This is a genomic window from Bacillus sp. FSL W7-1354, assembly GCF_038002405.1.
Classification (GTDB): Bacteria; Bacillota; Bacilli; order Bacillales; family Bacillaceae; genus Bacillus; species Bacillus paralicheniformis.
On record NZ_JBBOCL010000001.1, the window covers coordinates 2,511,304 to 2,568,974 of the forward strand.

Sequence of the window (57,671 nt, forward strand, 5' to 3'; positions counted from 1 at the left end):
GATCCAGTTTTTCACAACATTTGTCGTCTATACGTACTTTGCCGCCTCAGGACTTGAAAACGTATTCGGATGGCCTGTGAAAAAAAACGTCCTCTTTGTCGGCGCCATTGTTTATCTGGCATCTCTTGTTCCGCGGGACGCCAACCAGGTCAGCGCCTTCAGCGATTACCTCGGGTATATCTTTATCGTTGTCTTCTGTGCGCTCCCGCTGCTGATCTTTTTGCTCGTGTCCGTCAAAAGGAGGTTTACGTCTTCGTGAAAAAAAAGGGAATGTTAGCAGTCTTGTCCCTGCTTCTCCTTTTAACAGGCTGCTGGGACAGCAGGCAGATTGAAAAACTCAGCATCGCCATCGGCCTTGCCCTCGATAAAGGTGAGGATGATAAAAAGGTGAAATTGACGTATCAGTTTCTCGTTCCTAAAAAGATCGGACAAGACGGCAGCGCTCAGGATCCGACCAAAGTGGTGTCCACTTCTGGAAATACGGTTCATCAAACCATCCGTTCCACCGCTTTGAAAAATTTCCCGGTATTCTCGCAGCATCTGCAAGTCCTGATTTTCTCGGAGGATCTTGTATCCGATATTTCTCTGGAAGCGTTGATCAATCAGTTTATCCGGGACAACAGCATCAGAAGGAGCAGTGAGGTCTATATGACGCCCGGGGCGGCCGGCAGCATTTTGAAGATTGATGATGCCGGAGATCCCGCGTCTGACGTGATCCACAACATCTCTGAAAACAGAGCATCAACGATCAAGCTGCTCGATCCTGTTACATTGGGCGACATTTCAATCAAATTGCAGTCCGATTTGTCTTTTATCATGCCGAAGGTTGTCGTCGAAAAGGGGCAGCTGCAGCTTGAAGGAGGCGCCGTGATCAAAAACAACAAATATCATGCAAACCTTTCGCCTCCTCAGATCGAAGCGCTGAATTTATTAACGGGCCATGTAAACGGAGGGGTGATCGACTCAAAGCATGATGGCCATTTATTCTCGTATGAAGTGTTTTCGATGACACACCGCGTTCGGGCGATGAGGCAGAACGGAAAGTACAAATTTGTCATCAATGCCAATATTAAAGGAAGGCTGTCAGAAGACTGGTATCTTGGGGAGGATTCTTTTAATGATCAATACATTAAAAATATTGAGAAATCGGTTCAAAGAGACATCGAAAAGCGGGTTGAACGTCTGATCCATGTCCTGCAGCACGAAATCAAAACGGACGTCACCGATCTTTCCGACAATGCCCGAATCACTTTTCCGAAGGAATGGGAAAGAGACAGATCCAATTGGGATAAACACTTCAGCGAAGCCGATATCGACTTTCACATTAAAGCGACAATTCAGGACTTTGGGACAAAAGGTGCGACAAAAAGCAGCTAGCGGCCCGTTTTTCTGATAAAATGTGTGTGAAAGGGTGATGAGCTTGAAGCGGATATTGCACATGACAGGCATTTTTTTGATTGCAGCGGCCGTCATTTTGTCCGGATTCATTATCAGCGATGTCGCTTATGATCCGTTTATGGAGGATTCGCAGTCGATGCTTTTCTTTACGATCGGCACATACCTCACCACTCCGTTTTTTTGCTTCATCGGCGGATTCATTTTGCTAGGCATCGGCAAATTGATCGACTTGCAGGAGAAGCACAATGCCATAGTAACCGAGCGGCTCGGCATCATTTGCCAAAACGGCACAGCGGGCGAACATGCACGCGAGGAAAACGAGACCGCCCAACTTACCGCCCGCACGGTTGAAACAGATTCATTCACTCTTCCTGCAGATGAGGACCGAAAATATTGGAACGGCTGAAAAACGGCTTTCTTGAGAAAGCTGTTTTTTGTTTTGTCAGTCGACAAGTTTATTTCGGTGGGCGTAGACTGCGGCTTGTGTCCGGTCGTCGACTTCAAGCTTGGAAAGGATGTTTGTCACATGCGTTTTAACTGTTTTAATGGTGATAAATAATTCTTCGGCAATATCTTTGTTCGTTTTGCCTTCTGCTACATGCTTGAGAATTTCCAATTCTCTCGCTGTCAGCGATTGATGAAGGGGCTGTTCGCCGGCTGAATGTCTCAGCTTGGACAACACTTTTCCTGCGACTTTGGCTTCAAGCTTTGGTTCTCCAACGCTCGCAGCCCTGATCGCATCGGCGATTTCACTCGCTTTCGACGTTTTCAGCAAATAGCTGAGCGCTCCGGCTTCGATGACCGGATAGACCTTGTCATCATCAATGAAGCTCGTCAGAACGATAATTTTCGGATCGGCAAGCTGCCGGCAAATTTCTTTCGTGGCCTCAATTCCGTCCATCCCTTCCATCACAAGATCCATCAAAATCACGTCGGGTTTGGTTTCAAGTGCCAATTCAACGCCGCGCTTCCCGTCTGATGCTTCTCCAATCACTTCAATATCAGGCTGGGATTCCAGGAAAGCGGCCAGCCCCATTCTCACCATTTCATGATCATCAATTAACAATACTCGAATCACCTTTTAAGCCTCTCCTTTTTGTTGTTCAAAAATCGGAACCTTTACATCAACCTGTGTTCCTTTTCCCGTAAATGAAATGATTTCGGCCACTCCGCCGACTTCACTGGCCCTTTCCTTGATCGAGTTCAGCCCGTATGAAGATGTTTTGACGGCGTCCATCATAAATCCTTCACCGTTGTCAATGACTTTCAACTGGAGCTGCTTGTTCCTGAGCAGCAGTCTGACGGTGACTTTTGTCGCTTTTGAATGCCGGAACACGTTTGAGAGCGCTTCTTGAACGATCCTGAACAGGTGGTCTTCCACACCTTTCGGAAGTTTGCCTGCATCCTCGATCTCCCAATCGATGTCGATCGACTGTTTCGCTTTAAATTCTTTCAAAAGATCTGCAAGCCCTTCTTTTAAACCTTTCCCTTCAAGGGTAACAGGTCGTAAATGCAAAAGCAGCGCCCTCATTTCATTCTGGGCGTCGGCCGCCATTTTTTCGACCATTTTCAGCCTTTGAGCGAGCTTTTCGTCAGCGGCAGCATCGATCCCCTCCAATACCGCCGAAGTCATCATGGAAATCGCAAACAGCTGCTGGCTCACCGCATCATGCAATTCGCGCGCAAGACGCTGCCGCTCTTCAGAGATCACCGATTTTTTCATTTGATCCTGCCATTCCGCTCTCTCGTTGGACAGCTTTTGCAAAGAGGCGACCTGTCTTTCGATCCGTTTGGCCATCTCATTGAGCTGGTCGGCGGCCAGTCCGATCTCATCGTCTCCAAGCGACGGAATCCGGTAGGCAAAGTTGCCGTTTTCGTACTTTAGAATGGATTCGATCAGCTTTTCAAGCCGTTTTTTCAGCTGATTGCCGAACATATAACCTGAGCCGAATCCGACAGCTGCGCTGATCAATGCGAGAAGCGCGATAAAAGGAATCCCGAACCACCTGGAAACGATAAGCACCCTCGGATCCAGCTGGTAGTAAAACAGCATAAAGCCCAATACAGCAAGAAAAATCGTAAAGCTGACACCTAGGGATAAGCGGACGGCGCGCCATTGAATGTTTGCAAGCCTGTTCGTTCTCATATGAACCGCACATCCACATCGCCGATAAACAGCGAAATCGAAATTTTGACCCGTCGTGCCGACTGCTCGTAATTCTCTGTCTCGGTATAGATTTGATTGCCGATGCCGCTTTTTCGGCCGCCGATAACGTCAATGTCTCCAATGAACGCAGAGGAGCTGATGGACACTTCAAGGTCGGACGGGATGTAAATATCGACATCTCCGATCAACCCCGTGATGACGATGGTGTTTTCTCCCTCTGAAATAATCGCTTTTGACAAATCGATTTTCACGTCACCGATAAACCCGGAGATATTCAAGTCATTTAAGTCAAAAGGTGTTTTCATCAATTTTACATCACCGAAAAAAAAGCTGCGCTGTCCCGGGCTGTTCTTCTCCTGAAGCGGCTTGGAATCCGTCTTTTCCTTCTCCCTGCCTTTCGGCTTATGGCGATCAAATACCGGCTGATTTGTCACCAGCCGGTACCCCGCATAAATTAAGAATGCGGCAAAGAAGAAGCCGAACAGGCTGAATGTAATGCTGAAGATGTCCTTCAGCAGCAGAAAGCCCGCAAAGATATACATGACAGACCCGAGCCAGCGGCGGGAATATTTATGGAGAAAATAACCGGCAAAAAGAAAAGCGAGCGGCCAGAATAACGCGTCTCCAAGCCCGCTGTTTTGCAAAAATATGCTGATTCCGAAGAGTACGATGATCAGTCCGATCAGCTGGTTTTTAGTAAGTCGCATGCTGACTCGAGCCCCCTTTCTTTTTGTTGATTACTCAATTGAGACATTCCCGCTCGTGATGGAGATGTCGATTTTATTTTTTCCATTTCCTTTTTTTCCAGTCAGTGTCCGCTTTTCATTGGCAACTTGATCAAATGAATAGGAATGACTGATATTTCCGCTTGTCGACTCGGCTTTAAGACTGATGTCGGCATCATCGGGAAGTTTAAGCTTGGTGTTTCCGGATGTTTGTTTGATGCTCAGAGGATCATTGATCTCTGTAAAAGAAGCGCGCAAATTGCCTGAAGTCTGTTTGATGCTCAGTCTGCCGGTGACATTTTCAAGTTTTGTATGACCGGATGTGGAGCGGATGTCGCCTTCTGTGGTTTGAACGTTTTCCAGCCTGACCGACCCCGAGGTCCCTTTTACAGAAAGGTCTACCGCCTGAAGATCATCGGCCTTGAGGCTGCCGCTTCCCGACTTCAAGGCTACATTTCGCAAATGCAGACCGCCGCCGGACAGTTTGACATTTCCGCTTCCCGAAGAAATCGCCAGATCTTCTTTATATTCAGAAGGAATCTTGACAATCAGCTCTTTTTTACTCCAGAAAAACGGCCAAAAGCCCTTCGAATCAGCGGAAAGCCGGAGTGTACGCCCCTGTTCAGACGAATCAAGCCGGACGTTTTTTCCCGAAATCTCAGCTTTTATATCATCGCGGTTTTCAGCTTGAATGTTGACTGTTATGCTCTTTGCATCAATGTCAATTTTATCGATGTCTTTTCCCTGTGCATGATATGTGCGGGCTGACTCGTCATCGAAGCCGAAGAATGAAAAGCCTTCGCGCCCATTCAACATCATCCCGGCAAGGATAAGAATGCCGGCGATAATCAGCAGTTTTCCAACCGTTTTTTTCATTTGGATTACCCTTTCGGCTAGTAAGTGTATGCTCCTTATTATAAGGAAAATGATCTATGAAAGAAATCAAAAATTGCATAAGGGGCCTATGAGAGCCCCTATTCGTTTACGCATTTCCCGCAGGCGTCTGCTTTTCCAAGCCTGTCTTTTTAGCCCTCATTTTTTCCAGCTCTTCTTCTACCTCTTTTGCATATTCAAGGCGGCCGAATGGGCTGCTTGATGAAGCGGATAATTCAGCATAGCTGTTCGCCTTTGTTTCCATCTCTTCAATGCGGTTTTCCATTCTCATAAATTCCCGGTAGGCGCTTTCGCTGTCGATTTTATTAAATGATGCATTCATATGTTCTTTCGCTTTTACCGCGTTTGCCCTGGCGATCAGCGCATGCTTGCGGTCTTTGACATCGCGCAGTTTAATTTCGAGTGTCTCAAGCTGTTCCTTTAATTCGGCAAGCTGCTTTTTCGCGTGCTGGTGAGCGTCCTTATATTCGGCAGCTTTTTCTACAAAATACTTCATTTCTGAGAGCGCCTTTTTAGCAAGTTCTTCTTCACCCGCATCAAAAGCGAGCTGAGCCTGGTTTCTTCGCTTGACAGCAAGCTTTTCGGCTTCTTCCACTTTTCCTTTAAAACTATGTTCAATTGTCTGCTGCTTGACAATGGTATGCTTCGCCTTAGCGATATCACTTTCCATGTCGCGTACGTATTGATTCAGCATCACCCGGGGGTTCTCAAGTTTATCCAATCCTTCATTTACTGATGCGACAAACATGTCTCTGATTCTTTTTAAAGCCATGATCTCGTCCTCCTAAAATATTATTTATTCTTTTTCAAAAAGTCTTCCCACTCTGCATCAAAGCCTGTGTCATATGAAGCTGCAGAAGGCTCCGTTTTCTCTGAATAAAGGATGTCATTCTGTTTGTCATCCTGCTTCATCATTTTCCATCCGAAATAAACCATCGCTGCAGCAACCGCGATGCCGATCAGAAACGGCAATGACCCTCCCAAAAACATGATGCCGAAGATCGCGGCCAGTACCGCGGCAAACTGGCGCCCTTCCTTCCATTTTTTCACGGAATAGAATAGAAGCAATGCTCCAATAGCACCTGTAACCAATCCGCCGAAATGGCCTCCGCCGAAAAACAGGGAGACGCCAAAAAGGATTAGAAAAAAGCCGATGATGGACTTTCCATTTATATTCATATTTGCTCCTCCTTTCTCGTTCATGTCTTTACTATAGTCAATTTCAGGCTTCGACAAAACGAGTCACAGATTGATTTTGCAGTACGACCCTAGTCGTACTGCAAATCGGACCCGCTCGCATAAAAAGACCGCTCATCTCAGCCAGAGAGCGGTCTTTCTGCACGTTGCCTTGCTATGATTCAACTTTAGGATTCCAGCCGTCCAATACGTTTTCAATTGTCCATTTCTCAGCCTCATGATCGGCAAGCTGCTTTCGATCCTCATGTGATATCGCACCAGGACCCGTATTCTCGTATTCATACAATCTGGCATCGGCTGCCGAAAAGCCCGACATATCCGTCCATCCTTCAGGCTTGATGTGTGCGCCTAAATCGCAGCGGTGATATAGTACACTGGCGATGGCGTCGGGGTCTCCTCCCGGATGCCAAGGGCGCCCGAGGTATACCGTTCCATCTGCGGCATCGCTTGTCAGTCTGCAGTTTGTCATCAATAAACCGAACGGCTTTGCGATATGCGTGCTCGCAGCTGTTACATAACCGTTATTGGTAGCGGACCCGCGGCCAGCGCTATGGATCTGGCACTCTTCAAACACTGCTCTTGCTCCTCCGAAAATGAAATCGACATCGCCTTCTATATAGCATTGATAAAAATATTGTGTACCGTCATTGACAAACAGTGTATCTTGTCTGCCTATAAACCTGACATGTTTGAACGTCATCCTGTTTCCTTTCGCATAAACCGCCACCGCTTGTGTATCGGTCGTATCGACTTTCGTGCGGTCGAACGAGTTTTCAAACGTCAGATTTTCAGCTTCAACATGATCCGCATAAATAAACACGCTTGAACTTCCGGTCGTGCCGTATTTCCCTCCTCCTTCCTTTTCTTTTCCGGCATAGTTGTCATACGTAATCACAGTCTCGTAACGATCTTCGCCGATCAGCTTCACAAACGGCTTTGTAGCCGGAATATGAACGACTTCTTTGTAAACTCCTTTTTTAATGAATATCACTTTCTGTTCCCGACTGTACTCAGGCAAAGCATCGATCGCCTCTTGAATGGTTTGAAATTCGCCGTCTCCATCCTTCGAAACCGTCAGCCTTATAGCAGCTGCCTCCCGATTAACCACTTGAACACTCCCTCTCTTTGAAAACGCTTACTTAAAGGTTTACGACAAAAAGCCGTTTTCCCCTGCCGGAAAACGGCTTGATTTGATCAATCGGCCCATTTCTGTTCGATAACGATTGGCGGATTTCTCATTCATGAGTTTTTCTTTGTCCGGAATACATCAGCGCTTCGTTCATATTCGACATCCACTTCCCCGAGCCGGTGATTGACAATGCGCGCCGCCGCAAATAAATAATCGGACAGCCGGTTGACGTATGGCAGCGCAAGCGGCGGAATGTCTTCTTCTTTGGCCAAAGCGACAATCTTTCGTTCAGCTCTTCTGATGACCGTTCTCGCCGCATGCAAAAATGATGCCGTTTCTGTTCCGCCCGGAAGAATAAACTTGGTCAGCCGCGGCGCTTCCTCGACATAGGCATCAATTCGTTCTTCAAGCATGGTGATTGATTCAGTCTTGAGCTTGCCTTCTTCCTGAACATTGACATACGCCAAATCAGTGCCGCAGTCGAACAGCTCATGCTGGATGGCGGTCAACTCTGACAGAACATCTTGAAACAGCGCTTCTTCTGCTTTTAAATAAGACTGAGCCAGCCCGATGAAACTGTTTGCTTCATCCAATGTGCCGTACGCTTCCACTCTAAGATGATCTTTATCCGCCTTTCCGCCAATTAAACTCGTTTTTCCCTTATCGCCTGTTTTTGTGTATAGTTTCATTTCATTCTCCCTTCTTTATTACTTGTTTCTATAGTATACCCTGTTTCTAACGACTGCAGGAATTGTTCCATTATGAAACAAAAAAACGAATAGCAATCATCAAAATAAAGTTTTGTTGAATAAAGAAACACTCAATTTTATAATAGACATGAAAACGGTTTTATTCAAAGACAGGTGGGATGAGGATGGAATTGAATCAGCAAACGGCGATTATTACCGGTGCAAGCCGCGGCATCGGCAAAGCTGTTGCAGAGACGCTTGCGGATAAAGGGGCAAATGTCGTCATCAACGGGACAAACGAAGAATTGCTCAAGTCCCTGTGCACACAATTGAATACTGAGAGAAAGCGCGCTTCTTATGTTGCAGGTGATGCCAGTTTGCCAGAAACAGCCTCGCTTCTCATAGCTGAAGCAAAACAGCAGTTTGGGCGGATCGATATTTTGGTCAACAATGCGGGCATTAATTTGCGGAAAACGACCATTGATACATCGCTTGAAGAGTGGAAAAGAGTGATAGATTTAAATTTAACCGGCACCTTTCTCATGTGTCAGGCTGTCATCCCGGAGATGATCATGCAGGGCGGCGGAAAAATTGTAAACATGAGCTCAACGACGAGCAAAACACCGCATCACAATGCCTCTCCTGCTTACGGTGCATCGAAAGCAGGCATCAACTATTTAACGATGCATTTGGCAAAGGAGCTCGCTGCACACCGCATTTATGTCAACGCCGTCTGCCCGGGACCGATTGAAACGGATATGAGCAAGCAGTGGAGCGAGGAGTATCGCGCAGCTGTCATGGAGCGGATTCCGCTGAAAATGATCGGCTCACCCGAGCATGTCGCAAACGTTGTCGCCTTCCTAGCCTCTGATCAATCTGATTTTATAACGGGCGAAACCATTAATATTAACGGCGGCACCTACATGAACTAAAAAGAAGAGCCTCCTTAACTGGAAGGCTCTTCTTTTATATATATGCCGCTCAAGCGTACCGGACGGACAGCACGATTGCTTGTCTCACTGCTTCTTCTAAACTCGCAGGATCAGCTTTGCCGGTTCCCTCATTATCAAAGGCTGTTCCATGGTCAACACTCGTACGGATCATCGGCAGGCCGACTGTAATGCTCACACCGGCTTTAAGGCCAAGCGGACCGAATGCCTGCGTTCAACGCTAGGAACAATTTTCTCTTCTCCTTCTCCATGTCCAAACAAACCATTCTCACTGCCATGGGGGGTAATACCGCATACGGCGATTTTCGGCTGCGGAATGCCTGCGCGAATGAGCGTGTCATACGCCAATTGAATTGTCGTGTACACCCGTTTCACATCACGAGGGAGTCCCTTCAAACGATTGGGACAGCCTCTCGAACTTAAATCATAAATGATATACCCTTCATTCCATCAAGTGCCGCGCGCTCAAACGGCTTTATTCTTGGCTGGCAAAGGCCCATGTTTGCGGAACACGTACATATTTAATCGCCTGACGGTAGTACGTAAAGGCAATATGCAGATCACCGTCTTTCCCCTGCTTGATCGACGGATAGGAAAATTCGCGGTTGAGCTTGTCTTTTGAGTTGTTCGTCATCGCATAACCATCGCCGACTTCGATGTTTCTTTTGACAGGCCATGTGATGCCGCCGTCCTGTGAAAGGGCCAATGTCATCGGCGCCCTCGGAGCTCCCCAGAAGGCAGGTCGCGCTTCTGTGTCAACACCTGTTTTTGTATCATCCTCATCCTCAATTTCATCGTATAAAGATGCTCTTCTTTCGGTCGTTTCATTCGCATTCATATGATTGTATACGAGAGCAAGCGTCCCATCTTGAAGCGCTGTAAATTGAATGGAGGAGTTGTTGTTCGGCAGCTCCGTCGGCTCAGGCTCTGACCAGGTGCGGCCGTTATCAATAGAGCGGCTCAAATAAATCGAGTCTGCAAAACGGCTTCTAAACAGCGCAAGCAATGTGCCGTCGCGCAGTTTTTCAATATTCATATGAACACAGCCCGTACTGCCCGGCACCTTCACTTCCTCCCACGTCTTGCCTTTATCAGACGAAATTTTCACCGCGCTGATGTCACGGTTTCCAGTCCATTTCACGCCCGGCAAGGTGATGCAGTAAAAGACAGGCAGCAGCCAATCGCCGTTATCCAGAACAATGAGCGGCTGGCGGATAAAAGTCCCGGCTTCGGCAAACAATGTGTCAATCTTACTCCATGTCCGGCCTCTATCGTCTGAAGTCCGGTATCTGACAATCGCTGTATCCTGATTGCCGGAAAGCTGTGCCGTATACATAAGCCAAAGCCGGCCGTCAGGCTCTTGAAAAAGCACAGGATTTTGTTCGGAGCGGGAAGGATCATCTGACAGCTTTTCTGCCTGTGTCCACTCATCGCTTCCTCTTTCAAGCCTTGACATGTAAATCGATATATCAGGGATGCCTTCCTGCGTTCCCCCAAACCAGACGCACAACAGATCACCATTATCCAGCTCCAGCAGGTTGGCTGCATGGTTTTGCGGGCAGTCTGTCGGCAAAAACGCATCCTTTCTGGCCGGGTCAGTTTTATTTTCTCTGATGCGCCCATCTATCGGCAGGGAAGTTTCACTTTGTTTCATCACAATTCCTCCTCCACATTTGACTCTTTTTTCGCAGGCGAGCTGATCAGACGGTCTAATACGAGCACAATAAACGGGACAATGATGGCGATGTACATGTTATCGATGCCAAACGGATTGTCCAGCAAATACCATACCGTCGTCGTAATACCTGAAAGCGTCAGACCAATTGTTGCTCCGCGGTTTGAATTGAAATATGGCAAATAAAAGCCCATCGCCGCCACAACGGCAATTGATGTCCGAAGCGCCCTCGTAAAGAAAGAAAGCGTTAACAATTCAGGCGCCAGCGCAACGCCGAGCAGCGGAATAAAACCGATGATAATCGAAACATATCTCGTGATTTTCATGCGCTGTTCCGGTGTCGGGTTTGCTTTCGGCACATAAAAATCATCAATGATCAGCGTCGTTGTCGCCAGCGCAACCGTCGAAACGCCGACGAAAATAGACGCCACAAGGGATGTCGCCACAACCGCGCTCAGCACAGGATTCATGTGCTGCATAAACACCGGGAATGCGTAAATTGGATCAATATCCGGGTACAAATACCGTGCAGCAACGCCGATGACTCCAATGGCAATCGCAAGCGGCAGACAAAGCAGCGCTGCATACAGCGTCGACTTCTTTGCATCTTTCTCACTTTTCGATGATGTAATAGCCTGTATAATAAACTGAGTCGCGAAAATCGCCCCCATGTTGCCGATAAACCAGGCGCCGATTGTCCCCCATCCGATGCTGCCGTCCCAAGTGAAGAAATGCTCCGGCAACTGCTGCGTCATCGGCTCCCAGCCTTTTGTCAAATAGAGGGCAACCCCTAAAGTGATCAGAACCCCAGCATATTTAACAAGAGAATGCAAAATCGTCACCCAGGCAACGCCCTTCATTCCGCCAAACGTAAAATAAAAGGTGCTGACAATCGCTGTAATGATCGCACACGTCATCAGCGGCAAACCTAAAATAGACGAAATTGCCGCCGATCCGCTTAAATAGTTTCCAAGATTCACAAGTAAAAGGGCTACAATCATAATGATAGAAACGACTAGCTTGGTCGAACGGCCAAACTTTTCACTAATAATGCCGGAGATCGTATATTGGCCTGTTTTATAAAATTTCCCGGCTAAGAAGTAGGAAAAAATAAAAAATGCAATCGAGACCGTTACAATCGACCATGAAGCCGCTAAACCATGTGTATAAGCTGATTCAGCGGTCCCAATTGTCGATTTGGTGCCGATGAATTCACTCATCAGCAGAATGCCGACAACAATCGCCGGCAGCGTTTTGGCAGCATTGTTGAATTCCGAACTTGATTTACTGCGAAACCGCATCGTCAGCCACGTCGTAAAAAGAATGTAAACCACAATCACTGCCAAAATAAACGTTATGATCGAACCGCTTAAGACATCCACCCAAACTCCCCCTTTGTTTGTGAGCCATTTACAGGCTCATGGTGAAAACCATGTACAGATCCCGGTACCTACATATCCAGCAATTTCAAATAGACGGCTTCAATCTCCGCAATGGACATCGGCTTTGGATTGTTATCCATGAGCCGTTTGACGTCGGCTGCCGCCTCCGCAAGCGATGGAACATCCTCTTTTGATACCCCGAATGTCTTTAAATTTTGCGGAATGTTCAAATCAGCGGTCCACTCTTCAATTTTCCGTATGACCCGCTCTGCTTGACTTGCCTTCGAACCCTTTGGTTCAATTCCAATCACGCCAGCCACATCCGAAAGACGGTCAATCACATGATCCGCATTGAATGCCGTTACATGCGGAAGCAGCATTGAATTGGCCACCCCGTGCGAAATTTTGTATTTTCCCCCGAGCGGGTAAGCCATCGCATGAACCGCCGCTGTTCCTGCGCTTGTCAAGGCCATTCCGCCATACATGGCGCCAATGAGCATTTTTTCTCTCGCTTCCAGATTATCTCCATGATGGTAGGCCTCCTGAATACTGGAGGAAATCAGTCTCATAGATTCAAGCGCAAACATGTCGCTGAATGGGTTTGCTTTGTTGGAAATATAGGATTCGAGTGCGTGTGTAAATGCATCCATTCCGGTTGCAGCTGTGATCGCTTTTGGAAGACCGGTCGTCAAAACCGGATCTAAAATCACAACCGACGGCAGCAGATAGGGACTGACCATACCAATCTTTAATTCTTTCTCCGGGAACGTCACAATCGCATTCGGCGTCACCTCTGACCCTGTTCCGGATGTTGTCGGAATCAGCACAAGCGGAACGCCGGGCTTTTCAACAAGATTCGTGCCAATCAAAGCAGAAATCGGTTTTTCATTTGTTTTCAGAACAGAGAGGATTTTAGCCGCATCTAGCACACTGCCTCCGCCAATTCCTAGAATCGCGTCATGGCCTCCTTCAGAAAAAAGCTGAAAAACCTCTTCGATATTTTGTTCCGTCGGCTCCGGCTGTATATCGGTGTTAATTTCACTTGAGATGCCTTTTTCGGCCAGCACCTCTTTCATTTGGTCTGCATAGCCGAGAGAAACGATCGACGGCTGAGTTAAAATAAACACCGAACGAATCTGATTCAAGCCGGTCTGATCTAAGTGATCGCCAAGCAAATTGAGTGAATGTGCACCAGCCTCAATTCGGGCGGCCGTTTGAAAATGATAAAGCGTCTTCATAACCTCACTGCTCCTTTGCCATTTTTACTTCAATTCCGTAGCCTTCGAGCATCTTTTTTACTTTTAGCAGCGGCTCTCCCGACAGCTCTGCAATCGGACTTTTAGGCGGCCCGACGGCAATGCCGGCAAGCTCTGCTGCTTTTTTTAGCGGTGCCGGCAGTGAACCGAGTGAAAACGTATCACGAATTGGTTGCAGCTGCTGTTGATAGCGCTCGCTCTCTTCAATGTTTCCTTGTTTAAAAGATTCATAGATTGAAACAACGGTTTGCGGAAGCACATTGGCTGTGGCAGCTACAGCACCTGTTCCACCCGCCTTCAATGTGTCTAAAATCAATGAATCAGTTCCTGCCAGGACGGAAAAGGACTGTTCTTTTGTACGCTCAAGATACGCCTTAATATTGGCGAAGCTGCCGCTGCTGTCCTTAATGCCGATAATGTTCGGCAATGCCGCAAGCCTTTCAACCGTTTCGGGCTCCAGTGATACGCCTGTTCTCGACGGAATGTTGTAGAGCAGGACGGGAAGCGTGACATTTTCAGAAACCGTGCGGAAGTGCTGATACAATTCCTCCTGCGAAGGTGCGACAAAGTATGGCGTAATAATCGAAAGAACATCCGCTCCGATATCCGCCATTTGATTGGATAAGGAAATGGTCGCCTCAGTACTGTTTTCTCCTGCCCCGATGAAAACAGGCACTCGTTTATTAACCGCTTTTACAACTGTTTCAGCAATTTGAAGCTTTTCCTCTTGCGAGAATAAATGAAATTCGCCATTTGTCCCTAAAGCAAAAATGCCATGGACGCCTGAATCAATAAGATCATTCACCAGCTTTTCGGCTGCGCCCGCATGAAAAGCCTGTTCTTTTGTAAGCGGTGTCAGTATGGCAGGGATAATCCCCTCTACTTTCAAGTGATCTCGCCTCCTTTGTTGCATTTTTAAACATTTAATTAGTAAAACGCTTTCACAAATTTTATTATAAAGGTGTTATGATTCATTTAACAACACATTTTTTCGAATTCGGGACAAAAGAATGAAACCTCACCTTCAGCTGATGCGTTTTAAAACAATAAAAAAACCTGTCCAAAGACAGGCCCAAATTTAACCTTTTAAAACTTTCACACAAGCCGCTGTTTTATTTTGAATTTCTGTAAAAAAGGCAGTTTGATACGCTGACCGGCCGGATTGAGTGGCCGCTACAAGCACATCGCTGCACGGAATATGGTGCTCGGCTGCGGCATTTGCTGCAGCACTTATCGCCGTTACAAATTGACCATCTTGCAAACAGCCGTCAACTAACACCCATATGATCAAACGCCCCGCCGTATCTTTCATACCGACGATGCAAAGATCACCCTTTTCCGACACAATATGACAGTCAGCCAATTCAGCATCATGTTGGATAAACAGCGTTTCCTGTTCATAGGCTGACAGGTCATGCGGCAATCCAGAGTTGTTTCCGCTTGCGAAGACAAGCTTTCGTCTCCATGCAAAGCCTGTTTCAGAGGACAGAAGACGCAGCGGGCGGTCTGCCGAAAATGCGATGCCATGCGGCAAATATTGTTCAATCCGCTCTTTTAAAAAGAGGGGCTCGGTTTTCTCCGGGATGGTTTTCGCCTTGATCGTAAACTGCGGATTTGCACGCTGAGGATGGTCCAGCGCTGTGATGCCCGTATCATACACTCTTCCGATACCCTCGGCAGAAAGGGCGGCTTCCGGGCGGTCAAGAACTTCCGCCTTTCCATCTTTCAACAACAGCAGGCGGTCACAGTATAAACTCGCAATATTCACATCATGAAACACCCCGACCACTGCGAGTTTGGATGCAGCCGTTTCTTGTTTCATTAAATCAAGCAGACTCTTTTGAAATGACAAATCGAGAAAACTCGTCGGTTCATCAAGCAGCAAATATTCGGGTTCCTGGGCAAGTGCCTGTGCTAAATACACCCGCTGCTGCTCTCCGCCGCTCAGCTCATGAATGGATTTTTGAGCGAAACGAAGCGTGTCTGTCTGCTTCATCACCCTCTTCACGATATCATGGTCTTCCGCTGTCAGCTGCCGAAAAAGGCCTGATTGATACGCGTAGCGGCCAAACTGTACCGTTTCCTCCACCGTAAAGGAAAAGGCCTGCTCCGTTTTTTGAGGAAGGACCGCCATTTTGCGAGCGAGCTCCTTCGTTTGGTACGCCCCGACTGAACGGCATTCAAGCAGCACCTCGCCGCTTCGAGGCGCGATTGTTCCCGACAACATTTTCAGCAAAGTAGTTTTTCCGCTGCCGTTCGGACCAAGAATTCCTAAAAATTCACCCGGCTTTACAGCAAAGCTGATGTCCTGTAAGACATCCGTTTTTCCGTAGCCGCCGGACACACGGATGACATCAATCATGAATTCGCCCTCCCCGGTAGCGCCGAATCAAAATAAACCCGAAAACAGGCGCTCCTATCAGTGCGGTAATAATACCGATCGGCAGCTCGGACGGCTCAATGATGGTTCTCGACAAAAGATCTGACAGCACAAGGAACGAAGCACCGTTCAGCATCGAGAGCGGCAGAAGATGACGGTGATCCGTAATAGAGAAAAGCCGGATAAAATGCGGAATGACGAGACCGACAAAGCCAATGGTTCCAGACACAGCAACCGCACTGCCAGTTAAAATAGCTCCCGCCAACAGAACGACATACTTACTTCGCTTCACATTCACACCGAGGAGCCTCGCTTTTTCCTCGCCATAAGTCATCACATTCAGTTCTCTCCCGCTGATCAAAAGCGCGGCAGCACCAACCGCAAAAAAGGGCAGAAACAGCGCGATATAACCCCAGCCTCTCATCGATACACTGCCGAGCAGCCAGTGGACGATCGGTTTTAAATCATCGCCGGTCAATGCGATCATGAGAGAAATAAGCGCACCCAAAAAAGAACTGAAGATGATTCCTGTCAAAATCAAAGCAGACAGGGTCAATGAAGGGTGTACGAGCCGCGCAAAGAACAAAACCAAAAAAATCACGACAACGGCCGCGGCAACGCTTAAAAACGGCAGTGTAAAACTTCCGATCACCGGCAGCTGAATCCCAAAAAACAGCGTGACCACTGCACCGACGGCCGCGCCTGACGAAATGCCGAGCGTATACGGATCTGCGAGCGGGTTTTTCAAGAGCCCCTGAAACCCGGCTCCCGCAGCAGCAAGCCCCGCGCCGACAAGAGCGGCCAGCACCACCCTCGGCAGTCTGATTTTCATGATGATGTTCGCCTCTGTCGGATCGGGATTTAACCCTTGAATACCAAACCATTCGTTCAAAAAAACCTTGATAATAGAAGGAATGGGAATCTCCAAAGATCCGATAGAGATTCCCATAAGAACAGATGCCGACAGAAACATCAGGCTGAAGGCATATGCCGCGAAGCGGTTATTTTTTAAAAACGTCAGGGTAAATATGTTCAGCAAGCTCTTCGACCCCTTTGATCAATCGCGGCCCCGGACGGGTCACGAGGTCAGGGTCCACGTCGTATACTTCGTTATTTTTGACCGCTTTTACACCGTTCCAGCCGCTTCGTTTTTTAATTTCGCTGACTGCGGATTTACCGTTTGTCGTCACGATCGCATCGGGATTCAGCTTGACGATCGCTTCTTCCGTTATTTTGGTCCAGCCTTTCTGCGCGGAAGCGGCATTTTCCGCATGGATCGCTTCAAGCATTTCATCCATAAAGGTGCCTTTTCCGGTCGTATAAATGTCCGGAGCCGGAGACACTTCGACAAATACTTTCTTTTGATCGTCTTTAGATATGCCGGCAGCTTTTTCTTTTATGTCAGCCAGGTCAGATTTCATGCCCTTGATCAGGCTTGCCGCTTGATCCTCTGCACCGGCAGCTTTTCCGATCATTTCGATGGACTGGTACGCCTCTTTAAAAGAGGCCGCATCATTCACGGTCACCACCGTAATTCCTGCATCCTCCAGCTGCTTTAGTCCTTCTTTGGCACTCTGCATGCTCGATGCGTGAGCCAAGACCAAGTCGGGATTTAACGAAATGATTTTTTCTGTGTTGAATTCCATGCCCCCGATTTTTTCAACGTTTTTCACTTCTTTTGGATATGTATCAAAATCCGTCACGCCGACGACTTTCTTCCCCAGGCCAAGGGCGTATGTAATTTCGGTATTGCTCGGCATCAGAGAGACGATTTTCTTCGGTTCTTTTTCAATTTTGACCTCTTGTCCTGAAGCATCTTTTATGGTGACCGGAAACGCTTCAGCCGCCTTCTCCTGTTTTTGCTGTTCTGCCGGCTTTTGCGCTTGACCGCAGCCGCTAAGAACGCCGGCGGCCAACAGCAGTGACAGCAATAAAAGCCCTAACTTCTTCATTCTGCTTCCTCCTCGGGATAAAATAAAAACATCTCTACTCAGTAAAGATGCAGTAAACCAGGAACGTACAAAAAAAGAGCACATCGCTTATACCGCATCTGTCTTCGCAGATAACGCGGTCATCATCCAGGCGGTTATTCCGGCTTGCGGTTGATCGCTCCCGGCCCGCCGAACTGCTCGCGGGGGGCTCTCTCGCCGGCTCCCCTATTAGCCGCTTCTGGGCAGCGCCTTTCTGACTCATTCGTGTCCTAATTTCGGAATTATTATACTATAATCGACACAGGTCTGTATATGAGATTCTGAAAAGGAGATTTTCAACTGAAAAACGTTGTTTTTGCTAAAGTATTTACGATATATTGCATATAGAGAAAGGGTGGTTTTATGCCGATACCGAAAAACTATACGCCGCAGGTCAGACTTTCAGCAAAGGAAAAAGCGTTTCATCAATTGCAGCGCTGGATTGTCGACGGAACCCTTGAACCCGGCGAAAAAGTCACGGACGTCGATCTGGCCGAAGCGCTCGGCGTCAGCCGCACACCGGTCAGAGAAGCGCTTCAGCTCCTCGAATCTCAAGGCTTTGTGGAAATGAAGCCGGGAAAAGAAACAAAGATCACGCTTATTCATCCCGATGATGCGCTGGCCGTCTATCCCCCGCTCGCACATCTTCAGGCTCTGGCGGCAGAACTGGCAACGCCGCTTTTGACTGAAGAAGAGATCACCGAGCTCAAAAAACTCGCGGCTCAATACGAAGCCGCTTTTAAAGAGGAGCGGAACCACGATGCAGCTGAACTGGACGAACAGTTCCACCATTTGATTACTGAAGCGGCTAAAAACCCGTATGTTCTTCAGTTTTCCGCCGTTCTGCAGCTTCATGTCAGACGGATGAAGTATGTGTTTTTCAATCGGCCGTCTGCTCCGAAACTGCAGTCCGCCGCCGAGCATTGGGAAATCATCGCCGCTTTTGAAAAAAACGATCCGAAATTGGCGGCTGAAATGATGAAAAAGAATTGGCTCCGTCCGATGGAAGATATTCATAAGATTTTAAAAGACAAGGAACAATAAAACGACAAGCACGATTTTCGACCGAGGTATCCAGCTGCGATATACTGTTCATTAGATGTTTTTTCATCTTAACTCTTAAAACAAGGATTGATGGCATATGGATTTACAGCTGAAAGACAAACTCGTACTCGTGACAGGTTCTACTGCAGGTATTGGAAAAGCAACGGCGGAAGCCTTCTTGGCGGAAGGGGCCGAAGTCATCGTGAACGGACGGACAGAAGAAAAAGTCCAGTCAGTCGTTGAGGAACTTTCCCGGCACGGAAACGTTCACGGCATTGCCGCTGATTTATCCGCTCCTGAAGAAAGCATGGCATTGGTCGAAAAAACCGCTAAAATCGGGGAGCTTGATGTCCTCGTCAATAATATGGGCTTCTTTGAAGTGAAGGATTTCACAGAGGTGACAGACGAAGAGTGGCTCAAATATTTTGAAGTAAACGTTTTAAGCGCAGTCAGGCTTTGCCGCGCGTTTCTGCCGGCCATGCTGAAGCGTAATAAGGGAAGGATTCTCAATTTGGCAAGCGAAGCCGGCATCAAACCGCTTCCGCAGATGATCCCTTATTCAATGACGAAAACCGCTCTGATCAGTTTATCAAGAGGTTTGGCCGAAATGACGAAAGGGACAAATGTGACGGTCAACTCCGTCCTTCCGGGACCTACCTGGACGGAAGGCGTCGCCAATTATATGGAGGGTGCCGCAGCTCAGGAGAAAACCGATTTAGACACTTTTGTCAAAGACTATTTCAAAGTGAATGAGCCGACTTCTTTGATTCAGCGCTATGCAAAACCGGAAGAAGTGGCAAGTACGATCGTCTATCTCGCTTCCGAAAAAGCTGCGGCCATCAACGGTTCCGCTCAAAGAGTGGAAGGCGGAATTATCCGCTCCATTTAACAGAAATCCTCTGCCGATCGGCAGAGGATTTTTTCCTTTTGGGTTAAGATCTCTTCTCCAGACCTCCCGTCAGCCTTTCGCGGTCATCCGGCTCAAAACCGTTAAGCCGCTTTAAACATGATGCCCGCCAATTTGCCGACAGTTCCTCCACCTCGAGAAGTTTTTTGATGCCCTCAATATTGTTCTTTTCATGATGCTTGATGCGATTTGCGTAAGAAATCGTGATGCCTTTAGGGTGGCGTGAGATTCGTTTCAGACCACGATCCTTACAGACGAACCCTTCTTTCAGCACGCGAAAGTAAAAACCCGTAAATCCGGTGTTCTGTACCTTCAGTATCATATCGGGCATACCTTACCTTACGGTTAGTTTATAGCAAGGCTGCCTTGGCTGGCTCACCTGTACAACAGCTTCACCCAGCTGAAAGATATCGCCGATATGAACGTCATCCTCCAGCAGACCCTTGATCGTTAAATTTTCGCCAAATGCTCCGTATTCCAGCTTTCTTTGCAGTTCCTTTTCCCAAAAGAGATAATGTTCATACGGATAGACACACACTGCTTTTTCCGCGCCACCATGATGAACGAGATCCCCCTGCCCGTCCCCCGCAAAATTAGTAGATGACAGGAAGATAGGGCCGCTTGCCGGCTTCTTGTATATTCCGGTAGACACAGCTTTATTTTGAAACTGAATTGCCTCTGGCTTCCCTACATTGATCGAAAGGATATCGGCATATTCCATTCATATCACCTCTTACATTCAAATGTCCTGCAGACGGCAGCGGCCGAACAGCAACGCTGCACATCTCTTTTGAGATTTAAGTATAATCGACCTCTTATCATAAAACCATTCAATCGTTATTATAAAAACAATAGGTTAAACCTATCGTTGAGTTTCGTCTGTTTTTTATAATGGAGAGAGGGAAAAAGCATTGGAGCTAAAGCAATTGGAATATTTCATGGCATTGTGCCGGGAGCTTCATTTTACCCGTGCCGCCGAAAAACTGAATATCGCTCAGCCCTCGCTGAGCCAGCAAATCCGTTTGCTTGAACATGAAATCGGAACGCCTTTGTTTAATCGTTCAGGCAAACGCACCGTAATGACGGAAGCGGGAAAGATTCTGCTTCAGCACTGTTACAATATCTTTCATGAACTGTCACAGGCGCAAGACGCAATCAGCGAGCTCCAAGGTTTAAAGAGGGGAACGCTAAAAATCGGGGCGCTGTTGACCGTGGTTAATTATTTGCTTCCCCGGACCGTGATCGAATTTCACCGCAGCTACCCCAATATTGAATTGTCTGTTTTAGGGCTGAGAACCGGAGATATTTACGACCAGCTGCTGCAAAATGAGCTCGACTTGGGCATTGTAGCCCAGCGGGTGGAACACAGTGATCTGGAAACCGTTCCATTCCTTACCCAGCAGCTCGCCCTCGCAGTGCCTATTGACAATCCGGTTGCAAAACGGCAGTTTGTCACGCTTGACGTGTTAAGGGAGATTCCATCCATTTTGCTGCCTGAGACGTATTTTTTGCGGCAGCTGATCAACGAAAAGTGCCGCACGTTTGGATTCGAACCTCGGCCAGTCATGGAAATGACAACGATGGAATCGATCATGAACATGGTTGGTAAAGGCATTGGCGCCACCATTTTGCCGAAAGGCTATCTCGATGATATTGGAAATAAATCCATTCAGACGATTCCGATTCAAATGCCGGATTTGACGACGGAAATCAGCATCGTTTACCGTAAAAACAAGCATATGTGCGCTGCAAGCCGGGTGTTTATTGAACTGCTGATTTCCTCGGTCAAAAACGAAACCGCTGATGCGCCGCCGCGTTAAAAGAAAGATCCTCTGCATGTCTGCAGAGGATCTCTGTTTAGACTTCGTGTGAATCATAGCGTTTTCCGTTAATATACAGATTCGAAAAAACAGGGTCTTTCACATGTTTCAGTTCCATCGGAATATCGACGCCGTCGATCTCGGAATCAGTCACTTTCAGACCGGTGACTGGAGAATGATCGTACGCCAGCACCCTGATCCCGTATTGTCCGCCCATGCTTTTCAGCTGCTCAACATCAATGTTGCGGACGACGGGCTTGAAATCTCCGGCGTCCCCTTCTTCATATTCCATATCGATGGCGATCACTTCGCGCTTCAAGCTTTTGACCGTATTTTTGTGAAAGTAGATGTTTTCAAGAACACCGCCGCGCACCGAATTCGTTTTAATGCGGAGGGCTCTGTCCAAGTTCGGGCTGTCCATGAGGTTTCCCTCGGCGATGACATTCTTCACGCCGCCGGAAATTTCGCTTCCGATCGTGACCCCTCCATGCCCGTCTTTCATTTCGTTATGTTCAATGACAATGTTCTCCGATGGCATGTTGATCCTTCGGCCGTCGGCGTTTCTTCCCGATTTGACGGCGATGCAGTCATCTCCATTATCAAAATGGCAGCCCTTGATCACCACGTTTTTGCACGATTCCGGGTTGACTCCGTCGGTATTCGGACCGTGTCCGATGACCTTGATTCCGTCCACTGTCACATTCTCGCAAAGCACGGGATGAACTTGCCACATCGGCGAATTCAGCACGGTGACACCTTGAATCAAAATATCTTTGCAGCGATACGGCTGAATGAAGTTCGGCCGCAAATAATGCCCTTTTCCAAACTGCCGCTCAGTGACCGGGACACCGCGCTCAGCCATTTCAAACAAAGCATTTCGGTCTTTTTCCTGTGAAGACTGGCCGTTCGTTCCCCTTTTCCACGGCCACCAATGTTCGTCATCACCTTGGCCGTCAAGCGTGCCCTTTCCGGTTATTGCAATATTTTCGGCTTCGTAAGCATAGATGAGCGGTGAATAATTATAGAGCTCGACGCCTTCGAACCTCGTCAGCACAACGGGGAGATAATCTTCCGGGTTCTGACTGAATTTGATCACCGCTCCTTGTGCAAGATGAAGCTCCACATTGCTTTTCAGTCTGAGTGCACCGGAAAGAAACACGCCTTCAGGAACTGCTACTCTTCCACCGCCTGCTTTGTGGGCTTGATCAATCGCCTTCTGTATCGCTCCCGTCGCATCCTTTTTTCCGTTTCCGTCAGCCCCAAACGCTGTAACATCAAATGATCGATCAGGAAATACCGGAACCTTCAGCGTCTTTAGAATCTCGTCTTTTATTTTCTGCAGACTCACGTTACCGCCTCCTTTACAATGTAACGCCTGTTTTAAATATCGCAAGCTCCCTGAAATCGTTTATCTCATTGTTCAGCTGCCTGCCGCCCGCGACTTCGATCAAATATGCTGTCAACTCTTTCAAAACGTCATCTTCTGACCGGTTTTCGAGCACCCTTCCCGCATTAAAATCGATCCAGTGGCGCTTCGCCTCATAAATCGCTGTATTTGTCGAAATTTTCATCGTCGGCACAAAGGTGCCAAAAGGCGTGCCCCGCCCTGTCGTAAATAAAACGATTTGACACCCTGCAGCGGCCAGTGCGGATGAAGCAACAAGGTCATTTCCCGGAGCGCTCAGCAGGTTCAACCCGTTCTTTTTCAAAACGTCCCCGTATTCCAGAACATCCGTCACCTTTGAAGTGCCGGCTTTTTGTGTACAGCCGAGCGACTTATCCTCCAATGTCGTAATGCCGCCTGCTTTGTTGCCCGGAGACGGGTTTTCATAGACGGGCTGCCTGTGATCGATAAAGTACTGTTTAAAATCGTTGATTAAGCGGACGATTTTATGAAACACTTCCTCATTTTCAGCCCGCTCCATCAAAAGCGTTTCCGCTCCAAACATTTCAGGCACTTCTGTCAAAACCGCCGTTCCCCCTTGGGCGATCAGAAAATCGGAGAGCCGGCCGAGCAGCGGATTTGCGGTAATGCCGGAAAATCCATCAGATCCGCCGCACTTCAAACCGATCTTCAGTTCAGAAAGCGGGACATCTTCACGCCGGTCACCTTTTGCATGCTCATAAATTTCTTTTAACAGTTTGACGCCTTCCGTGACTTCGTCTGATACTTCTTGAGAAAGCAGGAACTTGACCCGGCTGTGATCATAATCGCCGAGCGCTTCGCGGAATTCATGGATGCTGTTGTTTTCACAGCCAAGTCCCAGCACAAGGACACCGCCTGCATTCGGGTGTTTGACGGCATTCGCCAAAATCGTTCTCGTGTTGATATGATCATCGCCAAGCTGTGAACAGCCGTACTGATGCTTTAATACGTGAACGCTTTCAAAAGGGACGATAGAGCCGACCTCAGCTTTAAATTCTTTGATGATCAGCTCTGCAATGCCATTTACACAGCCGACAGTCGGTACGATCCATAGCTCGTTTCTGATTCCCGTTTTTCCGTCTTTTCGTTTAAAGCCTTTAAATGTGAGCGGTTCTTTTTGATAGCGGTTTTCCGTAAATTTCGGCTTGTAGCTGTATTCTTCGACACCGCCCAAATTCGTTTTCGCATTTTTTGTATGCACCCACTCCCCCGTCTGAATCATGTCAGTGGCGTGCCCGATCGGAAAGCCGTATTTGATGACGTCTTCATTTTCAGCGATGTCTTTTAAAGCAAACTTATGGCCTTTCAAAATCGTTTCCTTGATCACGATGGTCCGTTCTCCTGCAGTGACCGTTTCACCGGTTTGCAATTCTCTTAACGCAATGCCGACATTATCTTGAGGATTGATCATCAAGCAGTCTTTCATCACATGTCCCCCAGCTCAGCCATTTGGCTGTTCATCATTTTTTTCAGCGCCTTCCTCATTCCCGTTTGTTTCATGTCCCTTAAATATTCAGCCGTCTTGTCCGTCAACCCGGAAACGTCGTTCAGGTTTTGCCCCCATACTTTTTCAAACCCGAGAACATGGAACGCGATGTTTGAAACGTCTGTCTCTTCTGTCCAGAGCCGTTTGAGAAAAGCCAGCACCTCATCGTCGTCAGACAGCGGAATGGCCTCATCTTCCCGTTTTCCTTGGTAAAAATAAATTAAAGCGCTTAAAGCAAATACGGTTCGAGCCGGAAGTTTGCCAGTTCGTTCCGCATATTCCATTAAGACGGGCAAATTTCTGACTTTGAATTTTGCAAAGGAATTTAAGGAAATATCGATCAGCTTGTGACGGATAAACGGGTTTTTAAAGCGGTCGAGAATCTCTTCCACATAGGCGTCAAGCTCACTGCCGGGCATATCGATCGTCTCGAGCACTTCACGCTGAATCAGCTCTTTCACAAATGATCCGATAAGTTCGTCTTCAGCCGCTTCACGAACCGTCTCAAGGCCTGCCAAATAAGCGATCGGCGTCATCGCGGTATGGGCGCCGTTTAAGATTCTCACTTTTCTCACCCGGTACGGCGTCACATCTTTGACAAACTCGACATTCAGACCGGCCTCATGAAGCGGAAGCTCGTCTGGAAGCCATTTCGGCCCTTCAATCACGAACAAATGATACGGCTCCGCCGTCACCATCAGAGAATCGCGATAGCCGGCCGCGTCTTCAAGCCGGTGTGCATTTTCTTGCGGGAATCCCGGTACGATCCTGTCTACAAGCGTATTGCAAAACACATTTGACTCCTCAAGCCAATCGATGAACCCCTGTTCAAGCGCCCATTCGTTCGTATAGCGCAGCACAATGTCTTTCAGTTTTTTCCCGTTATCTTCAAGCAGCTCACACGGGAGGATCACCAGGCCTTTTTCCCTGCTTCCCTGAAAAGTCAGGTAGCGTCTGTATAACAGCGCAGTCAGCTTCCCCGGATAGCTCTTCTGCGGACGGTCGGACAGCCGGTCTTCCTCGATATATATGATGCCGGCCTCTGTCGTATTTGAAAAGACAAAGCGCAAATCCGGCAGATCGGCCAGCTTCATAAATTCATCATAGTGTTCATAGCTGCTGACGACTCTGCTGATTGTTGTAATGACAGCAGAATCGCGAACCTCCCGTCCTTCCCGGAAGCCTTCAAGATAAAGCGTGTAAAGCCCATCCTGTTCTTGAAAGGCCGTTACTGAGCCGCGGCGCGGAGGCACAACGACGGCGCTGCCGTTAAAATCGGTTTCTTCATTCAATCTATGAATCTGCCAGTCAATAAACCCCCTCATAAAGTTACCTTCCCCGATTTGCAAAATCCGTTCGGGACGGCTCGGCTTAGACCTTATCCGTTTGGACAGCCTCTCCATTTCAATTCCCTCCTCATTTTTGCACACGTTCACATTTTACAGCGCATCAAAAATGATGCTATAGATGCTTAACTGAATTGCGAATGATCAGCTCCGTGCCGATGAGCGTCTGCCTGCCTTCTGCCTGCGGATTTTCGATCAGTGACAACAGGCTTTCCGCACCAAGCATGCTGATTTTTTCCGTCGGTTTTTTTACCGTCGTTAATGACGGTGTCGTATACGCCGAAAATCCGCTATCGTCAAAGCCGATGATCGACATATCGTCAGGACAGCGTTTCCCGTTTGCATAAAGGGCGTTCATCGCGCCGATCGCCATATCATCATTGGCGCAAAACAGGGCTGTCGGAGGGTTCTTCAGCTTCAGCAGCGTTTCAGCCGCACGAAAGCCGCTTTGCATCGTATAATCACCTTGAACGAGGTATTCGCCGGGCATGTCAAGATTTGAGTCGCGAAGCGCTCGAAGAAAGCCTCCTTTTCTTTCTTGAGACGATTTAAAACTTTCTTTCCCCTGCACCATGGCGATCCGTCTGTGGCCGTTTTTGATCAAGTATGAAGCAGCGAGGAAAGCGCCCTCGTGTTCATTCGCCAAAATATTGACGACGGAGTGCCCTTCGATTTTTCTGTTCAGCACGACGACCGGAATATTCTGTTTGAGCACATGCTCAATAAAAGCCTGATCCTGTTCGCTTTGGCTGATTAAAATCATGCCGTCATAGCGGTTGCGGTGAATGGATGACAAATCATGATAATCGTCAATCCCCCTGACAACCATATTATAGTTTTCATCGATCACCTTGTTGACGCCGCGCAGGATGTCTGCAAAGAAACTTGAAGACGTCCCGTCTGTCAGGCTTGTTAAAAACAGACCGATCGTAAAAGACTTTTGCGTAACAAGGCTTTTCGCATTAAAATTCGGTTTATAATTCATTTCGGCTGCGATGTCGAGTATTTTCTTTTTCGTGTTCTCTTTTATCAGCGGACTATTGTTCAGCGCTCTGGATACTGTGGTGTGCGATACATTCGCCAGCCTGGCGATATCTTTAATCGTTACTGACATTGTTTTTTTACCCGCCTTTTCTTGCTGTTGTTACCATCAGTTTACCATATCAAAAGCGCTTTTTAGAAAATGAAATTCCGCTATGGTCTCGCTTCGATTTCCGCGATCATTTCGGCATGCTTCTGATCTGTCAGACGATACAGGTAGCCGAGAACGAGAATGGCCGCCGTCAGCGCCGCTGCAGGATACAAAAGGAGTATCGCTTTAATGCCGAGCAGCGTCCCCGCTTTTTGGGCCGCATTCGGCACATAGCCGATAATGCTGAGACCGATCCCCGACAGGAAGCCGGAGAGCGACTGAGCCAGCTTTCTCGAAAAGTTAAACAGCGAGTATACCGTTCCTTCTTTCCGTTCCCCTGTTCTCCACTCGCCATAATCGATCGCGTCTGATACAAATGCCCAGGTGATACCGTTCGGAATGCTGATGCCGATAAAGGCGATGCTGGCGAGAATCGTAAAAACAAAGACATTGCCCGGTACGAAAAAATTGATCAGATCCGCACAGACGGAAACCGCGAGCCCCAAAATAGCGGTATGCTTTTTCCCGAACAGCTTCACGAGCTTCGGCAGCATGATGACGCCGATAAAGGATGAGCCGATGATGATAAAGTTCATGTAGGCCATCAGTTCGGCGTTGCCGAGGTTATACTGTGCGAAATAAATCAGCATCGCAGATTTAAGGTTATAGGCTGAAATCGTAAAAATGGTCATGAATATAAGCGTAAGGAGCGGTTTATTCGTAAAAAACGTCTTTGATATTGCTTTGAATGTCACTTTTTCCTGTTTGTACTTCTCATCTTTTACGACAATCCGTTCCTGGCAGTTTCTATAGCAAATGTAGAAAAACAACACACCGAGAAAAGACATCAGCCCCATGACGACCGGATAGGCAACCGCAGGGTTGTCAAACCTGACGATCATCGGAATGACAACAATGCTCGTCACAAACAGGGCGCCCAGCGAGCCGGCCTGTCGAAAGGAAGCAAGCGAAGTCCGCTCCACCGAATTTTGCGTCATGGCCGCCCCGAGCGAGCCGTAAGGGATGTTGACAAAGGAATAGCCGAGGCCCCAAAGCATGTATGACGCATAAGCGTATATGAGTTTGCCCGTCGGTGACAGATTCGGCGAGATGAAGGTCAATATCGTCAAAATCGCGAGCACAAAGCTTCCGTATAGCAAATACGGCCTGAATTTGCCTTTCGGCCCGATATTCTTCCTGTAGTCGATCGATGTTCCCACAATCGGATCGACAAAAGCGGCAAAAAGTTTGCTCACAAGAAAAATGCCTCCGGCCGCTGCCGCCGGAATACCGGCAACATCCGTAAAAAACTTCAAAAGATAGAGCTGTCCAAGGTCAAACATAAATCCGTTCCCAAAATCTCCAAAACCGTAAGAAACCTTTTCTTTTAAACTTAATTTCTCTTGAGTGACGGTGACTGTTTCGGTTTGTTTGTTCGTCGATATTTCCATGAAAAAGCAGCTCCTCTGCTAGCCATTTTGTGACTCTATGCTTTCAAACGATCTTTCACTTCAAACTGGAAATAGTGTTTTGCATTTTCGTAGCAGATCCCTTTGACGATCCGTCCCAGAAGCTCGATATCATCCGGCGCTTCTCCTTTTTCACCCCATGTGCCGATGACATCGCAGAGCAGGCGCCTGAAATATTCATGTCTTGTGTAGGAAAGAAAGCTGCGCGAATCAGTCAGCATACCGATAAAACGGCTCAATAGTCCGATGTTGGCGAGCGATTTCATTTGTTCGAGCATGCCGTCTTTCGTATCGTTGAACCACCAGGCGGTGCCATGCTGGATTTTCCCCGGTATCCGGCCGTCCTGGAAGCTTCCGCAAAGGCTTGAAATCACGACGTTGTCTCGCGGATTTAAAGAATACAAGATCGTTTTTGGCAGCGCGTCTTTTCGGTCAAGAGAATCGAGAAAGCTGCACAAAGGCTTTGCGATGTCCTGATCATTAATCGCATCATATCCCGTATCAGGCCCGAGCTTCCGGTACATTTTGCTGCTGTTGTTTCGGAGGGCGTTAATATGAAGCTGCATCGCCCAGCCCTTCTCCGCATAGCATGTTCCCAAATAGTGCAGGGTAAAGGATTTAAATTTGCACTCTTCCTCAGGCGAGGCGGCTTCTCCGTTCATCACCTTTGCAAAAATCGGACGCACTTCGCTTTCATCTGTTTCCGTGTACATCATTTGATTGATGGCATGATCCGATATCCGTCCGCCTAGTTCATGGAAAAAGTCAATTCTGTTTTTAAGCGCTTTCAAAAAATCGTCATAATTTCCTATCTTCATAGCGCTTGCTGCTTCAAGCTTGCTCACCCAGGCGGCAAAGCCTTCTTGATTGATTTCCAGCGCCTTGTCTGGCCTAAATCCGGGTAAAACGCTTACATTAAAGTCTTCATCTTTCAGCTTCATATGATATTCAAGACTGTCTGCCGGATCATCTGTCGTGACAACCGTTTCAACGTTTGATTTTTCAATCAAGTCTCTGGCGCCGAACCCTTCTCCGGTCAGCTGTTTGTTCACCCGCTCCCAAATATGCGGCGCGCTCTTTTCATCAAGCCGTTCATCGATGCCGAAAAACCTTCTCAGTTCCAAATGGGTCCAATGATAAAGCGGATTTCCGATCGTCATCGGAACCGTTCTTGCCCAGGCGCTGAATTTCTCTTCGTCTGACGCATCTCCTGTAATAAACTCTTCGGATATTCCATTGGCCCGCATTGCTCTCCACTTGTAATGATCCCCGTACAGCCATACTTCGGTCAGGTTTTTAAACGTTTTGTTTTCGTAAATTTCCTTTGGGTTCAAGTGGCAGTGGTAGTCGATGATCGGCATCCCTTTAGCATACTGGTGGTACAACACTTTCGACGTTTCATTCGTTAAAAGAAAATCGTCATTCAAAAACGGCTTCATAAAATCCCCACCTTTCTTTATTTAAATGTTAACGTTAACATTTTTTTGCAATACAATGTGAACGTTAACATTTAATCTTATTTTATACGAACCTCGCCTTCTTTTCCATTATTTTCTCAATATAAAAGAAGCCTAAAGGCAATAACCTTTGGCTTCTTCTTTTTCATACCGCTTATTTGGCGGCTTTAGGGTTTTTCTTAAATTCCATCGTAATTTCCGTCCCGCGGCCTGTCCGGCTGTCAACGGCGATGCAGCCGTCGTGAAGGTGGACAAGTTCCAAAGAAATCGCAAGGCCGAGACCGCTTCCTTCTGTCGCATCTTTTGTATGCGTTCCTCTATAGTAGCGGTTAAATAAATTTGAGACGGTTTCCGAGTCCATGCCTCTTCCGTTGTCTTGAATTTTAAGAATAATATATTGCTTGGTTTCTTCAAGGGTCACCTTGATGTCAGTGCCTTTTTTGTTATGCTTGACGGCGTTGGCAAGGAGGTTTTCCAGGACTCTTCTGAACCAGCCTCTGTCTATCGCAAACTCGGTATCTTCTTGCGTATATTCAAAAGAAACGTTGTACCCTTCCGAAAACGAATGGCGCTTAAACTCTTCAACGAAGCTTTTTAAAAACGGCACAAGCCTCACTGTCTGGCGTTTAATCGGCAAGGCGTCGTTTTTCAGCCTGTACGTCAAGTTCAGGTCTTCGATGAGCTGTGACATGTAGTCCGATTTTTCTTTCATTGCCTGGCCGATTTCACGGATTTCTTCTTTTGACCACTCATAGTTTGGAGACTCCAGCATCATGCTGTAGCCGTAAATCGTGCTGAGCGGCGTTTTTAAATCATGGGAGAGCCCCGCGATCCATTCCTCCCGAGTCGTTTGGATTTTCTTGCGGCTTTGTTCGTCTTTTTTCAGCGTTTCCGTCAGCTGCTCCATCGATTCAAACACTTCTGTGAACAACCGGTACGGCTGTTTTCGCTTCCCTTTTTTGTTCCGGCTTTGCGGGCGGCCTTTCCGATTTCTCGGCTCTTCAAATCGCCCTTTTGAAAGGTTGACGATCCATTTAATCGTATGGATGATCGGCATGCCGAATCTGAAAGAATACCAAATCGTCATGGAAGACATCAATACGATCAGAACGCCGATCACGAGCAGAACGATTTTTAAAGCGAGCCCGATCATCGTCCTGTTGAACTCATGATCCGGATTATAAATCGGGTTCGGGGTAGCGGCGATCAGCCATTCTGTCGCGCTTAAACGCCTGTATGAAAACTCGTGCTCGTAGTTCCATGGCTTTGATCCGTATTTTAAAAGTTCCAGCTCAGTGATGCCCTGGCTGTAATCTATGTCCTGATAGAGCGAGTTCAACATTTTCCCTTTTTCGCTGAACAGATAAACCGATCCTTTGTTTTTCTTAATGAAATCAAGCGTGCTTTTTTTATAGGAAGAAAGGTCCGCCATATCCTTCTCTTCCTTTTCCAAATAGGACAGGATCGTATCGCTTTTCGACTCCCATCCGAATAGAATCACGTAGTCTTCACCATTGAAATTGGCAGACCAGAAGTTGACTTGATATTTTTTGATTCTTTTTTTGTCAAAGACTGATACGAGGTCTTCCCTGTGGTACTCCCTCTGAATTTCCGAAGGAAGGCGGTAGGAATAAACGGTTTTCTCCTTACCGTCTAATATTTGAAGCCAGCCTCCCTGTTTGTCGATAGCCGATTTCAAGATATCTTCAATCTGCCAATTATTATTGTCATCCACACTGACCCAGCTTTCAAACGTGTCTGATGTGGCTTTTGCCAAGCCTGTATCCGCTTCGCTCTCGCTTAACCGGAGAGCGAAAAAGATGAAGGATAACAGCAGAGTGGCGAGGACAAGACCGAGAATCAGGAAAATCTGGCTGACAAAATGGAGAACGAGCTTTCCTCTCAGCTTCATCCTTCGCTCTCTTTTCTTGCAGGATTGGGAACGAACTTATAGCCAAGACCGCGAATCGTGACGATATATTCGGGGCTGCTCGGGTCTTTTTCGATTTTCTCCCTCAGTTTTCTGATATGTACCATAACGGTGTTGCTGTCTCCGTAAGATGGAACGCCCCACACTTTTTCATAAATTTGGTCCTTGGAAAGCACTCTGTTCGGATGATCGCAAAAATATTGCAGAAGCTGGAGAAGCTGTGCGGAGCAGCTGACCGTTTCTCCGTCCACGATCAGCTCCGCAAAATCGGGATGAAATGTAAACCGTTCATATTCGTAGGCTGAAGATACCGAAGCAGCTGCGACTTCTTTATGTATATACGTTCTTTTTAAATGCGCTTTAATCCTGGCAATTAACTCCAGAGGATTAAAAGGTTTTGTAATATAATCATCGGCTCCGTAGGCAAAACCTGACAGTTTATCGAGGTCCGATGTCTTCGCCGTTAAAAAGAAGATCGGGGCGTTGGTGTGCCGCCTGATTTCAGGGGATACATCAAATCCTGTCTGTCCCGGCATCATGACATCGAGAAGTATTAAGTGCACGGTATCCTTTTTCACGATGTCGAGCGCTTCTTCTGCGCTGCTCGCGGTCAGCACTTCTGAAAATCCTTCCTTCGTGAGGACGCGCTTGACCATTTGAACAATGGCGTCTTCGTCATCCACAATCAAAATTGTCGCATTTTCCAAAATCCTTCTTTCCTTTCTGTCTATATCATGTTTTGATATCCTCATCTTACCATCTATTATATCTTTATCGGCACCCGTTTTCTGATTTTAAAGTAAAAATAAACTTTTTTAGAAATGATTTTTTACTTTACGAAATCATGGAATAAAAAAACAGACATCGTCTGATGTCTGTCAGCCGGTTGCCAGCCTCTGATCCTCTTCTTTTTTCAATAGATCATAAGTCAGGCACACCGGTTTTCCTGTGCGCGGGTCTAAAATAATTTCCGCATCAATCTGAAACACTTTTTTCAATACCTCTGATGTCATGACTTCATGTGGAGCGCCCTCTTTGACAATTGCACCGGAGTTCAGCGCCACCATGTGATGGGCAAAGCGGGCGGCATGGTTGAGGTCGTGAATGACCATCAAAATCGTTCGGCCTTCTTCTTTGTTGAGCTTTTCCAGCAGTTGCAGAATTTCAAGCTGGTGCGCCAAGTCCAAATAGGTTGTCGGTTCGTCGAGCAGCAAGAGCTCCGTTTCCTGGGCAAGAGCCATCGCAATCCAGACGCGCTGGCGCTGTCCCCCGGAAAGGGCTTCGATCGGCCGGTCATAAAAAGGCAGCATTCCTGTCACTTCGAGAGACCATTCAACCATGCGGCGGTCATCGGCCGAGAGCCTGCCCATTCCCTTTTGATGAGGAAAACGGCCGTAAGAAACGAGCTCATATACGGTCAGACCGCCTGGCGCCTCAGGGGTCTGCGGAAGAATCGCCATCTGTTTGGCTATATCTTTCGTCGACATTTGGTGGATCGCTTTGCCGTTTAAATAAACGGCGCCCGTTCTAGAACGCTGTATGCGTGCCATCGTTTTTAATATGGTTGACTTGCCGCACCCGTTCGGACCGATCATGGTCGTTACTTTTCCTTTTGGTATGTGGAGGTTTAAGCTTTCGACTATCATCTGTTCTCCGTAGCCGATCCCCAGGTTGTTTGTTGAAAGAGACACCTTGCACCCTTCCCTTCTTTAATTTGTTTTCATGAGCAAATAGATAAAGTACGGCGCGCCTAAAGCGGCAATGACTAACCCTACGGGAATTTCCGAAGGCGCCAGTATCATCCTTCCGATTAAATCCGCCAGCAAAAAGAGCAATGCTCCGGTCAACGCGGAAGCCGGGATTAAAAGCTGATGCTTCGGCCCGACAAGCCTTCTGGCAATATGCGGAGCCACAAGACCGAGAAACGTAATATTCCCTCCAGCCGCTACACACGCGCCGCTCAGCGCGGCTGCCGACAGAAGCAGTATGCGCCGCTCCTTTTCAACTGCCGTACCAAGCCCTGTTGCGAGCTGATCACCGAGATTCAGCACGTTTAAATAGCGCGCTTTGTAGAGAATAAAAGGAAGCAGCACGACAATCCAGGGCAGCACGGCCGAGACAAAGCTCCAGTTTGAACTCCATATATTTCCTGACAGCCAAACAGCCGCCTGCATAAAGTCATTCGGGTCCATTTTCAGCTGCAGCATTAAGATGGCCGCCGAAAACGCCGCATTCACTCCGATGCCGACCAGAACGAGGCGAATGGGATTCAAGCCTTTTTTCCACGCCAGCAAATAGATGGAAACGACTGCAAAGCAGGCTCCCAAAAATGCAAAAATCGGCAGGGAAAAAACGAATCCTTTTTGCAGATTTCCAACATCCCCCTGAAAATAAAAGATGAACAGCACAACGGCAAAACCTGCTCCCGTATTGATGCCCAATATCCCCGGATCGGCCAGGTCATTCCGCGATATCCCCTGCCAGACGGCTCCGGAGACAGCAACTCCCGCACCGATCAGCATGGCGAGGACCATGCGCGGCAAACGGAATTCAAATAATACAAGTTCATCCTGCGGCGTTCCGAAACCGAACAGTGTTTTCAATGTATCAAGCGGGGCGATGCGGATTTCTCCCATGTTCATGCTTAGTAAAAACACGGCGACCGTCAGCACGGCCATGACGAGCATCACCGCAGCCGCCCGTCTGCTGTTTTTCTTGAGCATTACAGTCCACTCCTTTCCCTGCGGGCCAGATAGAGAAAGAATGGTACGCCGACAAGCGCCGTGACTGCTCCGACAGGTGTTTCGAACGGCGGATTGACCAGCCTTGCCGCAATATCCGCATAGATCAGCAGGACGGCGCCAAGCACCGCTGAGCATGGAATGATCCAGCGGTAATCAACCCCGACCAGAAAGCGGGTAATATGCGGAATGATCAATCCGATAAAACCGATTGCCCCGGCAACGGACACAGCGGCACCCGTCAGCAGAACAACCGACACGATTCCGATCGCTTTCACCGTCTTCGTATATTGCCCGAGCCCTTTCGCCAGCTCCTCTCCCAAGCTTAGAACCGTAATGGAACGGGCGATGACAAAAACGACGGCCAAACCGAGCGCTGCCGCCGGAACCAACAACTGAATGCTGAGCCATTTCGTGCCAGCGACACCTCCGGCATACCAAAAACTGACGTCGCGCGCCACATCAAAATGGATCGCAATGCTCGTAGAAAGAGCGCTCAGAAATGTGCCGACAGCCGTACCGGCCAAAGCCAGCTTTACAGGCGTAAGACCGCCTTTTGAAAACATTCCGATCGCAAAAACGAGTCCCGCTCCAAGACCCGCGCCGGCAAACGACCAGATCATCAGCCCGACCGATGAGGTTCCCGGAAAAAAAGCAAACGCGACAGCAATTGCGAAAGCTGACCCGTGCGTGACGCTCATAATTTCCGGCGATGCGAGAGGGTTTCTCGTCATCCCCTGCATCACGGCTCCGGAAACCGCCAAGCAGGCGCCCACAAGAGCCGCACTTACCGTCCTTGGCAGTCTGAGTTCCTGAATAATTTGATGGGCCGTATTTTTCGCATCAAAATGAAAAATGGCGTCCCAAACCGTTCCAAGCTTTATATCAGCCGCACCGAGCGCAATCGATAATGCGGCGCCAAACAGCAGCAGCATGATTCCGCCGGCCAGGACAAAAACAGCTCCGAGCGGACGGCTGATCGGTTTCTGTTCTTCATCAGGGCCATCCGCGCTGTTGATACGATGTATGTTTTTGCAAGAGCTCACTCGATGCCATTCCTTTCGATCTTTTTAACCGATAACGATTATCATTTTCATTTTATAGTATAACAGGCCTAAGCGGAAATTTTAATCAAAAATTTCGGCGGGAATCAAAAAGCCAGCCGATCTTCTGCTAAAAGACCCGGCTGGCAAAGAACTTTATCACACTTGATTATTTTTGAACTTTTTGTAGACGAACGGGTAGATCGCAAGACCGACGAAAAACAGCCCGATTCCCAAGATAAAGGTGGTTAAGTCAGACGTACCTGAAACGATGACCCATAAAGAATACACCAGAGCAGCCAAAGCGATGATGCCGTCCCCTGTTCTTGAACCTTTCAGTTCACCGTATGTCTCCCCTTTGAGGATGAGCTTCAAGCTGAAAACAGCCGCTACAAGATAAGGCACAAGGTAAGCGAGCGTCGCCGACGTTGTTAAAAACGTAAAGGCCTCGCTGATCGTTCCCGAAACCGTTGAGAAAATAAAGATCTGCGACATCACGTTTGTGACGATCAATGAATTAACCGGGCTTCCCTTTTTGTTCGTTTTCGCAAAGAAAGCAGGAAAATCACCGGCCTTTGCCGCCTGATACGGAACCTCTGCGCCGATTAAAATCCAGCCGAGCATCGATCCAAACAAAGAAACGATTGCCAAGACCGCCATAATTACGCTGCCAAAGCTGCCGATGATCACGTGCAGCACATCAACGAACGGTTTATCCGAGGCCTGGAGCTGATCGTGCGGGATGACGCCCATCGTTATTAAAGTGATGACCATATAAATGCCGAGCGCAATTAACAATCCGGTAATCGTCGCGCGTTTGACATCGCGCTGGGATGATGCGCGCCCTGATAAGATTACCGCAGACTCGATGCCGACAAACGCCCACAGCGTTGAAATCGCCGCATTGTGAACCTGTCCGCCCAGCCCAATACTTTTGCCTTCTGATTCGATTGGAAAATAAAATGATTCGAATAAAGCCGTCTGAAAAACGAACAAACCTGCAACAATAAACAGGACAAACCCAAGCACTTTTGAAAAAGTTGCTAAAAAGTTCAGTTTGCCCGCTCCATTTATGCTGGAGACTAAGATGAAATGCGTCCCCCATAACAAGATTGTACATACGATAAATGTCAAGAGCTGGCCGAGTGTAACGGGGTGGCCGCCGAGTTCAATCAGCTCGCGTCCGTCAGTTAAGATCGGCAGGAAAGTCGTCAAATAGCCTGCAAGGCTTGTAATGATGGCCACGTTGCTGATCCAGCTTGCCACCCAATACCCCCATACCATTGTAAAACCTGCCGCATTCCCTTTTTTAGGGTCTGAGAATAAAGCTCTTGCATAGCTTTGCGGACCTGCTTTAAGATCCGGGCGGCGAATGGATAAATGACCGAATACAAGGGCGATCATCAGCACCCCCGCACCCGTCACCAGCCATGCCGCCGTTACGCCGAACGGGCTTGCCGTCTGGGCGAGTGTGCTGGGGAGCATAAAAATCCCTGAGCCGACCATATTGCCGACAACAAAAGCGGTAAGAAGCCAGAAGCCCCATTTTTTTGTCTGTTCCATAAGATATAACCTCCGAGCATTTTATAAAAAATATGCCGGACCAGACCGTGAGATCATTCAAAATAAAAAAAGCATGAACAAAAGTCCATGCTTTGGTTAAACATACACTCTTGATCTCCGGATAGCCCTCCGCGGGAAAACCCGCGGCAGTCCTGCACTTATTCAATGCAGACCCAGCATAAAGAATGAATGGCTTCCTTATGCTTCGGCGCTGATGCCTTTTGCATATGATCATCGGCCCCATCAGCCTCACACATGCGACTCATCATCCGCGCAACCTCTACCTCACTAAGAGTTAAGAGTGAGGATTTATCACATATTCTGAAAAGAGGTTACCAGAGAAATTTTAATCTGTCAAAGGGAAGTGATGGAAAAACGGACAGCCGCGCCAAAAGGCCGCCTGTTTCGGCAGCCTTCTGCAGAATGGAAGACGGCGCTTCCATCTGTCATTTATCGGTTGTTTTTCTTTTTGTTGACCGCCTCTTGCAAAGGGTCTCCTTTCAGCGCTTGTCCTGCATCTTCAAGCGCCCCCCGAACGGCGTTTTGGTCCTTTTCCTTATTTCCTCTATCTTTATTGAAGAAAATACCCAAATGAATCACCTCTTTAAAAATGTGGTACAATTTTAATTTGGCTTATCACTTTAAAATTATGCAGAACCTTGAATGTGTTTTTTAACTGAAAACACCATATTCTAGATGTAAACATGCTGATTGCCTCAGGAAAATGCGTTTTTTGCCTGACAAGTTGCCACCATCTGTCTTGAAGGCCGCCAGAACTCTTGATATAGTTTTCATTAGGAAATTGTTATAGGTCTTAAAGGAGAAGCGATATGACAGGAAAAACACACATCATGGGAGGGGTCGCTTCTTGCACGGCTGCTGCTTATTTTTACGGATATGATCCAGTGTTCATGACAGCTTCGGGCGTTATCGGAGCATTGATTCCGGATATTTGCCATACAAAGAGCAAGATCGGCAGAAGGCTACCGATTTTATCAGCAGTGGTCAGTTCTGTCTTCGGGCACAGGACGTTTACACACAGCCTGCTCTTTTTGCTCATCACGGCATTTGCGGCACATTTATATTTTACAGATCAGAGCATATTTGTCGGATTAATGGCCGGAATGGCGAGCCATCTGCTCCTTGATGCCGGGACTGTAAACGGCATCAAACTTTTCTTTCCGTCCGCCATTAAGGTTCGGCTGCCCCTTTATATTAAAACCGGCGGGAAGGCGGAACAAGGCGTTCTGACTGTGCTCACCGTTGTTTCGTGCTATTTTATTGCGAACTTGATCGCCTGACGAAAGGGACGGTTTGACCGATTGCTGTATTATGCTTTGTTCAGTCGTTTTATCTTGGTGTTGTTTACCTGCGGGGATTATATGTGAGGAGCTATTTATATGAAAGAACAATTTTTTAAAAAGCAGTGGTTTTTATGCCTATCCATATTTTTTATGTGGATGAAAACGTACTTCATCTACAAGCTGGGCTTTAATTTACAAATCGACAACGCACTTCAGGAATTGATCCTGTTTATCAACCCGCTTAGCTTTCTCATCCCTGTACTCGGCATCAGCCTCTTTTTTCGCGAAAAAACGCAGCGCCTCTATTTAATCGGGGCTAATGTCGTCCTGACGGGCATCTTGATTGCAAACAGTATTTTCTATGGTTTCTACATCGATTTCATCACTGTTCCCGTCCTGTTCCAGGCAAAAAACCTCGGGGGGCTTGGGAGCAGTTTTCAGGAGCTGTTCAATCCGGTTTTCATCGCGCTTTTTCTGGATTTGGCTCTTTTAGTCTGGCTGGCAAAAACGCGCACAAGAACCGGCAAAAAGCTTTCCGCTAAAGCCGTTAAGATCTACTACGCGGCAGCCGCCGGCACGGTACTGTTTAATCTCGCCCTGTCGGAGCTGGATCAGCCGAAGTTTTTAAGCTACTCCTACGACAGGGAAGTGCTTGTAAAAAACATCGGCTTATATCAGTTTCATCTGTTGGACGGCATTTCACAGACTTTTAATTTGACACAAAAAGCGGTCGCTGATGAAAACAGCCTGGCAACGATCGAGAACTACACAAACGCTGACTACAGCAAACCGAACCAAGATATGTTCGGGATTGCCGAAGGACGAAACGTCATCTTTGTAACGCTTGAATCCACTCAGACATTTGTCATTAATGAAAAGGTGAACGGCCAGGAAATCACACCGTTCTTAAACAAATTCATTCAAAAAAGCTATTATTTCGACCATTTTTATCAGCAGACCGAACAGGGAAAAACGTCCGATTCGGAATTCATTGTCGCCAATTCGCTCTATCCGTCTCTGAGCGGTTCGGTGTTTTTTACGAAGAGCGAAAATGCGTACAATTCGATGTATAAAACACTGGCAAACCACGATTACAGAACATCGGTTTTCCACGCCAACCATAAAAAATTCTGGAACAGGGACGTCATGTACAAAGCCCTTGGCATCGACAGCTTTTATGACGTCTCCCATTTTCATGTGACACCTGAAAATTCAATGGGCTGGGGGCTGAAGGATAAGGAGTTTTTAACGCAATCGGCCGACTTGATGAAAGACTTGCCGCAGCCCTTTTACAGCAACCTGATCACATTGACGAACCACTTTCCGTTTCAAATTGATGATAAGGATAAGCTGATCGATGAATACGACTCGGACAGTGAGATTTTAAACCGGTATGTCACGACGGTACGCTATGAAGACGAATCATTGAAGCATTTCATTGCAAAATTGAAGAAAAACGGCCTTTACGACAATTCCGTGATCGTCTTCATGGGAGATCACTACGGCATATCAGAAGCGCACAACGATGCGCTGGCTCAATTTTTGGGCAAAGACGAAATCACCCCTTACGATACCGTTCAGCTGCAGCGTGTGCCGCTGATTATCCACATTCCGGGGGTAACGGATCAAGACCCGAAAACGATATCTGAAACAGGCGGCCAAATTGATGTCAAACCGACATTGCTCCATTTGCTCGGAATTGATACAAAAGGCATGATTCAATTCGGTAATGACCTGTTTTCGAAAGAAAGAATGCCTTTCGCTGTGTTAAGAAACGGCAGCTTTATAACAGATGATTATATCTACACGAAAAATACGTGCTACAGCAAAAAAACCGGGGACATGATCAACGACAGTGAGGACAAATGCGGTCCGCTCATAGAGAAGGCGAATCAAGAGCTTTCCCTTTCCGATAAGATTATTAACGGTGATTTGCTGAGATTTTATAAAAAATAATCCGTCCCCTTTAAGCCGGATTCCCCCGGCTTAAAGGGGCTGTTTAAATTGAGGGACAGCTGGGTATTATATACCGAATGTTAAAAATGAACTTGCGGTTTTGCAGTTCCTTCGTTACCCTAAATAAAAAGAGAAGTTATTTCGAGTACCGATTATTTCATAAAGTGTTATAAAAAATGATAAATAAGAAGGTTTTAATATGAGTGAAACACAGCATAAGACAAATCAATTGCCGATTGTTGCCGTCTTGATTATGGGGACTTTTATCGCCATTTTGAATCAGACGCTATTGACGACGGCTTTGCCTCCGATCATGAGGGACTTAAACATTACGCCGGGGCTTGCCCAATGGCTGACGACCGTTTTTATGCTCGTGAATGGGATCATGATTCCAGTTACGGCTTTTTTAATTGAAAAATTCACGACGAGAAAGCTGTTCATGGCGGCAATGTCTTTATTTACGGCTGGGACTCTGATCTGCGCCTTGTCATTCAGCTTTCCGGCGCTGATTGCAGGACGCGTCGTCCAGGCGGCCGGCGCGGGCATTATGATGCCATTGATGCAGACGGTGCTTTTATTGATTTTTCCAAAAGAAAAGCGTGGATCAGCGATGGGAATGGTCGGGCTTGTGATTGCCTTCGCTCCCGCTGTCGGACCGACCCTGTCAGGCTGGATCGTCGACCGCTACCCTTGGGAAGTATTGTTTTATCTGTTGCTTCCGTTTGCCGTTATCGACATGATTGCCGCACACTTTATTTTAAAAAATGTCACCGAACAGACGTCACCTAAGATGGATGTTACTTCCATCATCTTGTCTTCACTTGGCTTCGGCGGCATTTTGTACGCCTTCAGCAGCGCCGGTGTTGCGGGCTGGACGGGTGCGGACGTGCTGGCTGGCTTCGCGGTCGGCAGCGTTACGCTGTTTTGGTTCATTTGGAGGCAGCTCCATTTGGAAGAACCGATTTTGGAATTCAGGGTATTTAAATATCCGATGTTTACACTTGCGACGATTATCGGGATGGTAGTCTTTATGTCGATGATCGGAGCGGCGACGATCGTGCCGATGTATATGCAGGATATGCGCCATTTCACGGCGATGGAATCGGGAATGATGCTGTTTCCGGGAGCTGTCGTGATGGGGCTGATGTCTCCGATTACCGGAAGAATTTTTGACAAAATCGGCGCGCGGATCTTGAGCATCACCGGTTTGACGGCGATCTTCGTGACCACATTGCTCTTGACCCATCTGACAAAGACGACGCCTTTTGCGTATTTGTCTGTCGTCTATGCGATTCGGATGGTCGGCATGGGGATGGTGCTCATGCCTGTTACAACAGCCGGCTTGAACCAGCTCCCGCGCCATTTGATTCCTCACGGAACGGCCATGAACAATACGATGAGACAGATGTCCGGATCGATCGGGACGGCTGTTCTCATCACCATCATGACACAGCGTGCGCTGGCCGATCCTGCCGGTCCGTCTTCGGATACAGCGATGATTCACGGCGTCAATCTGGCGTTTATGACCGCGGCCGCATTGTCGGGAATCGGATTGGTTCTCTCATTCTTTATTAAGCAGCACCGCCGCGGACGGCTCGACGGCAGCAGAAGGAAACAAGCGAAAGGCCGCTTGGCCATTCATGAAAAATAATAAATCCCGGGTTTTTATGAACCCGGGATTTTCTTATGCTTATTCGAATCCGTGAACCATTGTGTCAGGATCGGGACCGACGCGCTCATCTTTGTTAAGAGCGTTGATTTTTTCGATATCTTCCGCTGTTAATTCAAAGTCAAATATGTCGGCATTTTCAATAATGCGGTGTTCTTTGATTGACTTCGGAATGGTAATGACTTCATTTTGCAAATCCCAGCGCAGGATGACTTGAGCGACGGATTTGTTGTATTTTTTAGCGATGTCAGTCAGCACTTGATCATCGAGGAGTTTTCCCTGCATGAGCGGGGACCATGCTTCCACCTGAATGCCCTGCTTTTTGCAGTAGTCCCTGAGCTCAGCCTGAGTCAGCCGCGGATGGAACTCAACCTGATTGACCATAGGTTTAATTTCCGCATCTTCCAATAAGCTTTCCAAATGGTGCACATTGAAGTTGCTGACGCCGATCGCTTTTACTCTACCGTCTTTGTACAGCTTTTCAAGCGCGCGCCACGTATCTTTATATTTGTCTTTTCCAGGCCAATGAATCAAATATAAATCAAGGTAGTCAAGGCCGAGTTTTCGAAGGGTTTCATCAAAAGCCGCCAATGTTTTTTCATATCCCTGATCGCTGTTCCAAACCTTTGACGTGATGAAAAGCTCTTCGCGGGGAACGCCTGCTTCTTTAATCCCTTTGCCGACGCCTTCTTCGTTTTGATAGATAGCGGCTGTGTCAATGCTCCGGTATCCGTTTTTAATGGCTGCTTTCACAGATTCTACAACTTGGCTGCCTTCTTCCACTTTGAAAACTCCAAGTCCGAACCATGGCATTTTCACACCGTTATGTAATGTCACAGTATCCTTTAAACTGCTTACCATTTTGAACGACCACCTTTCTTTTTTTCATGCTTTTAAACGCACCGCTGTTATTATCTCACACTGGGTGGATTTTACAAAACAACTTGCTCAACCGGCTTCATAAGCCAAAGCGAGCGCACCGGTGATTCCCTGATCGTCGCCGAGACCCGGCGGCACGATGTATCCTTCAAGATCAGGCAGGTCAACATATCCGTTCATATATTCGGCAAGCTTTTTGCGAATCAGCGGGAACAGCTGCTGCTGCTTCATGACACCGCCGCCCATGATGATTTTTTCAGGGCACAGGATCAAGATATATTGCATGAGAGCCTGCGCTAAGTAGTCGGCTTCAATCTCCCAAACTTCCTCGTTTTCAGCCAAATCATTGCCCTTTTTCCCCCAGCGCTTTTCAAGCGCCGGACCCGATGCCATTCCTTCAAGGCAGTCCTTGTGATACGGACAGATTCCTTCAAACGTATCGTGCGGATGCCGTCTAATGAGAAGGTGACCCATTTCAGGATGGAGCGTGCTCTGCACGAGCCGGCCGCCGACAATCGCTCCTGCTCCGATTCCTGTACCGACTGTAATATACAAGCAGCTTTCCAAGCCTTGCGCCGCTCCTTTTGTCAGTTCGCCAAGCGCGGCAGCGTTTACATCAGTCGTAAACGAAACCGGTATGCCGAGCCTTTTTTTCAACTCGGGAATAAACGGGTACCCCTTCCAGGCTAATTTCGGCGTATTGGTTATGTATCCGTAATCCTCTTTATCTTTTGCAACGGATATAGGTCCAAAAGAGCCCACTCCCATTGATGTGAGCTGATACTTGCTGAAGAAATCAGTCAGTTTTCCAATAGTCTCTTCAGGAGTCTCCGTCGGGAGCGTCAGCCTGTCAATGATTTCTCCCTTTTCTGTTCCAACTGCACAAACAAACTTTGTGCCTCCTGCTTCTATTGCACCGTAATGTTTCATCCTCTCGGCTCCTTTTCATCTGTTTGAATTGCTTTAATTGAATCATAAATCAGACGATGAAAGAAAGCAATCGCACTGAACAATGATTCACCAGAGCATGGGAGCTTTTGATGCTGACGGAAGAAAGCTTCCCGAAAATGTGACAGTTTTCAAACAGCTGCAGCAGTTGTTCTTTCGCTTAAAGAGGCTTCTGCCCGCTTAATTTCAACTGTGAAAAAGAGGATTTTTTCAGGCCCGCTCGAAGCTTTAATGAGGAGGGATATCATGAAGCATCCATTCCACACTTACCGTTCTTTATTTCCGATATTGTCTGGTCATGTTCACCTTGCCGCATGCTCCGGCAGCGCGTTGGCTCTGCCTGTTGCCAAAGCGGTTGATGAGTATCAGAACGGCCTTTTAACAGCCGGTGCAGACTGGAAAGCGCATCTCGACAAGATGGATGAAGCCAAGGAAAAATTTGCCCGGCTGATCGGTGCCGAAAAAGAAGAGATAGCCGTTTTGCCGTCAGTATCTGACGCAGTGGCGGCTGTCGCTGCTTCATTGCCGCAGCCACCACACCGAAGGCAGATCGCCTTCACGGATATCGATTTTCCTGCCGTCGGCCAAATTTGGCTTGCGCAAGACCGCTTCAAAGATCACCTCATCATCATTCAGAGCGAAGACGGGATGATTGACTTGGAACAATACGAAAAAGACGTTACCGATCAGACGCTCTTGACTTGTGTACCCCATGCCGGCTATCGGAACGGGTTTAAACAAGATGTAAAACAGATTGCCGAGATTGTTCATCAAAAAGGTTCGCTTTTATTTGTCGACGCCTATCAAACCGCCGGACACATTCCGATTCATGTCAAAGACATGGATATCGACATCCTTGCGGCGGGGACGCGCAAGTACATGCTCGGCATTCCCGGAACGGCTTTTTTGTATATGAAACGCGAACTTTGCGGACAATTTGAGCCGAAGACGGCCGGCTGGTTCGGCAGGAACAAACCATTTGCCTTAGATTCATGCTTTGCGGAAGGTGCGAAACGCTTCGAGTCGGGGACACCGTCATTTATCAGCATTTACGCGGCAGACGCGGCACTGAGGCTGCTGCTTGAAGCAGAGCCCGACAGGATCGAGCCCTACCTGCGGGAGCTCGCGGCATTCTCTTTGCAATACGGGGCGGAAAAAGGCCTGAAGATCATAGGCCCCGAGACCGTACATAACAGAACAAGCCTGATCTCGGTGTATGCCGAAGAGGCTGGCCGTATGGAAGCTCTCTTGCGTGAAAAGCATATCATCGTCTCAGCGCGAAACAACGTCATCAGAATAGCCCCGCATTTTTACAATACAAAGGAGGAAATCGGGTTTGTGATGGATGAGATGGCGGCGCTCTTTGGTTAACCCTGCTTCAAAATAGACAGAATACGATTTTTTCCTTAAACTATAAAAAACAATTTTCACCAAGGAATGAGACAAATTGGAGCTTTATATTGACGGAGAAATAGAAAAGCAGAGGAAGCCACCGTGCCGAAGCGTCTTGTTTGCTATTTTGGCTGTTTTGCTTGCGTCAGGCATTCCCATCGGATATATCGTGTATACGCATTTTTACTCGATGAATCATCTGCCGAAAGGAAATTGGATTCAGTCTTCCGCTTCGCCGAATCAAGCATACAACCTGAATTTGTATAGCGTGAATAAAGGCGGGGGAACGAACTCCCCTTCCGTCAGAGGGGAATTGACAACGGTTGCCACCGGTGAACGAAAAAACATCTATTGGGGATACGAAGAAGAACATGTCAAAATCGAATGGCAGGACAAATACCATGTGTCCATCAACAGCAACGTGCTGGATGTCAGAACTGATATATATGATGGAAGAAGAGAGTGACAGCGTCACTCTCAGCCTTTGGAAAAAATTTGTATGACCGCTCGTATAAGCCGCTGCATCTCCATGAAATGGACAACAAAACTGTGGTTTATTTACTGAAAAAACGTAATATACGTTCATTTACGTATTGAGGCTTTTCCATTGATAAAACGTGACCTGCCTGTTTTATGATTTCCGCTTTAATACCTGGAACTAATGTTGAGGCGCGATGTAAGGCTGATTGCGGGTCATAGATGACTTCATGTTCACCCAGCAATAATAGAATAGGGACTTTTACTGATTTTAATTCGTCGTCAGTGAAAACATACGGAAATCCGTCAGCGTTAGGCCTTGGCTGTCTTAATCCATCCTGCCACATTACGCCTGCATGAAACTGCTCTGCAAAAACCGGGTGTAACACATTACGATCTGTCATCATCCAATTTAAGAAATTCTCTACTCCATCAGGCTCTGTGAGGCTAAGAGCGTATTGATAAAAATCGTGATGAAACGGCAAAAATGTTTCCGCGGGACTAAGGATCGCTGCGCTCTCTACTCTCTCTGGCGCACGTAAAGCGAAATTCATCGTATGAAGCCCGCCAAGCGAAAGACCAACCATGTGCGACTTCTCTATCCCCAAAGCGTCGAACACTTCGAGAAGCCAATCAGCGTAACCCGCCCTCGTACCGCATAAATCTGCAGGGATGCTTTTGTTCTTATCACCTATGATATCAATTGCGTATGTTCGGTATTTGCTGCTCCAATCCTCGATATTGGGGTACCACATAGTGGAACTGAATAATGCGCCGTGAAGCAATACAAGCGGCGGGGCATCTTCAGGTCCGCTTGCAATAATATGCGTTTGGCCGAAACGGGTAGATACGTAGAAAGTTTTGTAATGAACTGGCCAAAGACCAAGGCTTTCCTTATAAGCCCGAAAATAGCGAATGCCGCTGTCACTTAAATCAGGGGTAATCGGTGAATGGTTTGACATGAAATATTTCCCTCCCAATAAATCCTCTTCAAATGAATATGCCGTTTCGTGCAGGGGAGTTTGTCATTATATATAACAGACTCTATATATAATATATTACAGAATAAATTAATCATCAAATTCCAATTTTAAAAAGCTTTATATTATGATACAGAACTATAAAATTTAATATAACAGATTTTAATTAACGATTTCGATTTCGTAATCTCCTGCATGTAAAATGAAAATAGAAAATATGTTATATATCCTCAAGAAAAAGAGAAGCGATTTGATGAATAAAAGCTTTTATATTATTTAGCCAGACCACTTTCCTCTATATACGCTGGAAATCATTTCATTTTTGTTTAAGATGACAAACTCTTTAACCTGCCAGAATATGAAGAAGATTGCCACAGACTCAGCCTAGTGTAGAAAAGTTTGTAAATAAAAAAACTTATGGAAACAATGGTTTCTCCAAAAAAGAGAGTGACACCGTCACTCTCTTTTCGTATACATATCATTTGAAACACCGTTTAAAAAATGCGTTTCCTTTCCAAGGGAAAAGAGATGGAGCTCATGCATCGCCCTCGTGCACGCCGTATAAAACAGAGTCCGCTCTCTCTCTTTTTTGTATTGTTTTTCAGAAGCGTCATAAATGACGACGGCATCAAATTCGATCCCTTTCGCCAAATAGACGGGAATGACGATCACGCCTTTTTGAAACGTTCTCGTTTCTTTATCGATCAGTTTAAGCTCTGTATGCTGCTGAAGATGCCGGAACGCATCCCTGCATTCCCGGACTGTTTTACAGATGACTGCAATCGTCTCAAGTCCTTCTTTTTGAAGGGCGGTTATAAGGGAAGCCATCTGTTTATGGTGTGCATGAAGGTCGGCCAATATTGTCAAAGTCGGTTTTTTGCCGTTCCTGTTAAAGGCTTCGATCTCTTCGCCTCCCTCGATGATGCGCTTTGTCAATTCAACAATTTCTTTCGTCGACCTGTAGCTGCGCTTCAAGGTGATGATCTCCGTTTTTTCGCCTTCAAACACGCCTCCCGACAGGAGCGTCTTATCGTGATACGCATGGGCAAGAATCGCCTGGTTTAAGTCTCCCAGCATTGTGATGCTGCACGCGGGAAACAGGCTCTTCAAAAAAGCAAGCTGAAAAGGCGTGTAATCCTGGGCTTCATCAATGAATAAATGGCGGATTGCCCTGTTTTTTCTCCCGCCTGTCAGCTGGTTTTTCATATATAAAAAAGGGACGGCATCTTCATAAGGCAGCTTCTCAAAACGAAAGCTTTTCCGGGTGAATGTGCAAGTGCTTTGCCAGTCATCAGGACGGGTTTGCGGGGTATAGCGCCCGGAAAAAAGCTGAAGGTACGTTCCTTTAAAATCAATAAAGCCGAACGCTTTTACCGCTTGCTTGAGCGGTTTGAACTCCCTTTCGGCAATGATAGCGGCAAGGAGGTTTTGTTCCCTTTCATAATCGTCAAACGTATTCTCCGTAAATCGCTGTTCTTCCTGAAGACGTTTATAGGCCTTTAAATATTCCTCTTTATCCAGCAGCTCGCTTTCCTCGATGACCCAGTCTTTTTTTCTTTCTTGGCGTTCGTATTTGTTCAGCAGCTGTAACAGCCATTTCCCCGTTTTTTCAATCCGGTTGGACAGCGTATCTGCATGATCAAGGGCCGCGAAAAATTCCCGCACCTGATCGCTTGTAATGATCCTTTTTCCGCGAAAGGCGATATGTTTAAACACCAGATCCAGACGCCCTTTTGCCAAACATTTGACATAATCATCGATAATGCCTTTGAAGGCCAGACCTGATTTCAATTCGATTGATTTCATCCGGATGCGCTGCTCCTCATCGTCTGAAGCCGTTAAACAATATTCGAGCTGATCGAACGGAGTCTCGCACGAAACCTGCTTTCCAAGGCGGCGCGCCACAAATTCCTGGAATGTCTTCTGCTGGATGTTTTCCTCTCCGAGCTCAGGCAGAACATTGGCGACATAGCTGTTAAAAAGCAGGTTTGGAGAGAATAGCAGCATCTGGCTCGACTCGATCTGCCCGCGACCGCGGTACAGCAAATACGCAGCCCGCTGCAATGCCGCCGACGTTTTTCCGCTGCCAGCCGCTCCCCGAACAATTAAAAAGCGGCTTCTTTCGTTCCGAATAATCTGATTCTGCTCTTTTTGAATTGTGGCGACGATGCTTTTCATCTGAATATCTGCCTGCTGCCCCAGGACTTCCTGAAGAACTTCATCTCCAATCGCCATATCCGTATTAAACATCGCTTTCAGCCGGCCGTTTTTGAAGAGAAATTGCCTTTTCAGCTCAATCGTTCCCCTGGCCGTCTCGTCCGGAACTTCGTATTGAGCCGCACCGGGACCATAGTTGTAAAACAGACTGGAAATCGGTGCTCTCCAATCATAAATCAAGAACCGCTCTTCTTTTTCGTCCATTAAAGAGGCGAGTCCGATGTAGACGGATTCAGCGTTTTCTTCGCCGTCCTCCAAAAAATCTACACGGCCGAAATAAGGCGAGTCTTTCACTTTTAACAAGTTTTTCAACTCGTTGTAAAACTGCTTATGACTCCTTTCCCTTTCAGCCAAAAACTCAGCCTGCTGTTTAATGCTAAAAAATGTTTCAACCGCTTCGTTTTCATCGGCCAAGTTTACGGTGACATCGCTCCAGAAATGTTTCCGTAAATCGATGATATCCTCCTTCAATCCGCCGGTCTTTCCCTTTAGAGAATGAAGCTTCTGATCCAATTCCTTTAAAACAAGCCGGATTCGTTTTTCCTCTTCCAGCCATTCCTGACCGTTTTCCTGCACGCTGACCACTCCCTAAAAAGATTTGACATCAAAAAAGATTCATGATAAAATAAAAATGGATAATACTATAATATTTGAAATTTTATGTTAAAATACACTTCATCTTATCATATAACCTTTGGTCAAATCAATATAAAAAGCCGATTTTTCAATCAACGAAAAATCGGCTTTTTTCTATTCAGCTGTGGGACCGCAGCGAACGATTCGGCAGCTTCCAGTTAAACATGTACGAGCATACGCGGCATGCGACCAGCAAAGCAAACAGGATATACAGCGTGAGCGGCTTCTCCGCCCAGCCCATGCCGATAATGAATCCGCCCAAAGCGGCCCAAACGGCGTAGATCTCGGTTTTCAGCACGAGCGGCTTTCTTCCGGCCAAAAGATCCCGGATCATTCCGCCGCCGCTTCCTGTTAAGACCGCCGCAACGATCACCGCGCTGACCGGATGGTTCATGTGAACGGCATAAAGCGCTCCTTGTATCGCAAATGCGGCAAGACCGATCGCGTCTGAAAAGCTCCCCCAGATGCTCCAGTGCTTTAACAGGAGCTTCGGAAACAAAAAAACGATCGTGATCGAAACAAGAGCGATTAGAAACAGGCTCCCCTGCTCCCACAAGGCGGACACCGGAACTCCGATGAGCAGGTTTCTGATCGCCCCTCCGCCGAACGCCGTCACAATCCCCAATATATAAACTCCTAAAATATCATATTCTTCTTCCATTGCAACGATCGCTCCGCTGATCGCAAAAGCGACGGTGCCGATGATGCTCAACACTTCCCAAGCCATCTAAGGTGTCCTCCATACTAAACTTCAATCTTTTTGATTTTATAACTTCTCCAACCTTTAAATCAACCCTCTCTGAATCAAAATATCTTATAATATAAAAAGACGTTTTTAAAGGGGTGGAAACATGGAACAGGAGATCATCATCGAAAAAGCGAAAGCCGGGTGGGCTCAGGAATTTGCAGCTGAAAAACAGCGGCTCACGGATGTCCTCGGAAAAAAAGTTCTCGCTATCGAACATATCGGCAGCACCTCTGTTCCCGGTCTTGCGGCAAAACCGGTGCTCGATCTGATGGCCGGCGTCAACAGTCTCAGCGAAGCTTCAGCCTGGATCGAACCGCTTGAGCAGCTCGGTTATGAGCACGTATTTCACGAAGCCTTCCCTGCCAGGAGCTTTTTTCGAAAGGGAATGTGGAGGGCGGGCACACACCATCTGCACGTATATGTTTTTCAAAGCGAAGAATGGAAAAACCAACTGAGATTCCGAAATTATTTAAGAAAGCACTCCGCCGAGCGGCAAGAATATGAAACATTGAAAAAAACCTTGGCGCGGCGCTTTCCATATGACCGCACCTCGTACACAGAAGGAAAAGAATCATTCATTAAAGACGTGATTGAGAAAGCAAAACATTTGGAAAGGAGTGGCCCGGTATGCTGAAAAAGACAAAACATAAATTGCTTACAATAGCCATCGCCTTCATTATGGCGGTCTTGTTATACTACTATGTCCAAGTCACGAAGTGAAAGCGGGCATTATACGCGCAAGGCCATTCGGACCGTTTTGAGGATATGCCCTTCAAATTCTTCATCATATTCGGAGACATCCTCAAAACCCTTCGCCTTGTAAAAGTTTTTTCCGGTACGGTTTTCTGTTTCAACCTCTACAAAGATCTTTTTTACTCCCTCCAAATGTTTTAGCCCCTCTTCCAATAATGCGGTTCCGATGCCTTTTCCTTGGTATTCCGGGGCTAAATAAATGGCAGCGAGATAGGCCTCCCCTCCTTCTCTTACAAATGAGTAGTTAACAAAGCCGACGATTTTTCCGTCCGCTTCTGAAACGAGCATTAACGAGTGTTCCAAACGCTGCTGCATTATCTCATCATTGTACGCTTTCTCTAAGAATTTCTCTTGAATATCGAAAGGGATTATCCCTTCATAAGTGTGATTCCAGCTTGTTTTGGCAATCTGCTGCACTTGTCGGATGTCTTTCTTTTTCATTTTACGAATCTTAAATTCCATCCTCATCATCCTTATTCATTTAATAATTTCCAAATATTATAACATTCATTTTGTTGAACATGTAAAAAAAAGAGCATTGTCAGACAATGCTCTTTTTACTCGTCTTTCCCCTTGAGAAAGCACATAAAAATGATAATCAAAATAAATGCGATAAGGGCGAGAAACGGAATCGTGATGAAACCGAACCAATTGATATACTGCCCTGAGCAAGGCACTCCTGTGACACACGGTTTAATACCGTTGAATCCGGGAATTTTTTGTTCCATGTAATGCATCAGGGAAATGCCTGCGCCGATCACCGCCATCGGCAGCACATATTTTTTCACGCGGGCATCGCCCTGAAATGTCGCAATTCCAAGGATCAGCACGAGCGGATACATCATAATCCGCTGATACCAGCACAGTTCGCAAGGAACGAATTTACGGATTTCGCTGAAGTACAGGCTGCCTAGTGTCGCCGTTAATGAGACGATCCAGGCGCCGTACAGAAAAAGCAGTTTATTTTTCATCAGACTGGCCTTTCAGCTCTTTGTCGATCGTTTCTTTGATTTTGTCATAATCAAACGGTTTGTCGATTTTTACGCCGTTGACAAAGATCGTCGGCGTCGAGTCTACACTGTATTTGCTGATGAGCGAATTGTCCGTTTTTAATTGCTCAGAGAACGTTTTGTCATTTAAGCTGCTGATGAGCTTATCGCGTTTGATTTTCGTATTCGCTTCCGTGATGTCCGCCAATTTTGCCGGCGTCGCCCACTCGTTTTCCATCGTGTCATTGTCAGGCTGCGCTTTGTACAGTGCTTCATGGAATTTCCAGAATGAAGCCGGATCTTCCTTCCATACTTGCTCGGAAGCGAGGGCGCTTAATTCAGAGCCTCTGCCGTGCTGTTCATTGACGAAGTTAATATATGAAAAATTAACTTGATCTTTATCGATGTAATCCTTTTTCAAATCCGGATAGACGGTCTCAGTCCACTGTTTGCAGCTTGGACATTTGTAATCTCCGAATTCTGTGATCGTTACAGTCGCATCTTTGTTGCCAAGAAGCGGCTGCCCTTCAGTTGAAGGCTTGTCATCAAAGGTTTGCGAAGCATTTTGGGTTTGATTGTTGAGTACGACAAGTGCGCCGATCAGAAAAACGACCACGACTGTCATAATCACTGCAAATTTCATCGGTGACTGCTGTTTCTTCTTCACTTAGACACCTCATTATTCTTATTTTTTAGTATGCCAGTTTGATAACCTCTTTCATTTTAACAAGACAAGCCGCATTCGTGAAGATGCTAAAAAAGGAATTTCCAGTTCATTAGGTGGTAAAAAAGTTACATTTCTTTTACTTTTAAAACCCTCATCGCATTTAAAACGGCTAAAAGGGTAACACCGACGTCTGAAAAGACGGCTTCCCACATCGTTGCGATGCCGAAAGCACCCAAGATGAGAAAAACACTTTTAACGCCGAGCGCAAAGATAATATTCTGCCAGACAATCGCCCTCGTCCGCTTAGCAATGCTGATGGCTTCTGCAATTTTTGAAGGCTGGTCCGTCATGATCACAATATCAGCCGCTTCGACTGCCGCATCAGAGCCAAGGCCTCCCATGGCAACCCCGATATCCGCTCTCGCCAAGACCGGCGTATCGTTGATGCCGTCTCCTGCGAAAAGCAGCTTTTCTTTTGGAAGCTTTTGCTTGTCAAATGCTTCAATGCGGTCCACCTTGTGCTGTGGAAGAAGCTCCGCATGCACTTCATCAATGGACAGTTCCGCGCCGACCGCCTCACCGGTTTCTTTCGCGTCACCCGTCAGCATCACCGTTTTTTTAATCCCCGCTTTTTTCAAAGCAGAGATCGCACGCTTGGCATCCTCTTTGATTTTGTCTGCGATGACAATCGAGCCGATAAACGTATCGCCGGCGGCTACATAAACAACGGTACCGATTTCGCTTTCCTCTTGATACTGTATGCCGAATTTCTTCATGAGCTTGGCATTGCCGGCCAAAATGACGGCTCCGTCTACAACCGCTCTGACGCCGAAGCCGGCCGTCTCGCTGTAATCTTTGATGCGATCCGCTTGGCCTACCTTCCCGTATGCTTCACGGATCGACTCGGCGATCGGGTGGCCTGAGAAATGTTCGGCAAGCGCCGCATATTCAAGCAGTTCCTCTTCTTTGACACGGCCTGCCGGCGACAGCTTAACAACGGCAAATTCGCCTTTTGTTAATGTGCCTGTTTTGTCAAAAACGGCATATTTGACATCATTGAGCGCTTCTAAATAATTGCCGCCTTTTACGAGTATACCTGCTTTTGACGCCGCTCCGATGCCGCCGAAAAAGCCGAGCGGAATGGAAACGACAAGTGCGCACGGACAAGAAATGACCAAAAAGACGAGGGCCCGGTACACCCAATCCGACAGCGCGGCTCCGGAAATGATCAGCGGCGGGACAAAAGCGAGAAGAAGCGCGACTATGACAACAAAAGGCGTGTAGTACTTGGCGAATTTGGTGATAAAGTTCTCTGTTTTCGCTTTTCTGCTGCTGGCATTCTGGACGAGGTCAAGAATCTTTGAAACGGTTGATTCACTGTATTCTTTGTCCACTTTCACTTCAAGCACGCCGTTTTTGTTGACAAATCCGCTCAGCACCTCTTCGCCGGGTGCGGCTTCTCGTGGAACGGATTCCCCGGTTAATGCGGACGTATCGACAAGCGATTTGCCCGCTCGCACTTTGCCGTCAAGCGGGACTTTCTCTCCTGGCTTGACGATGATGATATCGCCCGCTTTAACCTCATCGGGAGATACTTTGACCGTACCGCCTTCCGTTTGAAGATTGGCATAATCGGGACGGATGTCCATCAAATCGCTGATCGATTTCCTGGAGCGGCTGACCGCGGCTCCCTGGAACAGCTCGCCTACTTGATAGAACAGCATTACCGCCACGCCCTCGGGATACTGCTGAATGATAAATGCACCCAGAGTGGCGATCGTCATTAAAAAGTGCTCATCAAAAACCCGGCCGCGAAAGATGTTTTTGACGGCTCTTAATACGACATCACCGCCGATGATGAGGTAAGCAAGGAAAAAGAGAATCCACTCAGCTGCGGTACCGCCGGGAAGCAGAAAGCCTGCCGCGCCGAGAACGGTGCCTGCAGCCAGTCTTGCGATCGTTTTTTTAAACCGGCCATCACCTTCGGATGGAGCCTGTTTTGTCCCTTCCTTCAACTTCACGTTGACGTGCGGTTCGATCTCGGTTACTTTTTTCTTTATTTTTGAAGAAATGTCTTCGCCGCTGTTTTGGTCGACTTTGACAGTCAGCGTGCTTGTTGCAAAATTGACTGAACACGCTTCAATCCCTTTCATACCGGCTATCTCATGCTCAATTTTTTGTGCGCAATTGCCGCAGTCGAGACCGTTTAACATGTATTCCTGCTTCACCTTTTCCATCTCTCTCACCTTTCTTTTTCAGCGCCGGGCTTTATTTTATATATGAGCATATACGCATATATTATTTATCCTTATTATATGCTTCATTCGAAAAATGTGTCAATCGATCTTTGTTATCATACGCACCGGACTGTTTCCGCGTTTTACCCTGCTTTCGCGCCTGCGAAACTCTGCTGGCATATTAGAAGCGATGCCCAAATATACTTAGTTTAGCTATTAAACTAACAAGCTTTTTTCATAAGGAGTGAGCGTTTTTGAAAAAATCGTGTCTGATGATCATCTGCCTCGCCCTTCTTCTCGTTTTTTCCGCAGGCTGCAAAAGTGGCACCAACGCCGGCGCAAAGCATGCGGAAGAAATCAAAGTCTGGGATTATTTCACCGGCAGACAGCAGGAACTTTATCATGAACTTGTCGACCAGTACAATCGGTCTCAGGATCGGTACAAAGTCGTAACAGAGTACATTCCTTTTAATGAAGTGAAAAAGCAGCTGTCTGTCGGAGCAGCCGGCAATGCCATGCCTGACGCCGTTTTCCTTGACAATGTCGACAATGCCTCATTCGCCGCCATGGGCGTGCTCGAAGATTTAACAGAGAAAGTCGAGCAATGGGGGCAGGCTGACCGGTATTATGAGGGGCCGCTCTCATCAGCCGTATATGAAGAGAAGTACTACGGCATCCCTTTCGCAAGCAATGCGCTTGCTTTGTTTTACAACAAAGACCTCTTGAAGGATGCAGGGATTTCCAAGCCGCCTGAAACGTGGAGCGAGCTGAAAAAAGCAGCAAAAAAAACGAGCAAAGGCCAAACGAAAGGATTTGCCCTGTCAGCCGTCAAATCAGAGGAAAGCGCTTTTCAATTTTATCCGTTCCTTTTGTCTTCCGGAGCAGATTTAAAACAGATGCATTCAAAAGAAGCAGCCTCTTCCCTGCAGTTTTTAACGGATCTGGTCAAAGAAGGCGCAATGAGCAAGGAAGTGTTAAACGCCACCCAGGATGATCTGGCCAGACAGTTTGCAGCAGGTCAGCTCGCTATGATGATCAACGGCTCCTGGAATATTGAACGGCTGAAAGAAGCCGGTCACTTACATTACGGGATTACCTTCATCCCGAAGGATCAAACATTCGCTTCCGCCCTTGGCGGGGAAAATATGGCAGTCGTTAAAGGAAAAAACACCGACGGCGCCTGGGATTTCATCACTTGGCTGATCGATCCGGAGCGGCTCGAAACGCTGACAGCGGAAACAGGTGTATTCCCGCCGCGTAAGGATTTGCTCGAATCATCAAGTCATTGGAAAACAGATGACAATTTAAAAGCCTTTATTCCAATCATGGAGATTGCATCAGCCCGCGGCCCTTCGAAAAACTGGCCGAAAATTTCGGAAGCTTTACAGACGGCCCTGCAGGAAGCATTGAGCGAAAGCAAAACGCCGAAAGAAGCGCTGGATGAGGCCGCACAAAAAATCAACGTCTTAAACTAACTTTAAGCGCACGAAGGAGTTTTGACATGATCAAAGCCATCATTCGTAAATGGGAAGGGTGCTTCTATTTGTTCCCGGCCGTTCTTTTTATGCTTGCCCTTATCGGTTATCCTCTCATCTACAACATAATTCTCAGCTTTCAAAACGTGTCGCTTGCAAATATAGCATCAAAGGATATCAGCTTTATAGGAATCGACAATTATCAGCGGCTTGCGCAGGATAAAGTATTTTGGGCATCTTTAAAAAACACGCTGCTCTACACGGCTGGAAGCGTCGTTTTTCAGTTTGCAATCGGCTTTTTGCTCGCTTTGTTTTTCAGCATGAAATTTCGGCTTGCCCCGTTTCTCAGGGGATTGATGATGGTGAGCTGGCTCATTCCGCTGACGGTTACGGCGCTTTTATTCAAGTTTATGATGGCTTCAAATGAAGGCGTGTTCAATCAGCTGCTCCTATCATGGGGAATGATCGACAATCCAATCCCCTGGCTGTCAGATCCGAAGATTGCCATCTGGTCCGTTATTATCGCCAACATCTGGGTCGGCATTCCCTTTAATATGCTGCTCATATCCGCCGGTCTCAGCTCCCTTCCGGAAGACGTCTATGAAAGCGCAAGCCTTGACGGCGCCAATGCTTTTCAGAAATTCATTCATCTGACCCTACCCTTATTGCGGCCGGTGATCACCGTCGTCATGATGCTCGGCTTCATTTATACGTTCAAAGTGTTCGACCTTGTGTTTGTGATGACTGGAGGCGGCCCCGTGCACGCCACTGAAGTCCTGTCAACCGTCAGCTACCGCTACTCCTTTGACGAATTTCAATTCAGCATGGGCGCAGCAAGCGCCAATGTCCTGTTTTTCATTCTTCTTTTGGTCAGTCTTGTCTATTTGCGGCTGATCAAAAAAGATGAGGTGATGTCATGAAAACGAAGCAAAAGGAATGGCTCTTTAACATTATTGGCGTCCTCGTTACGGCCGGCTTTTTATTCCCCGTTTACTGGATGATCGCCACAGCTTTCAAAAGCGAGGCAGAATTGTTTAAAACACCGCCTTTATTGTGGCCCGAGACATTCCGGACGGCCGGCTTCGAAGCTGTGTTCACTTCAGGCATCGCCGGATACTTTTTGAACAGCCTGCTGATTTCCGGGGCGGCTGCCGCCATCGTTCTCATA

At 47.2% G+C, this 57,671-nt stretch carries 53 protein-coding genes, 2 pseudogenes and 1 riboswitch (2 of these 56 only partly in view); of the genes and pseudogenes, 16 read left to right on the forward strand and 39 right to left on the reverse strand.

Going from position 1 to position 57,671, the window contains the following annotated elements; translation table 11 throughout:
* The 3 genes in view from MKZ04_RS12885 to MKZ04_RS12895 are tightly spaced (at most 43 nt apart) and all read left to right on the forward strand, a layout consistent with a single transcriptional unit that may run on beyond the window.
* Positions 1-259, forward strand: the 3' portion of a protein-coding gene (locus MKZ04_RS12885; protein WP_026580091.1) for an endospore germination permease. The gene continues 842 nt to the left of window position 1, outside the view; 259 of the gene's 1,101 nt are visible here — the last part of the coding sequence; the start codon falls outside the window, past its left edge; its stop codon occupies positions 257-259.
* Positions 256-1,377 (forward strand): Ger(x)C family spore germination protein, encoded by a 1,122-nt coding sequence (locus tag MKZ04_RS12890; RefSeq protein ID WP_026580092.1) that lies wholly within the window; start codon positions 256-258, stop codon positions 1,375-1,377. Before MKZ04_RS12885 ends, MKZ04_RS12890 begins: the two co-directional genes overlap by 4 nt.
* 43 nt (positions 1,378-1,420) lie before the next feature.
* Entirely contained in the window at positions 1,421-1,804 is a 384-nt protein-coding gene (locus MKZ04_RS12895) for a hypothetical protein (protein WP_130569244.1), read from the forward strand.
* Between the two features lie 36 nt (positions 1,805-1,840).
* Here MKZ04_RS12895 and MKZ04_RS12900 read toward each other — a convergent pair whose 3' ends face one another.
* The 8 genes from MKZ04_RS12900 to MKZ04_RS12935 form a co-directional block, all read right to left on the reverse strand.
* Complete coding sequence (locus MKZ04_RS12900) at positions 1,841-2,476, reverse strand: response regulator (protein WP_130569245.1); 636 nt, start codon at positions 2,474-2,476, stop codon at positions 1,841-1,843.
* 3 nt (positions 2,477-2,479) lie between these two features.
* Complete coding sequence (gene liaS / locus MKZ04_RS12905; protein ID WP_095292302.1) at positions 2,480-3,544, reverse strand: two-component system sensor histidine kinase LiaS; 1,065 nt, start codon at positions 3,542-3,544, stop codon at positions 2,480-2,482.
* The gene (gene liaF, locus MKZ04_RS12910) at positions 3,541-4,272 is read right to left on the reverse strand and encodes a cell wall-active antibiotics response protein LiaF (RefSeq protein ID WP_130569246.1); all 732 of its coding nucleotides are present in this window, start codon (positions 4,270-4,272) and stop codon (positions 3,541-3,543) included. Before liaF ends, liaS begins: the two co-directional genes overlap by 4 nt.
* Positions 4,273-4,302: 30 nt before the next feature.
* The gene (gene liaG, locus MKZ04_RS12915; protein ID WP_101561490.1) at positions 4,303-5,166 is read right to left on the reverse strand and encodes a LiaG family protein; all 864 of its coding nucleotides are present in this window, start codon (positions 5,164-5,166) and stop codon (positions 4,303-4,305) included.
* Between the two features lie 106 nt (positions 5,167-5,272).
* Positions 5,273-5,956 carry a stress responsive protein LiaH gene (gene liaH / locus MKZ04_RS12920; RefSeq protein ID WP_341046074.1) on the reverse strand — a complete coding sequence of 228 codons (684 nt, stop codon included), beginning with the start codon at positions 5,954-5,956 and terminating at the stop codon, positions 5,273-5,275.
* Positions 5,957-5,976: 20 nt separating this feature from the next.
* Positions 5,977-6,363, reverse strand: a complete 387-nt coding sequence (locus MKZ04_RS12925) for a protein liaI (protein WP_023856236.1) — start codon at positions 6,361-6,363, stop codon at positions 5,977-5,979.
* A gap of 172 nt (positions 6,364-6,535) precedes the next feature.
* The gene (locus MKZ04_RS12930) at positions 6,536-7,489 is read right to left on the reverse strand and encodes a pectinesterase family protein (RefSeq protein ID WP_197407105.1); all 954 of its coding nucleotides are present in this window, start codon (positions 7,487-7,489) and stop codon (positions 6,536-6,538) included.
* A gap of 131 nt (positions 7,490-7,620) precedes the next feature.
* Positions 7,621-8,199 carry a cob(I)yrinic acid a,c-diamide adenosyltransferase gene (locus MKZ04_RS12935; protein WP_149169296.1) on the reverse strand — a complete coding sequence of 193 codons (579 nt, stop codon included), beginning with the start codon at positions 8,197-8,199 and terminating at the stop codon, positions 7,621-7,623.
* Between the two features lie 185 nt (positions 8,200-8,384).
* Between MKZ04_RS12935 and MKZ04_RS12940 the strand changes: the two genes are divergently transcribed.
* Positions 8,385-9,131 carry an SDR family NAD(P)-dependent oxidoreductase gene (locus MKZ04_RS12940; protein WP_020452903.1) on the forward strand — a complete coding sequence of 249 codons (747 nt, stop codon included), beginning with the start codon at positions 8,385-8,387 and terminating at the stop codon, positions 9,129-9,131.
* Positions 9,132-9,180: 49 nt separating this feature from the next.
* On the opposite strand, the pseudogene MKZ04_RS12945 reads toward MKZ04_RS12940, so the two are convergent.
* The 8 genes and pseudogenes from MKZ04_RS12945 to MKZ04_RS12980 all read right to left on the reverse strand — a co-directional run.
* A pseudogene (locus tag MKZ04_RS12945) lies at positions 9,181-9,521 on the reverse strand (4-hydroxythreonine-4-phosphate dehydrogenase PdxA); the annotation flags it as partial.
* A gap of 103 nt (positions 9,522-9,624) precedes the next feature.
* Positions 9,625-10,803: a sialidase family protein gene (locus MKZ04_RS12950; protein ID WP_043054464.1), complete on the reverse strand. Its 1,179-nt coding sequence runs from the start codon at positions 10,801-10,803 to the stop codon at positions 9,625-9,627.
* Positions 10,803-12,206: a sodium:solute symporter family protein gene (locus MKZ04_RS12955; protein ID WP_025809865.1), complete on the reverse strand. Its 1,404-nt coding sequence runs from the start codon at positions 12,204-12,206 to the stop codon at positions 10,803-10,805. Before MKZ04_RS12955 ends, MKZ04_RS12950 begins: the two co-directional genes overlap by 1 nt.
* Positions 12,207-12,274: 68 nt before the next feature.
* The gene (locus tag MKZ04_RS12960) at positions 12,275-13,444 is read right to left on the reverse strand and encodes an iron-containing alcohol dehydrogenase (protein ID WP_023856244.1); all 1,170 of its coding nucleotides are present in this window, start codon (positions 13,442-13,444) and stop codon (positions 12,275-12,277) included.
* A 4-nt stretch (positions 13,445-13,448) separates the two neighbouring features.
* On the reverse strand, positions 13,449-14,351 hold the full coding sequence (dapA, locus tag MKZ04_RS12965) for a 4-hydroxy-tetrahydrodipicolinate synthase (protein WP_101561485.1): 903 nt from the start codon (positions 14,349-14,351) through the stop codon (positions 13,449-13,451).
* Between the two features lie 189 nt (positions 14,352-14,540).
* Positions 14,541-15,824 (reverse strand): ABC transporter ATP-binding protein, encoded by a 1,284-nt coding sequence (locus MKZ04_RS12970; protein WP_020452909.1) that lies wholly within the window; start codon positions 15,822-15,824, stop codon positions 14,541-14,543.
* Positions 15,817-16,881 (reverse strand): FecCD family ABC transporter permease, encoded by a 1,065-nt coding sequence (locus tag MKZ04_RS12975; protein ID WP_026580097.1) that lies wholly within the window; start codon positions 16,879-16,881, stop codon positions 15,817-15,819. The genes MKZ04_RS12970 and MKZ04_RS12975 overlap by 8 nt, the downstream gene beginning before the upstream one ends.
* Positions 16,844-17,794: an ABC transporter substrate-binding protein gene (locus MKZ04_RS12980; RefSeq protein WP_023856248.1), complete on the reverse strand. Its 951-nt coding sequence runs from the start codon at positions 17,792-17,794 to the stop codon at positions 16,844-16,846. The genes MKZ04_RS12975 and MKZ04_RS12980 overlap by 38 nt, the downstream gene beginning before the upstream one ends.
* Before the next feature lie 381 nt (positions 17,795-18,175).
* Between MKZ04_RS12980 and MKZ04_RS12985 the strand changes: the two genes are divergently transcribed.
* Together MKZ04_RS12985 and MKZ04_RS12990 are read left to right on the forward strand one after the other, a co-directional pair.
* Positions 18,176-18,856, forward strand: a complete 681-nt coding sequence (locus MKZ04_RS12985; RefSeq protein ID WP_341046081.1) for a GntR family transcriptional regulator — start codon at positions 18,176-18,178, stop codon at positions 18,854-18,856.
* 97 nt (positions 18,857-18,953) lie between these two features.
* Positions 18,954-19,745, forward strand: coding sequence for an SDR family NAD(P)-dependent oxidoreductase (locus tag MKZ04_RS12990; protein WP_020452913.1), 792 nt, complete (start codon positions 18,954-18,956; stop codon positions 19,743-19,745).
* A 43-nt stretch (positions 19,746-19,788) separates the two neighbouring features.
* On the opposite strand, the pseudogene MKZ04_RS12995 reads toward MKZ04_RS12990, so the two are convergent.
* A pseudogene (locus MKZ04_RS12995) lies at positions 19,789-20,484 on the reverse strand (MOSC domain-containing protein).
* Positions 20,485-20,674: 190 nt separating this feature from the next.
* Here MKZ04_RS12995 and MKZ04_RS13000 point away from each other — a divergent pair.
* Entirely contained in the window at positions 20,675-21,583 is a 909-nt protein-coding gene (locus MKZ04_RS13000; RefSeq protein WP_050820787.1) for a LysR family transcriptional regulator, read from the forward strand.
* A gap of 37 nt (positions 21,584-21,620) precedes the next feature.
* Here MKZ04_RS13000 and MKZ04_RS13005 read toward each other — a convergent pair whose 3' ends face one another.
* The 13 genes from MKZ04_RS13005 to sspJ form a co-directional block, all read right to left on the reverse strand.
* Positions 21,621-22,931, reverse strand: a complete 1,311-nt coding sequence (locus tag MKZ04_RS13005; protein WP_216919549.1) for a glycoside hydrolase family 28 protein — start codon at positions 22,929-22,931, stop codon at positions 21,621-21,623.
* Between the two features lie 13 nt (positions 22,932-22,944).
* Positions 22,945-24,435 carry a UxaA family hydrolase gene (locus MKZ04_RS13010; protein ID WP_328038167.1) on the reverse strand — a complete coding sequence of 497 codons (1,491 nt, stop codon included), beginning with the start codon at positions 24,433-24,435 and terminating at the stop codon, positions 22,945-22,947.
* Positions 24,435-25,898, reverse strand: coding sequence for a tagaturonate reductase (locus MKZ04_RS13015; RefSeq protein WP_105979812.1), 1,464 nt, complete (start codon positions 25,896-25,898; stop codon positions 24,435-24,437). The genes MKZ04_RS13010 and MKZ04_RS13015 overlap by 1 nt, the downstream gene beginning before the upstream one ends.
* Positions 25,899-25,956: 58 nt before the next feature.
* Positions 25,957-26,955: a LacI family DNA-binding transcriptional regulator gene (locus tag MKZ04_RS13020; protein WP_020452919.1), complete on the reverse strand. Its 999-nt coding sequence runs from the start codon at positions 26,953-26,955 to the stop codon at positions 25,957-25,959.
* 80 nt (positions 26,956-27,035) lie between these two features.
* Positions 27,036-28,418, reverse strand: a complete 1,383-nt coding sequence (locus tag MKZ04_RS13025; RefSeq protein WP_391509522.1) for a glycoside-pentoside-hexuronide (GPH):cation symporter — start codon at positions 28,416-28,418, stop codon at positions 27,036-27,038.
* 41 nt (positions 28,419-28,459) lie between these two features.
* Positions 28,460-29,881 carry a glucuronate isomerase gene (gene uxaC / locus MKZ04_RS13030; protein ID WP_039073017.1) on the reverse strand — a complete coding sequence of 474 codons (1,422 nt, stop codon included), beginning with the start codon at positions 29,879-29,881 and terminating at the stop codon, positions 28,460-28,462.
* Between the two features lie 172 nt (positions 29,882-30,053).
* Positions 30,054-31,811 carry a sensor histidine kinase gene (locus tag MKZ04_RS13035; protein ID WP_026580100.1) on the reverse strand — a complete coding sequence of 586 codons (1,758 nt, stop codon included), beginning with the start codon at positions 31,809-31,811 and terminating at the stop codon, positions 30,054-30,056.
* A complete protein-coding gene (locus MKZ04_RS13040; protein WP_020452923.1) occupies positions 31,808-32,536 on the reverse strand; it encodes a response regulator transcription factor in 729 nt (242 codons plus the stop codon). The genes MKZ04_RS13035 and MKZ04_RS13040 overlap by 4 nt, the downstream gene beginning before the upstream one ends.
* A 171-nt stretch (positions 32,537-32,707) precedes the next feature.
* Complete coding sequence (locus MKZ04_RS13045) at positions 32,708-33,475, reverse strand: ABC transporter ATP-binding protein (RefSeq protein WP_043054605.1); 768 nt, start codon at positions 33,473-33,475, stop codon at positions 32,708-32,710.
* Between the two features lie 63 nt (positions 33,476-33,538).
* Entirely contained in the window at positions 33,539-34,552 is a 1,014-nt protein-coding gene (locus MKZ04_RS13050) for a FecCD family ABC transporter permease (protein ID WP_026580101.1), read from the reverse strand.
* Positions 34,552-35,616: a FecCD family ABC transporter permease gene (locus MKZ04_RS13055; RefSeq protein WP_023856260.1), complete on the reverse strand. Its 1,065-nt coding sequence runs from the start codon at positions 35,614-35,616 to the stop codon at positions 34,552-34,554. The genes MKZ04_RS13050 and MKZ04_RS13055 overlap by 1 nt, the downstream gene beginning before the upstream one ends.
* 156 nt (positions 35,617-35,772) lie before the next feature.
* Entirely contained in the window at positions 35,773-37,176 is a 1,404-nt protein-coding gene (locus tag MKZ04_RS13060) for an amino acid permease (protein ID WP_020452927.1), read from the reverse strand.
* A 114-nt stretch (positions 37,177-37,290) separates the two neighbouring features.
* A riboswitch (Lysine riboswitch) is annotated at positions 37,291-37,467 on the reverse strand.
* A gap of 159 nt (positions 37,468-37,626) precedes the next feature.
* On the reverse strand, positions 37,627-37,767 hold the full coding sequence (sspJ, locus tag MKZ04_RS13065; RefSeq protein WP_003185183.1) for a small acid-soluble spore protein SspJ: 141 nt from the start codon (positions 37,765-37,767) through the stop codon (positions 37,627-37,629).
* Between the two features lie 239 nt (positions 37,768-38,006).
* On the opposite strand from sspJ, the gene MKZ04_RS13070 reads away from it, so the two are divergent.
* The 3 genes from MKZ04_RS13070 (at position 38,007) to MKZ04_RS13080 (ending at position 42,087) form a co-directional block, all read left to right on the forward strand.
* Complete coding sequence (locus MKZ04_RS13070; RefSeq protein WP_023856262.1) at positions 38,007-38,477, forward strand: metal-dependent hydrolase; 471 nt, start codon at positions 38,007-38,009, stop codon at positions 38,475-38,477.
* A 99-nt stretch (positions 38,478-38,576) separates the two neighbouring features.
* Positions 38,577-40,436 carry an LTA synthase family protein gene (locus tag MKZ04_RS13075; protein WP_341046091.1) on the forward strand — a complete coding sequence of 620 codons (1,860 nt, stop codon included), beginning with the start codon at positions 38,577-38,579 and terminating at the stop codon, positions 40,434-40,436.
* Between the two features lie 199 nt (positions 40,437-40,635).
* Positions 40,636-42,087 carry an MDR family MFS transporter gene (locus MKZ04_RS13080; protein WP_023856264.1) on the forward strand — a complete coding sequence of 484 codons (1,452 nt, stop codon included), beginning with the start codon at positions 40,636-40,638 and terminating at the stop codon, positions 42,085-42,087.
* 39 nt (positions 42,088-42,126) lie between these two features.
* Here the strand turns inward: MKZ04_RS13080 and MKZ04_RS13085 are convergent, their stop codons facing one another.
* On the reverse strand, positions 42,127-42,966 hold the full coding sequence (locus tag MKZ04_RS13085) for an aldo/keto reductase (protein WP_020452931.1): 840 nt from the start codon (positions 42,964-42,966) through the stop codon (positions 42,127-42,129).
* A gap of 87 nt (positions 42,967-43,053) precedes the next feature.
* A complete protein-coding gene (locus tag MKZ04_RS13090; RefSeq protein WP_341046093.1) occupies positions 43,054-43,914 on the reverse strand; it encodes an ROK family protein in 861 nt (286 codons plus the stop codon).
* A gap of 264 nt (positions 43,915-44,178) precedes the next feature.
* On the opposite strand from MKZ04_RS13090, the gene MKZ04_RS13095 reads away from it, so the two are divergent.
* Together MKZ04_RS13095 and MKZ04_RS13100 are read left to right on the forward strand one after the other, a co-directional pair.
* Positions 44,179-45,303 carry an aminotransferase class V-fold PLP-dependent enzyme gene (locus tag MKZ04_RS13095; protein ID WP_020452933.1) on the forward strand — a complete coding sequence of 375 codons (1,125 nt, stop codon included), beginning with the start codon at positions 44,179-44,181 and terminating at the stop codon, positions 45,301-45,303.
* Between the two features lie 76 nt (positions 45,304-45,379).
* Positions 45,380-45,790 carry a DUF5412 domain-containing protein gene (locus tag MKZ04_RS13100; RefSeq protein ID WP_341046095.1) on the forward strand — a complete coding sequence of 137 codons (411 nt, stop codon included), beginning with the start codon at positions 45,380-45,382 and terminating at the stop codon, positions 45,788-45,790.
* An 88-nt stretch (positions 45,791-45,878) separates the two neighbouring features.
* Here the strand turns inward: MKZ04_RS13100 and MKZ04_RS13105 are convergent, their stop codons facing one another.
* The 3 genes from MKZ04_RS13105 to MKZ04_RS13115 form a co-directional block, all read right to left on the reverse strand.
* Positions 45,879-46,763: an alpha/beta fold hydrolase gene (locus MKZ04_RS13105; RefSeq protein WP_020452935.1), complete on the reverse strand. Its 885-nt coding sequence runs from the start codon at positions 46,761-46,763 to the stop codon at positions 45,879-45,881.
* 474 nt (positions 46,764-47,237) lie between these two features.
* Positions 47,238-49,574 (reverse strand): RNA polymerase recycling motor HelD, encoded by a 2,337-nt coding sequence (helD, locus tag MKZ04_RS13110; protein ID WP_341046098.1) that lies wholly within the window; start codon positions 49,572-49,574, stop codon positions 47,238-47,240.
* 178 nt (positions 49,575-49,752) lie between these two features.
* Complete coding sequence (locus tag MKZ04_RS13115) at positions 49,753-50,361, reverse strand: trimeric intracellular cation channel family protein (protein ID WP_003185205.1); 609 nt, start codon at positions 50,359-50,361, stop codon at positions 49,753-49,755.
* Between the two features lie 124 nt (positions 50,362-50,485).
* Between MKZ04_RS13115 and MKZ04_RS13120 the strand changes: the two genes are divergently transcribed.
* On the forward strand, positions 50,486-51,016 hold the full coding sequence (locus tag MKZ04_RS13120) for a GrpB family protein (protein WP_341046100.1): 531 nt from the start codon (positions 50,486-50,488) through the stop codon (positions 51,014-51,016).
* A gap of 95 nt (positions 51,017-51,111) precedes the next feature.
* Here the strand turns inward: MKZ04_RS13120 and MKZ04_RS13125 are convergent, their stop codons facing one another.
* The 4 genes from MKZ04_RS13125 to MKZ04_RS13140 form a co-directional block, all read right to left on the reverse strand.
* Positions 51,112-51,597, reverse strand: a complete 486-nt coding sequence (locus MKZ04_RS13125; protein WP_020452938.1) for a GNAT family N-acetyltransferase — start codon at positions 51,595-51,597, stop codon at positions 51,112-51,114.
* Between the two features lie 95 nt (positions 51,598-51,692).
* A complete protein-coding gene (locus tag MKZ04_RS13130) occupies positions 51,693-52,106 on the reverse strand; it encodes a disulfide oxidoreductase (protein ID WP_341046102.1) in 414 nt (137 codons plus the stop codon).
* On the reverse strand, positions 52,096-52,791 hold the full coding sequence (locus MKZ04_RS13135) for a DsbA family protein (RefSeq protein ID WP_328066860.1): 696 nt from the start codon (positions 52,789-52,791) through the stop codon (positions 52,096-52,098). Before MKZ04_RS13135 ends, MKZ04_RS13130 begins: the two co-directional genes overlap by 11 nt.
* Before the next feature lie 125 nt (positions 52,792-52,916).
* Complete coding sequence (locus tag MKZ04_RS13140; RefSeq protein ID WP_096748317.1) at positions 52,917-55,028, reverse strand: heavy metal translocating P-type ATPase; 2,112 nt, start codon at positions 55,026-55,028, stop codon at positions 52,917-52,919.
* Between the two features lie 254 nt (positions 55,029-55,282).
* Between MKZ04_RS13140 and MKZ04_RS13145 the strand changes: the two genes are divergently transcribed.
* The 3 genes in view from MKZ04_RS13145 to MKZ04_RS13155 are tightly spaced (at most 26 nt apart) and all read left to right on the forward strand, a layout consistent with a single transcriptional unit that may run on beyond the window.
* Positions 55,283-56,503, forward strand: coding sequence for an ABC transporter substrate-binding protein (locus tag MKZ04_RS13145; protein WP_341046106.1), 1,221 nt, complete (start codon positions 55,283-55,285; stop codon positions 56,501-56,503).
* A 26-nt stretch (positions 56,504-56,529) separates the two neighbouring features.
* Positions 56,530-57,423 carry a carbohydrate ABC transporter permease gene (locus MKZ04_RS13150; protein ID WP_023856274.1) on the forward strand — a complete coding sequence of 298 codons (894 nt, stop codon included), beginning with the start codon at positions 56,530-56,532 and terminating at the stop codon, positions 57,421-57,423.
* A protein-coding gene (locus MKZ04_RS13155; protein ID WP_023856275.1) for a carbohydrate ABC transporter permease crosses the window boundary here: on the forward strand, positions 57,420-57,671 show its 5' portion. 570 nt of this gene lie beyond the right edge of the window; the window shows 252 of its 822 coding nt (coding positions 1-252); it begins with the start codon at positions 57,420-57,422; its stop codon lies beyond the right edge, outside the window. The genes MKZ04_RS13150 and MKZ04_RS13155 overlap by 4 nt, the downstream gene beginning before the upstream one ends.

Bases quoted from the DNA above. Each gene is read 5' to 3' on its own strand.
- liaS (WP_095292302.1), bottom strand. From the start codon at position 3,544: ATGAGAACGAACAGGCTTGCAAACATTCAATGGCGCGCCGTCCGCTTA.
- liaF (WP_130569246.1), bottom strand. From the start codon at position 4,272: ATGCGACTTACTAAAAACCAGCTGATCGGACTGATCATCGTACTCTTC.
- liaG (WP_101561490.1), bottom strand. From the start codon at position 5,166: ATGAAAAAAACGGTTGGAAAACTGCTGATTATCGCCGGCATTCTTATC.
- liaH (WP_341046074.1), bottom strand. From the start codon at position 5,956: ATGGCTTTAAAAAGAATCAGAGACATGTTTGTCGCATCAGTAAATGAA.
- MKZ04_RS12925 (WP_023856236.1), bottom strand. From the start codon at position 6,363: ATGAATATAAATGGAAAGTCCATCATCGGCTTTTTTCTAATCCTTTTT.
- MKZ04_RS12935 (WP_149169296.1), bottom strand. From the start codon at position 8,199: ATGAAACTATACACAAAAACAGGCGATAAGGGAAAAACGAGTTTAATT.
- MKZ04_RS12940 (WP_020452903.1), top strand. From the start codon at position 8,385: ATGGAATTGAATCAGCAAACGGCGATTATTACCGGTGCAAGCCGCGGC.
- MKZ04_RS12950 (WP_043054464.1), bottom strand. From the start codon at position 10,803: ATGAAACAAAGTGAAACTTCCCTGCCGATAGATGGGCGCATCAGAGAA.
- MKZ04_RS12960 (WP_023856244.1), bottom strand. From the start codon at position 13,444: ATGAAGACGCTTTATCATTTTCAAACGGCCGCCCGAATTGAGGCTGGT.
- MKZ04_RS12970 (WP_020452909.1), bottom strand. From the start codon at position 15,824: ATGATTGATGTCATCCGTGTGTCCGGCGGCTACGGAAAAACGGATGTC.
- MKZ04_RS12980 (WP_023856248.1), bottom strand. From the start codon at position 17,794: ATGAAGAAGTTAGGGCTTTTATTGCTGTCACTGCTGTTGGCCGCCGGC.
- MKZ04_RS12985 (WP_341046081.1), top strand. From the start codon at position 18,176: ATGCCGATACCGAAAAACTATACGCCGCAGGTCAGACTTTCAGCAAAG.
- MKZ04_RS12990 (WP_020452913.1), top strand. From the start codon at position 18,954: ATGGATTTACAGCTGAAAGACAAACTCGTACTCGTGACAGGTTCTACT.
- MKZ04_RS13010 (WP_328038167.1), bottom strand. From the start codon at position 24,435: ATGAAAGACTGCTTGATGATCAATCCTCAAGATAATGTCGGCATTGCG.
- MKZ04_RS13015 (WP_105979812.1), bottom strand. From the start codon at position 25,898: ATGGAGAGGCTGTCCAAACGGATAAGGTCTAAGCCGAGCCGTCCCGAA.
- MKZ04_RS13020 (WP_020452919.1), bottom strand. From the start codon at position 26,955: ATGTCAGTAACGATTAAAGATATCGCCAGGCTGGCGAATGTATCGCAC.
- uxaC (WP_039073017.1), bottom strand. From the start codon at position 29,881: ATGAAGCCGTTTTTGAATGACGATTTTCTTTTAACGAATGAAACGTCG.
- MKZ04_RS13035 (WP_026580100.1), bottom strand. From the start codon at position 31,811: ATGAAGCTGAGAGGAAAGCTCGTTCTCCATTTTGTCAGCCAGATTTTC.
- MKZ04_RS13045 (WP_043054605.1), bottom strand. From the start codon at position 33,475: ATGATAGTCGAAAGCTTAAACCTCCACATACCAAAAGGAAAAGTAACG.
- MKZ04_RS13050 (WP_026580101.1), bottom strand. From the start codon at position 34,552: ATGCTCAAGAAAAACAGCAGACGGGCGGCTGCGGTGATGCTCGTCATG.
- MKZ04_RS13060 (WP_020452927.1), bottom strand. From the start codon at position 37,176: ATGGAACAGACAAAAAAATGGGGCTTCTGGCTTCTTACCGCTTTTGTT.
- MKZ04_RS13070 (WP_023856262.1), top strand. From the start codon at position 38,007: ATGACAGGAAAAACACACATCATGGGAGGGGTCGCTTCTTGCACGGCT.
- MKZ04_RS13075 (WP_341046091.1), top strand. From the start codon at position 38,577: ATGAAAGAACAATTTTTTAAAAAGCAGTGGTTTTTATGCCTATCCATA.
- MKZ04_RS13080 (WP_023856264.1), top strand. From the start codon at position 40,636: ATGAGTGAAACACAGCATAAGACAAATCAATTGCCGATTGTTGCCGTC.
- MKZ04_RS13085 (WP_020452931.1), bottom strand. From the start codon at position 42,966: ATGGTAAGCAGTTTAAAGGATACTGTGACATTACATAACGGTGTGAAA.
- MKZ04_RS13090 (WP_341046093.1), bottom strand. From the start codon at position 43,914: ATGAAACATTACGGTGCAATAGAAGCAGGAGGCACAAAGTTTGTTTGT.
- MKZ04_RS13095 (WP_020452933.1), top strand. From the start codon at position 44,179: ATGAAGCATCCATTCCACACTTACCGTTCTTTATTTCCGATATTGTCT.
- MKZ04_RS13105 (WP_020452935.1), bottom strand. From the start codon at position 46,763: ATGTCAAACCATTCACCGATTACCCCTGATTTAAGTGACAGCGGCATT.
- MKZ04_RS13115 (WP_003185205.1), bottom strand. From the start codon at position 50,361: ATGGCTTGGGAAGTGTTGAGCATCATCGGCACCGTCGCTTTTGCGATC.
- MKZ04_RS13120 (WP_341046100.1), top strand. From the start codon at position 50,486: ATGGAACAGGAGATCATCATCGAAAAAGCGAAAGCCGGGTGGGCTCAG.
- MKZ04_RS13125 (WP_020452938.1), bottom strand. From the start codon at position 51,597: ATGGAATTTAAGATTCGTAAAATGAAAAAGAAAGACATCCGACAAGTG.
- MKZ04_RS13130 (WP_341046102.1), bottom strand. From the start codon at position 52,106: ATGAAAAATAAACTGCTTTTTCTGTACGGCGCCTGGATCGTCTCATTA.
- MKZ04_RS13140 (WP_096748317.1), bottom strand. From the start codon at position 55,028: ATGGAAAAGGTGAAGCAGGAATACATGTTAAACGGTCTCGACTGCGGC.
- MKZ04_RS13150 (WP_023856274.1), top strand. From the start codon at position 56,530: ATGATCAAAGCCATCATTCGTAAATGGGAAGGGTGCTTCTATTTGTTC.